The sequence below is a fragment of the Bartonella sp. HY761 genome, from assembly GCF_026743145.1.
In the GTDB taxonomy this organism is placed as follows: domain Bacteria; phylum Pseudomonadota; class Alphaproteobacteria; order Rhizobiales; family Rhizobiaceae; genus HY038.
In genome coordinates this window covers 1,960,103-2,017,773 of sequence record NZ_CP104887.1, presented here as the reverse complement: position 1 = coordinate 2,017,773, position 57,671 = coordinate 1,960,103, and the positions used below count along the sequence as shown (strand labels likewise).

48 protein-coding genes, 4 tRNA genes and 1 pseudogene (2 of these 53 running past the window's edge) are annotated in these 57,671 nt (G+C 40.9%); 26 read left to right on the top strand and 27 right to left on the bottom strand.

Annotated features, from left to right (window positions below; translation table 11 throughout):
• Nucleotides 1-2,162, top strand: the 3' portion of a protein-coding gene (locus N6A79_RS08750) for a DNA translocase FtsK (RefSeq protein ID WP_268545631.1). The gene continues 736 nt to the left of window position 1, outside the view; the window shows 2,162 of its 2,898 coding nt (coding positions 737-2,898); its start codon lies off the left edge, out of view; its stop codon occupies nucleotides 2,160-2,162.
• Nucleotides 2,163-2,233: 71 nt separating this feature from the next.
• On the opposite strand, the pseudogene uraH reads toward N6A79_RS08750, so the two are convergent.
• The 9 genes and pseudogenes from uraH to N6A79_RS08705 all read right to left on the bottom strand — a co-directional run bounded on the left by uraH (nucleotide 2,234) and on the right by N6A79_RS08705 (nucleotide 9,338).
• Nucleotides 2,234-2,560: pseudogene (gene uraH, locus N6A79_RS08745) on the bottom strand (hydroxyisourate hydrolase).
• A gap of 301 nt (nucleotides 2,561-2,861) precedes the next feature.
• Nucleotides 2,862-3,287, bottom strand: coding sequence for a hypothetical protein (locus N6A79_RS08740; RefSeq protein ID WP_268545630.1), 426 nt, complete (start codon nucleotides 3,285-3,287; stop codon nucleotides 2,862-2,864).
• 511 nt (nucleotides 3,288-3,798) lie between these two features.
• Nucleotides 3,799-4,041 (bottom strand): Imm74 family immunity protein, encoded by a 243-nt coding sequence (locus tag N6A79_RS08735; protein WP_268545629.1) that lies wholly within the window; start codon nucleotides 4,039-4,041, stop codon nucleotides 3,799-3,801.
• A gap of 742 nt (nucleotides 4,042-4,783) precedes the next feature.
• Nucleotides 4,784-6,460, bottom strand: a complete 1,677-nt coding sequence (locus tag N6A79_RS08730) for a hypothetical protein (RefSeq protein WP_262078218.1) — start codon at nucleotides 6,458-6,460, stop codon at nucleotides 4,784-4,786.
• Nucleotides 6,461-6,839: 379 nt separating this feature from the next.
• Nucleotides 6,840-7,439 (bottom strand): DUF4291 domain-containing protein, encoded by a 600-nt coding sequence (locus tag N6A79_RS08725; RefSeq protein ID WP_268545628.1) that lies wholly within the window; start codon nucleotides 7,437-7,439, stop codon nucleotides 6,840-6,842.
• A gap of 144 nt (nucleotides 7,440-7,583) precedes the next feature.
• Nucleotides 7,584-8,339 (bottom strand): competence/damage-inducible protein A, encoded by a 756-nt coding sequence (locus tag N6A79_RS08720; RefSeq protein WP_268545627.1) that lies wholly within the window; start codon nucleotides 8,337-8,339, stop codon nucleotides 7,584-7,586.
• 102 nt (nucleotides 8,340-8,441) lie between these two features.
• The gene (locus N6A79_RS08715) at nucleotides 8,442-8,867 is read right to left on the bottom strand and encodes a hypothetical protein (protein WP_262078215.1); all 426 of its coding nucleotides are present in this window, start codon (nucleotides 8,865-8,867) and stop codon (nucleotides 8,442-8,444) included.
• Nucleotides 8,868-9,146: 279 nt separating this feature from the next.
• Nucleotides 9,147-9,222: transfer RNA gene (locus N6A79_RS08710), tRNA-Val, on the bottom strand.
• 40 nt (nucleotides 9,223-9,262) lie between these two features.
• Nucleotides 9,263-9,338, bottom strand: a tRNA-Val gene (locus N6A79_RS08705).
• A gap of 224 nt (nucleotides 9,339-9,562) precedes the next feature.
• On the opposite strand from N6A79_RS08705, the gene N6A79_RS08700 reads away from it, so the two are divergent.
• The 18 genes from N6A79_RS08700 (at nucleotide 9,563) to N6A79_RS08615 (ending at nucleotide 26,900) form a co-directional block, all read left to right on the top strand.
• Nucleotides 9,563-9,639, top strand: a tRNA-Asp gene (locus tag N6A79_RS08700).
• Between the two features lie 483 nt (nucleotides 9,640-10,122).
• Nucleotides 10,123-10,199: transfer RNA gene (locus N6A79_RS08695), tRNA-Asp, on the top strand.
• 780 nt (nucleotides 10,200-10,979) lie between these two features.
• Nucleotides 10,980-11,345: an NADH-quinone oxidoreductase subunit A gene (locus N6A79_RS08690; protein WP_182417251.1), complete on the top strand. Its 366-nt coding sequence runs from the start codon at nucleotides 10,980-10,982 to the stop codon at nucleotides 11,343-11,345.
• The gene (locus N6A79_RS08685; RefSeq protein ID WP_182417250.1) at nucleotides 11,336-11,914 is read left to right on the top strand and encodes a NuoB/complex I 20 kDa subunit family protein; all 579 of its coding nucleotides are present in this window, start codon (nucleotides 11,336-11,338) and stop codon (nucleotides 11,912-11,914) included. Before N6A79_RS08690 ends, N6A79_RS08685 begins: the two co-directional genes overlap by 10 nt.
• Nucleotides 11,915-11,923: 9 nt before the next feature.
• Nucleotides 11,924-12,535 (top strand): NADH-quinone oxidoreductase subunit C, encoded by a 612-nt coding sequence (locus tag N6A79_RS08680; protein ID WP_268545626.1) that lies wholly within the window; start codon nucleotides 11,924-11,926, stop codon nucleotides 12,533-12,535.
• Nucleotides 12,532-12,978, top strand: coding sequence for a GFA family protein (locus N6A79_RS08675; RefSeq protein WP_268545625.1), 447 nt, complete (start codon nucleotides 12,532-12,534; stop codon nucleotides 12,976-12,978). The genes N6A79_RS08680 and N6A79_RS08675 overlap by 4 nt, the downstream gene beginning before the upstream one ends.
• A 2-nt stretch (nucleotides 12,979-12,980) precedes the next feature.
• Complete coding sequence (locus N6A79_RS08670; protein WP_182417247.1) at nucleotides 12,981-14,171, top strand: NADH-quinone oxidoreductase subunit D; 1,191 nt, start codon at nucleotides 12,981-12,983, stop codon at nucleotides 14,169-14,171.
• On the top strand, nucleotides 14,171-14,818 hold the full coding sequence (gene nuoE, locus N6A79_RS08665) for an NADH-quinone oxidoreductase subunit NuoE (protein ID WP_182417246.1): 648 nt from the start codon (nucleotides 14,171-14,173) through the stop codon (nucleotides 14,816-14,818). Before N6A79_RS08670 ends, nuoE begins: the two co-directional genes overlap by 1 nt.
• Nucleotides 14,819-14,882: 64 nt before the next feature.
• Complete coding sequence (gene nuoF / locus N6A79_RS08660; RefSeq protein ID WP_268545624.1) at nucleotides 14,883-16,190, top strand: NADH-quinone oxidoreductase subunit NuoF; 1,308 nt, start codon at nucleotides 14,883-14,885, stop codon at nucleotides 16,188-16,190.
• A gap of 54 nt (nucleotides 16,191-16,244) precedes the next feature.
• Entirely contained in the window at nucleotides 16,245-18,323 is a 2,079-nt protein-coding gene (gene nuoG, locus N6A79_RS08655; protein WP_268545623.1) for an NADH-quinone oxidoreductase subunit NuoG, read from the top strand.
• A gap of 27 nt (nucleotides 18,324-18,350) precedes the next feature.
• Nucleotides 18,351-19,388 (top strand): NADH-quinone oxidoreductase subunit NuoH, encoded by a 1,038-nt coding sequence (gene nuoH, locus N6A79_RS08650; protein WP_182417244.1) that lies wholly within the window; start codon nucleotides 18,351-18,353, stop codon nucleotides 19,386-19,388.
• Between the two features lie 12 nt (nucleotides 19,389-19,400).
• Nucleotides 19,401-19,892, top strand: coding sequence for an NADH-quinone oxidoreductase subunit NuoI (gene nuoI / locus N6A79_RS08645; RefSeq protein ID WP_182417243.1), 492 nt, complete (start codon nucleotides 19,401-19,403; stop codon nucleotides 19,890-19,892).
• Between the two features lie 201 nt (nucleotides 19,893-20,093).
• Nucleotides 20,094-20,708 carry an NADH-quinone oxidoreductase subunit J gene (locus tag N6A79_RS08640; RefSeq protein WP_182417242.1) on the top strand — a complete coding sequence of 205 codons (615 nt, stop codon included), beginning with the start codon at nucleotides 20,094-20,096 and terminating at the stop codon, nucleotides 20,706-20,708.
• Between the two features lie 13 nt (nucleotides 20,709-20,721).
• Complete coding sequence (nuoK, locus tag N6A79_RS08635) at nucleotides 20,722-21,030, top strand: NADH-quinone oxidoreductase subunit NuoK (RefSeq protein ID WP_182417241.1); 309 nt, start codon at nucleotides 20,722-20,724, stop codon at nucleotides 21,028-21,030.
• Nucleotides 21,031-21,036: 6 nt separating this feature from the next.
• On the top strand, nucleotides 21,037-23,019 hold the full coding sequence (nuoL, locus tag N6A79_RS08630) for an NADH-quinone oxidoreductase subunit L (protein ID WP_268545622.1): 1,983 nt from the start codon (nucleotides 21,037-21,039) through the stop codon (nucleotides 23,017-23,019).
• Nucleotides 23,019-24,554 carry an NADH-quinone oxidoreductase subunit M gene (locus N6A79_RS08625; RefSeq protein WP_268545621.1) on the top strand — a complete coding sequence of 512 codons (1,536 nt, stop codon included), beginning with the start codon at nucleotides 23,019-23,021 and terminating at the stop codon, nucleotides 24,552-24,554. Before nuoL ends, N6A79_RS08625 begins: the two co-directional genes overlap by 1 nt.
• Nucleotides 24,555-24,568: 14 nt before the next feature.
• Nucleotides 24,569-26,062, top strand: a complete 1,494-nt coding sequence (gene nuoN / locus N6A79_RS08620) for an NADH-quinone oxidoreductase subunit NuoN (protein WP_268545620.1) — start codon at nucleotides 24,569-24,571, stop codon at nucleotides 26,060-26,062.
• 34 nt (nucleotides 26,063-26,096) lie between these two features.
• Entirely contained in the window at nucleotides 26,097-26,900 is an 804-nt protein-coding gene (locus N6A79_RS08615) for a biotin--[acetyl-CoA-carboxylase] ligase (protein WP_268545619.1), read from the top strand.
• Between the two features lie 57 nt (nucleotides 26,901-26,957).
• Here the strand turns inward: N6A79_RS08615 and N6A79_RS08610 are convergent, their stop codons facing one another.
• The gene (locus N6A79_RS08610) at nucleotides 26,958-27,998 is read right to left on the bottom strand and encodes a GlxA family transcriptional regulator (RefSeq protein WP_268545618.1); all 1,041 of its coding nucleotides are present in this window, start codon (nucleotides 27,996-27,998) and stop codon (nucleotides 26,958-26,960) included.
• Nucleotides 27,999-29,572: 1,574 nt separating this feature from the next.
• Between N6A79_RS08610 and N6A79_RS08605 the strand changes: the two genes are divergently transcribed.
• The 3 genes from N6A79_RS08605 to N6A79_RS08595 all read left to right on the top strand — a co-directional run bounded on the left by N6A79_RS08605 (nucleotide 29,573) and on the right by N6A79_RS08595 (nucleotide 32,259).
• Nucleotides 29,573-29,833, top strand: coding sequence for a hypothetical protein (locus tag N6A79_RS08605; protein ID WP_268545617.1), 261 nt, complete (start codon nucleotides 29,573-29,575; stop codon nucleotides 29,831-29,833).
• 108 nt (nucleotides 29,834-29,941) lie between these two features.
• On the top strand, nucleotides 29,942-30,658 hold the full coding sequence (locus N6A79_RS08600; RefSeq protein ID WP_268545616.1) for a helix-turn-helix transcriptional regulator: 717 nt from the start codon (nucleotides 29,942-29,944) through the stop codon (nucleotides 30,656-30,658).
• A 326-nt stretch (nucleotides 30,659-30,984) separates the two neighbouring features.
• Nucleotides 30,985-32,259 carry an NAD(P)/FAD-dependent oxidoreductase gene (locus N6A79_RS08595; RefSeq protein WP_268545615.1) on the top strand — a complete coding sequence of 425 codons (1,275 nt, stop codon included), beginning with the start codon at nucleotides 30,985-30,987 and terminating at the stop codon, nucleotides 32,257-32,259.
• 62 nt (nucleotides 32,260-32,321) lie between these two features.
• On the opposite strand, the gene N6A79_RS08590 is transcribed toward N6A79_RS08595, so the two are convergent.
• The 12 genes from N6A79_RS08590 to kdsA form a co-directional block, all read right to left on the bottom strand.
• The gene (locus N6A79_RS08590; RefSeq protein WP_268545614.1) at nucleotides 32,322-32,585 is read right to left on the bottom strand and encodes a hypothetical protein; all 264 of its coding nucleotides are present in this window, start codon (nucleotides 32,583-32,585) and stop codon (nucleotides 32,322-32,324) included.
• Between the two features lie 101 nt (nucleotides 32,586-32,686).
• Entirely contained in the window at nucleotides 32,687-33,607 is a 921-nt protein-coding gene (locus N6A79_RS08585; protein WP_268545613.1) for a DMT family transporter, read from the bottom strand.
• A gap of 111 nt (nucleotides 33,608-33,718) precedes the next feature.
• Nucleotides 33,719-34,036: a hypothetical protein gene (locus tag N6A79_RS08580; protein ID WP_268545612.1), complete on the bottom strand. Its 318-nt coding sequence runs from the start codon at nucleotides 34,034-34,036 to the stop codon at nucleotides 33,719-33,721.
• Nucleotides 34,037-34,103: 67 nt separating this feature from the next.
• Nucleotides 34,104-36,215: a S9 family peptidase gene (locus tag N6A79_RS08575; protein WP_268545611.1), complete on the bottom strand. Its 2,112-nt coding sequence runs from the start codon at nucleotides 36,213-36,215 to the stop codon at nucleotides 34,104-34,106.
• 169 nt (nucleotides 36,216-36,384) lie between these two features.
• Nucleotides 36,385-38,190, bottom strand: a complete 1,806-nt coding sequence (gene recJ, locus N6A79_RS08570) for a single-stranded-DNA-specific exonuclease RecJ (protein WP_268545610.1) — start codon at nucleotides 38,188-38,190, stop codon at nucleotides 36,385-36,387.
• A 191-nt stretch (nucleotides 38,191-38,381) separates the two neighbouring features.
• Entirely contained in the window at nucleotides 38,382-39,224 is an 843-nt protein-coding gene (locus N6A79_RS08565; protein WP_326848732.1) for a metal ABC transporter permease, read from the bottom strand.
• Complete coding sequence (locus N6A79_RS08560; RefSeq protein WP_268545609.1) at nucleotides 39,211-40,074, bottom strand: metal ABC transporter permease; 864 nt, start codon at nucleotides 40,072-40,074, stop codon at nucleotides 39,211-39,213. Before N6A79_RS08560 ends, N6A79_RS08565 begins: the two co-directional genes overlap by 14 nt.
• Nucleotides 40,071-40,931 carry a manganese/iron ABC transporter ATP-binding protein gene (locus tag N6A79_RS08555; protein ID WP_182417225.1) on the bottom strand — a complete coding sequence of 287 codons (861 nt, stop codon included), beginning with the start codon at nucleotides 40,929-40,931 and terminating at the stop codon, nucleotides 40,071-40,073. Before N6A79_RS08555 ends, N6A79_RS08560 begins: the two co-directional genes overlap by 4 nt.
• Complete coding sequence (locus tag N6A79_RS08550) at nucleotides 40,928-41,845, bottom strand: metal ABC transporter substrate-binding protein (RefSeq protein WP_442784228.1); 918 nt, start codon at nucleotides 41,843-41,845, stop codon at nucleotides 40,928-40,930. Before N6A79_RS08550 ends, N6A79_RS08555 begins: the two co-directional genes overlap by 4 nt.
• A gap of 552 nt (nucleotides 41,846-42,397) precedes the next feature.
• Nucleotides 42,398-43,177 (bottom strand): tetratricopeptide repeat protein, encoded by a 780-nt coding sequence (locus N6A79_RS08545; protein WP_182419708.1) that lies wholly within the window; start codon nucleotides 43,175-43,177, stop codon nucleotides 42,398-42,400.
• A gap of 575 nt (nucleotides 43,178-43,752) precedes the next feature.
• The gene (gene eno / locus N6A79_RS08540; RefSeq protein WP_262078196.1) at nucleotides 43,753-45,027 is read right to left on the bottom strand and encodes a phosphopyruvate hydratase; all 1,275 of its coding nucleotides are present in this window, start codon (nucleotides 45,025-45,027) and stop codon (nucleotides 43,753-43,755) included.
• Nucleotides 45,028-45,110: 83 nt separating this feature from the next.
• The gene (gene kdsA / locus N6A79_RS08535; RefSeq protein ID WP_182417222.1) at nucleotides 45,111-45,953 is read right to left on the bottom strand and encodes a 3-deoxy-8-phosphooctulonate synthase; all 843 of its coding nucleotides are present in this window, start codon (nucleotides 45,951-45,953) and stop codon (nucleotides 45,111-45,113) included.
• 437 nt (nucleotides 45,954-46,390) lie between these two features.
• Between kdsA and N6A79_RS08530 the strand changes: the two genes are divergently transcribed.
• The gene (locus N6A79_RS08530; protein ID WP_268545608.1) at nucleotides 46,391-46,786 is read left to right on the top strand and encodes a hypothetical protein; all 396 of its coding nucleotides are present in this window, start codon (nucleotides 46,391-46,393) and stop codon (nucleotides 46,784-46,786) included.
• Between the two features lie 255 nt (nucleotides 46,787-47,041).
• Here N6A79_RS08530 and N6A79_RS08525 read toward each other — a convergent pair whose 3' ends face one another.
• From N6A79_RS08525 to N6A79_RS08515, 3 genes are all read right to left on the bottom strand, one after another.
• Nucleotides 47,042-48,670 carry a CTP synthase gene (locus N6A79_RS08525; RefSeq protein WP_262078194.1) on the bottom strand — a complete coding sequence of 543 codons (1,629 nt, stop codon included), beginning with the start codon at nucleotides 48,668-48,670 and terminating at the stop codon, nucleotides 47,042-47,044.
• A gap of 461 nt (nucleotides 48,671-49,131) precedes the next feature.
• Nucleotides 49,132-49,737, bottom strand: a complete 606-nt coding sequence (locus N6A79_RS08520; protein ID WP_182417220.1) for a L,D-transpeptidase — start codon at nucleotides 49,735-49,737, stop codon at nucleotides 49,132-49,134.
• 291 nt (nucleotides 49,738-50,028) lie between these two features.
• Nucleotides 50,029-50,601: a hypothetical protein gene (locus N6A79_RS08515; protein WP_268545607.1), complete on the bottom strand. Its 573-nt coding sequence runs from the start codon at nucleotides 50,599-50,601 to the stop codon at nucleotides 50,029-50,031.
• A 361-nt stretch (nucleotides 50,602-50,962) separates the two neighbouring features.
• Here N6A79_RS08515 and thrC point away from each other — a divergent pair, with 361 nt between their 5' ends.
• A complete protein-coding gene (thrC, locus tag N6A79_RS08510; protein ID WP_268545606.1) occupies nucleotides 50,963-52,360 on the top strand; it encodes a threonine synthase in 1,398 nt (465 codons plus the stop codon).
• Between the two features lie 667 nt (nucleotides 52,361-53,027).
• On the opposite strand, the gene N6A79_RS08505 is transcribed toward thrC, so the two are convergent.
• Entirely contained in the window at nucleotides 53,028-53,474 is a 447-nt protein-coding gene (locus N6A79_RS08505; RefSeq protein WP_268545605.1) for a MarR family winged helix-turn-helix transcriptional regulator, read from the bottom strand.
• A gap of 459 nt (nucleotides 53,475-53,933) precedes the next feature.
• The gene (locus N6A79_RS08500; RefSeq protein ID WP_268545604.1) at nucleotides 53,934-54,821 is read right to left on the bottom strand and encodes a hypothetical protein; all 888 of its coding nucleotides are present in this window, start codon (nucleotides 54,819-54,821) and stop codon (nucleotides 53,934-53,936) included.
• Nucleotides 54,822-55,362: 541 nt separating this feature from the next.
• On the opposite strand from N6A79_RS08500, the gene N6A79_RS15905 reads away from it, so the two are divergent.
• Complete coding sequence (locus N6A79_RS15905) at nucleotides 55,363-55,512, top strand: DDE-type integrase/transposase/recombinase (RefSeq protein ID WP_442784227.1); 150 nt, start codon at nucleotides 55,363-55,365, stop codon at nucleotides 55,510-55,512.
• A gap of 383 nt (nucleotides 55,513-55,895) precedes the next feature.
• Nucleotides 55,896-57,671, top strand: partial view of an autotransporter outer membrane beta-barrel domain-containing protein gene (locus tag N6A79_RS08495; RefSeq protein WP_268545603.1) — the start only. 1,914 nt of this gene lie beyond the right edge of the window; the window shows 1,776 of its 3,690 coding nt (coding positions 1-1,776); its start codon is at nucleotides 55,896-55,898; its stop codon lies off the right edge, out of view.

The following is a 57,671-nucleotide window of genomic DNA, read 5'->3' as shown; positions in this document are numbered from 1 at the left end:
AGCTTTTCCGTGTGCTTGAATGCAAGTTTTCAAAATCTGGCCGTATGGAAGCTGTTGAACAGGCTAAAGCAGCCGCAATTCATGTAGCAGACAATCAAGAAGCCGCAGTCGCAAATATTGAAGCTGAATCTCAAGTCGCAATTGCAGCAGATGAGTTTAACGAAGATGTTGTTGGTGACATAGATACTGAGACCGTAGCTGTTAATGAAGATACAGCCCTTATTGATGTGCCAGCATCTGAAATTTTAGAAGTTGCATCAACAGAAGATCAAGCTATTCAGTATTCTCATGCATTTGCTAGTGCCAATGATAATAATATGGATTTTGATGCAATGGATTGCATCGAAAAGGCTGAAAGCATTGAAAAACACGAAAAAGCAGCAGATCATATTGTTGCGGTTGAAAATCCCCTTTCTGACGCAGCCTTTGTTGAACAGACTTTAACCGCAGATGACGACATCATCGCCATCGAAGCGCAAAGCCATGAAGATATTGAAACTGCAACCAATATGGTTGAAGTTGAAACCATTGAAGATGATGTAAAGGCCGATGAGCCAGAGCACTTGCCAACTAAGAGCGTGGCGATTACACCGCGTCACGTTACCGACCTACAGTCGGGCTTGCGGATAACTAAGCAAGCAACCGGTCATGATTACACATTCCCATCCGTTGATTTGTTGCAGCCACCTGTTTACAAAGATGGTGCGGTAATCTCACAAGAAACTTTAGAGCGTAGCGCTGGACTTTTAGAAAGCGTTTTGGAAGATTTCGGCATCAAGGGTGAAATTATTCATGTCCGCCCAGGTCCTGTCGTTACACTTTATGAATTTGAGCCAGCTCCTGGTGTAAAATCCTCACGCGTTATTGGTCTTGCTGATGATATTGCCCGCTCAATGTCAGCTGTATCTGCTCGTGTTGCGGTTATACCTGGCCGCAACGTCATTGGTATTGAATTGCCAAATGCTGTACGCGAAACGGTTTTCTTACGAGAAATCGTGCAGTCAAAAGCCTTTGAAACATCAGAGTTTAAACTTGCTTTAGCTCTTGGTAAAAATATTGGTGGTGAACCGGTCATTGCAGAACTTGCAAAAATGCCGCATCTTTTGGTTGCAGGTACCACTGGTTCGGGTAAATCTGTTGCCATTAACACGATGATCCTATCGCTTTTATATCATCTTACTCCTGATCAATGCCGTTTGATTATGGTTGATCCTAAAATGCTTGAACTTTCCATTTATGATGGTATTCCGCATTTGCTTACCCCTGTTGTAACAGATCCTAAAAAGGCAGTGACCGCGCTTAAATGGGCCGTACGCGAAATGGAAGATCGTTATCGCAAGATGGCAAAATTAGGCGTTCGTAACATTGATGGTTTTAATGAACGTGTGACTGAAGCCCTTAAAAATGGTGAAACCATTATGTGCACAGTACAAGCAGGCTTTGATAAAGAAACTGGCGAGCTTCTCTACAATGAAGAAGCTATGGATCTTAATCCATTGCCTTACATCGTCATTATTGTTGACGAAATGGCTGACTTGATGATGGTTGCTGGCAAAGAAATTGAAGGAGCTATCCAACGTCTTGCCCAAATGGCACGCGCCGCTGGTATCCACTTGATTATGGCAACCCAGCGTCCGTCCGTTGACGTTATTACTGGTACAATCAAGGCCAACTTCCCAACCCGTATTTCGTTCCAAGTAACATCTAAAATCGATAGCCGCACTATTTTGGGCGAGCAAGGCGCAGAAACGCTTCTTGGCCAAGGAGATATGCTACATATGGCTGGCGGCGGCCGCATCGTGCGTGTTCATGGTGCATTTGTTTCAGATAGCGAAGTTGAACATATTGTTTCCCATCTTAAAACCCAAGGCACACCGGATTATCTTGCAACGGTTACCGACAGTGAAGAAGATGAGCCAGAAGATGATAGCGACAATATCGCAGAACTCGTTGCTAATGCCGGTGATGATGCTGAAGAGCTTTATGTGCAAGGTGTAAAAGTGGTTATGCGTGACAAAAAATGCTCCACCTCTTATATTCAACGTCGCCTTGGTATTGGCTATAATAAAGCCGCAAGCCTTGTTGAGCGTATGGAAAAAGAAGGTCTTGTTGGCGCGGCAAACCATGTTGGCAAGCGTGAAATTTTAATCAATAATCATTAAGATTAAAATGATTTTTAAATAAAAAAAAGGCGGGGTTCATACCCCGCCTTTTTTATTTTATATGAAAATAATCAATTACCTCGGTAGGTAGAACATCCAAAGGGACTTAGCAAAATTGGAATGTGAGGATGATCGACTTTTTCATCGAAGGTAAAGATAACTGGCACTTTTAGAAAAAATGCTTCTCGGTTGTTTTCTTTAAAGCATTTTTAAGTTTGAAATGTTACCCTGTAAATTCCAGAAAAAATTTCTTTTCTAGGAGGGTAAAGGGCTGTGATACGGCCATTCTTGTTGGCCGTTGGGCTATTTAAAAGCTGCCATTTATCACCATTTAACTTTTTAACGTTGACTTCAATGTTAGGCGAGGGCAGAGCGGCAGTTAAGTTTAAAACATGCACACTAAGTGGATTATCGGCAGCTAAAACCAAACCGGTTATAAACAGAAGAAAAGACCAATTATTGACGTTATTAATTTCATCATATGTCACCTAATCTTTGATTAATTAATTTTTTAAATAAATGTGCTCGCCATTAAGCATCATAACCTATTGATACAAAAATCTTGACCATCGTAAAAATTACTTGAGATGAAAAAACTGCTTCAACATGTTCCTATAAAGTTTCGCGATGAAAACTGCGCCTTATGCACATTCTCAATTATTCCATTTAAGTTTTTAATTATCATGTCATATGCAAAAATTATTCTGAAAATTCCAACGGTAAATCATAATAGAACCACCAACCTTCTGCAAAATAAAGTAAAAGTTTTTGTGTGTTGGGGCAAATAAGTATAGTCTTGTCTTTGAAAAAAGGAGTATTGAAATCTTTATGAAACTGACGAACAAAAAACTCGACTTCAAAAGATTGTATTTCAAATATAATATTATTATCAAGGGAATAATCCTCGGTGTATATAAATACGTTCCCAATTAAATATTTTTTAATATTTAATTTATCCAGTAATTCTATGTCGCTTTTAGAAGAATAATCGTCTATCCTACATATTTCATGGAATTTTTTAACTTGATCTAATTTTGAAAAAATACTTATGTCATAGCCAATATATTTTTTTAATATTTTATTAGCATCAGAAAAATTAAGGCAAATAAAGTCCACGTCATTCATTATAATCCACCCTATCATCAGCAATCAGAAGCTACGTTATATCCATTTCAATTTTCAATAAAATATTTATCGTGCATTTTTCGCCGCTTTTTCCGTTAAGAATTTCTATCTTGGGATGTAGTCCTTCATGATTAGTTAGATGCCGATTGAGACTAAATTTTTATCATGATTAAAAAAGCTAATAAAAATGTAATTTTTTTTCACATATCTAACCAGTTTGAAAAATGAGTATTTACTCCCTCATTTAATCGATAAATACTATTTCGTTCAACTTATTGGGATCTGCCCCTAGTAATCGATAATCATTTCAATCAGTTTCATATTGAAAATTAATATCTACAGCAATTAATTCACCGTTGTGTAGTGGTGGATATAAGGCTACGAATATCTTTGTTTATCTGCTTACTAGCTTTTAGCAATGCTCCGCATATGGGATATTGGGCTGCAAAGATAAGGAAAACATTTTACACCAAAGTGTGAATTTAAAAAATCTAAGGTAATATGAAAAGGTTTAATCAAAAACAACTTTTCCTCTTTTTTGTCTAAATTCATTTTTTATTTCATTTATAAGTTGTTCTTTTTCCTCTTCAGTAATTTCTATTTTATCAAAAGGCTCTTCCCAATTCTTTATGCTATTAACGTAAACTATAAATTCAAAATTTTCCGTTGGGGGAAAGCATAATTCGCCTTCAATATGAGCTATTTTATTTGCTAATTTCACCCTTAAAAAACCTCGTGATATTTGAATAATCATTAGTTTCTTCTTACAAAAATATTGTTTCTACATCCGTTTAAAGATCTATTGTAATGATTTTATTTACATTAGCTGTATCAATCAGATTGGACAACTCCATATTGGTTTAAATATTTAGTAGACAAATTAATTGAACAATAACAGCTCTTGCTAGTCCAGATAAATCTTCCATACTCGTCGTAAAAATGCAAACGGAGGCTTAATGACAAATAACAATTTTTGGTATGTTTAAACAAGATGGACAAGTTCATAACGAAATTGTGCCAATTGCTCGAAAGAACGTTTTAGGGCGTAATATGTGGTAAAGTAGATTTTGCCTTGATAATAAATTTAGATGGAGCGCGCCGACCTAATGCTTTGGTTGATTTTGTGGGTTGGCTAAAGTTTGGTTTAGAAAATTCAAAGCTGATCTTTTAAAAACGTACTATTTATACATCAAAAAATGGAAAATGAGTTTAAACATACGCTTTTGTGATTAGCAGAAACCGCGAAATAATAACTAGCATTAAACCTGCGTAGTTAGTCATATTCATTTTCAAGCGAATGTTAGAATAATCGGCAAAAAGTGTTTTTAAAAGCAATATCGCAATCTTCTACCTGTAATATTTTGTTGCAAATGATGGGTTAGTGTAAGCCATCAATTAAAACAATTACATTGTGTAACATTGAATATTTAAAAAAATAAAAAAGCGGAGTGATTTTGTATCACTCCGCTTTCCATGTAATTAAATTGACAGGCTAATTAATGAGGTTTGCCTGTTGATGTCACTCTAAAATCAAGCTTATCTAAAATTGCAGGTAGGTCCGCCTGCGAAATTAATAAATCAAGTAGGCTAAGCCCAGCCGGTGCTTTTGAAACGATATGGATATTAACGGTGCCAGGGTTGTCCACAAAGCTTCCTAAGGCCTCAGAAATTGCATTTGCATCCTTATGGTTTTTCAAAAGTGCTGGTGGGCTTTTAACTGCGATTTCACGTATGTCGGCACGCAGATTGGCTTCACTCACGCCGCCATATGGTGCACCAGATTTAATGATCCGTTCAAATGCACCATAATCGCTAAATGCAATATCTAAGCTTTGCAAGGTAATGCCTGAAGCCACCATAGTCATTTGAAGCAAATCACCCGAAAAAAATGCGGGGGCGACATTTTTAAATTTACCTGATATTTGGGCTTGTCCCATATCTTTGCCGGTAAAACTTAATTCGTTAATATTCAACGAATTGTCATCACGGTTCCAATTTAGGTTCATGACAAAGGAAAGATCCATCTGGGCATACCCCATATCTCTTAGTGTCTGGATTTCTTTACTTGGCAAGTCGGCTAAATCAAAAAGAACGTTGTCAGCCTTGATCAAAAGCGATTCTGGAATGACACTGTTCCAACTGCTTGGGGTTATTTCAAATGATCCAACGGACAATTTGCCACTTGCTGTATCAACGACAAGATTTTCTAACCTTCCATTTATTTTTGCTATATTTTGAAGCAATTGTACAAGTGTTTTGGTTGCAGTACTGCGCTCTTCTTTACTCGCATTGCTATTTTTTAAAACAGCCATTGCAGCTTTGGCTTGTCCAATAGGGTTTTGTCCCAAGTTGCGCAACGAAAAGCCTTCAGTTTTAAGTGCGCCTAAACTAGCATGAAACTCTTTGCCATCGCTTAATCCTGCATCTAACTTTACGTTCGAAAGATTTAGAGGGCCAAATAAATCCACTACGGATTGATTTTGTGAAAGAGTATTTTCTAAGAAACTGTAGGCTGAGGCAACATCAATATTTTTTGCACTAGCGGCACCGCTTTCTATGCGTAAGCCGGACAGTTCACCTTGTGTGAAGTTTGATGTGGTTTGCATTGAATCAAAACCGATAAAGGCGATTTTTCCCTTATCAAGATTATCAAGCTTAAAACCTTTTATAGTTGCTGTTTCCTGTGCACCATTTAAGTTAGAAACAAGATTAATATCACCTGCGCGTATAGAGGACAGGCCAATTTGCATCAACATTTGCAACTTTTTTGACTGAATTGTCACATCCTTGCCATTTTGTACAATGCCATCGACATGAAGCTGCGGAATTTGCAAGCTTACTCCACCATGCTCAACCTTTACATCATAAAGATCGGCAACGCCTTTAAAACTGCTAACAGGTGGACGGGCAGATATTTCCCGAACTGTAATAATTGTTCCATCAGAAAGGGGAATTCGTACTTTATAAAGATTAGCCTTGCCGGTTAATCCAATGCTCCAGCTTTCTAATTCAACGCCATATTTATTGATTTCTTTATTAACGAAATCATTAATCTGCGGTCTTGCAACAACAAAAGCAACCCCGCCAATAACAACCAAAACAATGATTATCCCAAACAGGTAGATGAAACTACGCAATATAAATCTTTTTAGCCAATTGCCAACAGATGCCATGTTGTTCTCTCATTTAGAAGTAATGGATATACGAAAATAATGGAGATGAGCCTCATACTCTAATCTCATTATTTTGATTTTTGCATTTCCATGTTAATATGGTTTTACTATGATAATAAATTGCTTTTAAAACAATTTTATACCTATTTTCAAGCTGCAACGGTTTTATAAACCAATATTAAGGCATTAATTACCTATATAATAAATTAACTTGGTCAAAAATAATGGTTTCATAATTCTGCGGCTTACCGTTAAATCTAATTAATTTGATAGATGGAGATAAGGGTGCGGGCTAATTTTTAGTTGCTCGACCTAAAAGACACCTTTCGCAGACAAAAATAGACGTTATTATTTTTCGTCTTAACAATCATATTTAAATTTAGTTATCCATACTAATTATTTTTTGAATTTTTTGTGGCAATGGATAAACAGCTTCTTGCGGTAATTGTTGCAATAGTTCATCTTCTATACCCGCATCGAGTAGCTTTTTCATTTGCTTTACTTGCGGCGTAATATCGCTAATGGCAACAATCCACTCGTTAACATATTTTTCAACCATTGCTCCAGATATGCCAATTTGCAGTGAGCGGTGGTCTTGCGGTTTGCTGTAAATATTGCGCTCAGGATCCCATTGAATGCGTATAGGGCTATTTTTTAACTGTTGATTCCACTCGTCATGGGATTGATGATGCTCAGCGTCAAAATGGCTAAGGCAGGAGTGGGAAAGCGCATATTCAAATCCCTCTCTGGTAATATCAATTGCTAAAACCCGTTGCTGCCCAACATCTTTTTGGCCCCAGCCACAGCGATACATCATCCACAAAAAGGATGGTTTAATCCATGTCATACGGTTAAGGCTAAAGGGGGGAGAGCTAAAAGTCCCTTTTTTGATTGCTGCATCAGCAATACCATTATTAAAAGCTTGATATACACGAATAGTGTCTTGGTTAAAAATTGCACGAATTTGTCGTTTGTTCATTATTTTTAAATTTTTCTAACTATTTTTATTATTGTTTAGTTTAGCAAGTTAGATTTTTTGCCCTAACTTGCTTTTAAATTCTATAGAACATCATAAATATCGCAATATATAAATGTAAAATCAGTATTTTAAAAAAAATATGTATTATTTTTCTAACTCTTTGATCATGCTTAATACTTCCGCACTTGCCTTATCTAATGCAGTTGCATCCTTACTTTTTATGACGAGTTCAACAGAAAACGGATTTTCTTTATTTTCTGAAAATTTTGGGTAAGAACCGATAATTGTTTGTGGGTTGGCTTTTTGTATTTCGCCTAGTTTTTGGCTGATGACACCTTCACCAAAGGGGCAGTTAATTGAAATGGATTGAAAAGGTGTACCTTTATCTAAACTTGGCAAAATTGCATTGAGCATCGCATCAAAAACATTGGGAACGCCGGCAAGTACAAAAACATTGCTAATTTTAAAGCCGGGTGCTGCTGACACCGAGTTTGCTATTAAGCTTGCTCCTTGCGGTGTTCTTGTCATCAAACGGCGGGCAGGGGTAAAAGGCACATCACGCTCTTTATAATAATCTCTAAGAATCAATTCGGCTTCGGGATTGAAAATACAAGGAAGATCAAAAGCCTTTGATATAGATTCTGCGGTAATATCGTCATGGGTTGGCCCTATGCCGCCACTGGTAAAGACATAATCATATTGGGTTCTAAGGGCATTAATGCCAGCAATAATTGCAGTGTCTTCGTCGCCGACAATACGTACTTCTTTTAATTCAATTCCGACTTGAGTTAAAGTTTCAGCAAGGAGCGCAATATTTTTGTCTTTTGTTCGGCCTGAAAGCAATTCATCGCCAATGGCAAGCATGGCAGCTGTATATGAATTAGTTGAGTTATTGTTCATGGTAATTTCCTATGCAGCTCAATAAAATTGATTCTGTTTGTTATTGCCATTTTGTCGTTACATGATGTGAGGGCAAACTGCCCCCAATAAGTCCCGTGATAATTAGCGGCGGTTTAATATTTCTTTGGTTGAATAGACATTTAAATGGCTTGGGCGGTCATTACCATTATAGAATCGAACTAACCAATGGGTTCTTGTTGCGCCACCAGCAGTTATTCCAGCATTCAATCCGTTGGGGGTAGATGCACCAGCGTCACCAAAGCCATTGGGATTGCGTCCATAATCTACGGTAAAGCGTGGCCTGCTTGATGATTCTGGACGTTTTGTCTCAAGGGTGAAATACTCAAAGCCTCGTCTTTGGGCAATTCCGGCAGCCCTTGTTAAAGTTTGCGGTTGAATTTCACCACCATCGTAAAAACGGCTTTCAAATTCTGCTGACGTATTATCAGGTGATAGTTGCGCTGGTAACGTGCTATTGCAGGCAGTTAAAACTATGAGCGCTGAAAAAAGAAAGCCAAGTTTTTTCACTGTAAATTCCTCATCTGTTTAAATATCCATCATATTCATTAAATTATGAAACTCTATTTAAAGAATCAAATAAGAAATTAAGTAGATAATAGTGTGTTTAAAGTTAGGCTTTAAGCAGGATATTACGCTTTTGCTTAAGTAACGAAAAAACTAGCTGCTGTAGATTTATTTTTAAACCTTATGGAAATTGACCATTATAACTAAACAAGCGGATATAAAGCCAAGTTATTGCAAAGCAGCTGGTAGTAAAATTACTCTAAGATTTCAAAGTGGAAATAATGGTGGGCGATGAGAGACTCGAACTCCCGACATCTTCGGTGTAAACGAAGCGCTCTACCAACTGAGCTAATCGCCCTTTATAACTTTCTATTTCTTACATTTATAATAAGAAATAATGGTGGGCGATGAGAGACTCGAACTCCCGACATCTTCGGTGTAAACGAAGCGCTCTACCAACTGAGCTAATCGCCCCCGTTAAGGGTAGGCACTCTCTAATTGATAGTTTTGCAAAGTGCAAGCAAAAAAAATGAAAAATTGCATTTTTTTGTAAATTTTAGAAAAAAATGAAGAAAAGTGAAATTTGTGTCGATTTTCTAAATTATGTGGTTGACGAATCCATTTTAACCTTTTAAACGGTGCCAACGCCAAACAAATAGCTGTTGTTTAAATAGTTTATTGGCTTGGTTGATAAGTGCGCGGGTGTAGCTCAGTTGGTTAGAGTGCCGGCCTGTCACGCCGGAGGTCGCGGGTTCGAGTCCCGTCACTCGCGCCACTTAACCTTTCAAAAATGTTTTTTTGATTAATTGGGTTTGGTGGCTTTACTGCACTGTTTAATCAATAGCTGATTGTTCTCTTTCCCTTTATGTCTAGTTTTACTATCTATTGGCTTAATTTGGCTGGTGTTTTTGCCTGCTTTTGCGCCCTGTTTGATAGGTTAATTCTTATTCATTTTATCTTTGTTGCTTTTTTTTGCTATCTTAGCAAGGTGCATTCCTGTCTACATTTAACGTTTTGCTGAAAGTCATTATTATTCAAAAAGGCTTTCTTAGTATTTTGTGCCTTGTGTTATGGGCTGAGGTAGTGGCCGTTTGGCTGACTGTGGCATTTAACAATAAAAAATGGATAAATTGAAATTATTTCAATTAAAGCGCTTGACTTCTTTGTTTGAACGTCTTAGACACCGCTCACGCCAGACGAAATGGTGATGAAAATTCGATAATAAGAAAGTTCAGTAACTAGCGGTTTCGTCAAATGCGCGGGTGTAGCTCAGTTGGTTAGAGTGCCGGCCTGTCACGCCGGAGGTCGCGGGTTCGAGTCCCGTCACTCGCGCCACTAAACTTTAAGTTTAGTGGCGCTATTAATTTTCCCTACATAAAATAATATGTTGTAATTCTGGTTCATACTAGCTTTGTTACTTTTTGCTTTAGTTGCAATATTAGCTCATTGCAGCTTTGCTCGTTCAGTTAATGTTTTGTAGTAATTTCTATTTAGCGCTTAATGCTATCGACTCATCTTGCTCTTGTAAAAGCGCTTAGATTTAACTCTGGTAATTCCACTTGTTCTATTTAATTTGTCATTACTCCATTGGGTGGTGATATTTGCAAGGGAACGCAAAATGATCAGCTACCTATGCTGTGACTATCATCTAAATTATAATAAATTAAGTTGAACTTGTGTTAGAATGATTCTATGGTTGCATCATGATTTTTGCTCAAATCTGCTAGTTTTGGCGAAAATATGGTGGCTTCTCAATAAAGTGAAGATTAGTGTCTTGTATCTTTAGTCTGAGAAACCATATTGAAAGATATTATAGCAAAAATACCGTAAATTCTATGGTGTTAGGGAAAAGTTGAGTTGTGAAGTAGGGTTTTTGGATAATTCTGTTTCATCTGTTAACAGTAAGCAAAATGTCGCATAAATTATCTTTTTTGTGATAAAACTATTGCTTGTTTGTGTACTCTGCGTTAACCCTTGCGACAAATTTCGCGCAGCATGCCCTTGAAGCTGTTTGGGCGAGGAAAATGTCTAAAGAGATTCTTTGGTGCACTGAGCTGTTTTCTTAAATGCAAAGTGTTTAATGGCGTTGCCTCGTTTGAAAAGGTGTTAAAGGATATGCCTGATATTCTGATGAATTACCTGCCTGTATTGATATTTATTATAGTATCATTGGTGATTGCAGGTGCTTTGTTGATTATGCCCTATATTGTGGCTTATCGTTCGCCCGATCCAGAAAAATTATCTGCTTATGAATGTGGCTTCAACTCGTTTGATGATGCGCGCATGAAATTTGATATTCGTTTTTATCTTGTTTCAATTCTATTCATTATTTTCGATCTTGAAGTAGCTTTTCTTTTCCCGTGGGCGGTTGCTTTCCGCGATATCGGGATGTTCGGGTTTTGGTCAATGATGCTGTTTTTAGGCGTTTTGACTGTAGGCTTTATCTATGAATGGAAGAAAGGGGCTCTGGAATGGAATTGACCGGAAATAAGACTTTGGTCGCGCCGCAGCCTAAAGGAATTATTGATCCTAATACTGGCAAGCTTATTGGTGCTGACGACAAGTTCTTCCAGGATATTAATGCCGAGCTTTCTGATAAGGGTTTCTTGGTTACATCTACAGATGCGCTCGTTACTTGGGCGCGTACTGGTTCATTGATGTGGATGACCTTTGGTCTTGCTTGCTGTGCAGTTGAGATGATGCATTGTTCAATGCCGCATTATGATAATGAGCGTTTTGGTTATGCTCCGCGCGCTTCTCCGCGCCAATCAGATGTTATGATGGTTGCTGGTACGCTTACCAATAAAATGGCTCCCGCATTGCGCAAAGTTTATGATCAGATGCCTGAGCCGCGTTATGTGATTTCAATGGGCTCATGTGCAAATGGTGGTGGCTACTACCATTATTCCTATTCGGTTGTGCGTGGTTGTGATCGTATTGTTCCTGTAGATATTTATGTTCCTGGTTGTCCTCCTACTGCTGAAGCGCTGCTTTATGGTGTGCTTTTATTGCAGAAGAAGATACGCCGTACCGGTTCGATCGAGCGCTAGGAGAGTATTATGGCTTCTGAAGCAATTGAAGATCTTAATAGCTATCTTGCTGAGCGTATAGGTTCTAAAATGTTGAGCCAAGAGATTGCTTATGGTGAGTTAAATCTTTTGGTTGATCCTGCCGAGCTGCTTGGTGTGTTGACATTCTTGCGTGACGATGTGCAGTGTCAATTCATCTGTATTATTGACGTTAGTGGTGTTGATTTCCCATCGCGTGAAAAGCGCTTTGATGTATCTTATCATCTTTTGTCACCACGTCAGAATCTGCGCATTCGCGTTAAGGTTCAGGTCAGTGAAGATGAAGATGTGCCATCAGCTTTCAGTGTCTATCCAGGTGCGGATTGGTATGAGCGTGAAGTTTACGATATGTATGGCGTTTTGTTTTCAGATCATCCAGATTTGCGTCGTATCTTGACCGATTATGGTTTTGAAGGGCACCCATTGCGTAAAGATTTTCCAACCACTGGTTTTGTGGAATGTCGCTATGATAATGAGGTAAAGCGGGTAGTTTATGAACCCGTTGTTCTTCGTCAAGAAATGCGCAGCTTTGACTTTTTGTCACCTTGGGAAGGTACAGATTATGTTCTGCCTGGTGATGAAAAAGCAGGAGAGCACAAATGAATCTAGGTCAGCCAGAAGAAAGCACTTTCATTCGCGAGGGTAAGTGTCTTTGTGGTGATGTGCATTTTAAGGCAAAGCTATCTGGTATGGATGTCGGCATATGCCATTGTCATATGTGCCAGAAAATGTCTGGTGGCGTTTTTATGTCCCTAGCGGTTGATCCAGCGATTGAAGTGCTGGGTAATGTTGAATTTTCAGTTTATCCATCGTCTTCTTGGGGCGAGCGGCTGTTTTGTTCATCATGTGGAAGTTCGCTTGGTTGGCGTATGCGTGATGGATCAATGGTTTATTTAAGTGCTGCTGCATTTGACGATCAAAGTGGTTTTGAATTGAAAAGTGAAATTTATTACGACGAAAAACCGCATTTTTATGAATTTGCAAATGAAACGCGTAAGATGACCGGTAAGGACATTGAGGCGCTCTTTTCAAACGGAGGGATTTGATCGTGGCTGAGGTCAATGTCCGTAATTTTAATATCAATTTTGGTCCGCAGCATCCAGCAGCGCACGGCGTGTTGCGCTTGGTATTGGAGCTTGATGGTGAAGTGGTAGAGCGGGTTGATCCGCACATTGGGCTTCTGCATCGCGGTACAGAAAAGTTGATGGAAACTAAGACCTATTTGCAAGCAGGTCCCTATCTTGATCGTTTGGACTATGTTGCGCCAATGAATCAAGAGCATGCCTATGTGCTCGCCATTGAAAAAATGCTTAAAGTCGAGGTGCCAAAGCGTGGCCAGCTCATCCGTGTGCTTTTTTCCGAAATTGGTCGTATTTTGAACCACCTTCTTAATGTTACCACGCAAGCCATGGACGTTGGTGCTTTAACGCCACCACTTTGGGGCTTTGTGCAGCGCGAAAAAATGATGGTATTTTATGAGCGCGCTTGTGGTGCTCGTCTTCACGCCAATTATTTCCGTCCAGGTGGTGTTCATCAAGATTTGCCAGAGCAATTGGTTGAAGATATTGGCGCATTTCTTGATCCGTTTCTTGAAGCGCTTGGTAATTTGGATGCGCTTATTACACCTAATCGTATTTTCAAACAACGTAACGTTGATATTGCAACGGTTTCGCTTGAAGATGCATGGGCTTACGGTTTTTCTGGTGTTATGGTGCGTGGCTCGGGCGCTGCTTGGGATTTGCGCAAAAGCCAGCCTTATGAGTGCTATGAAGAAATGGAATTTGATATTCCAGTCGGTAAAAATGGCGATTGTTATGATCGTTATCTTGTCCGCATGGAAGAAATGCGCCAATCAGTTCGTATTATTCGCCAATGTGTCGAGCGTTTGTTGAGTTCAGAAAAGACTGGCCCTGTTTCGAGTGTTGATCAAAAAATTACCCCGCCAAAACGCGGTGATATGAAGCGTTCAATGGAAGCGCTTATTCATCACTTCAAACTCTTTACTGAAGGTTTCCACGTTCCTGCGGGTGAAGTTTATGCAGCAGTGGAAGCGCCAAAAGGCGAATTTGGTGTCTATCTCGTCGCAGATGGTACCAATAAGCCATATCGTGTTAAATTACGTGCGCCAGGTTATGCACATTTACAAGCAATGGATTTCTTGTGTAAGGGTCACATGCTTGCAGACGTTGCTGCTATCCTTGGTTCCCTTGATATTGTTTTTGGAGAGGTTGATCGCTAATGTCTGTTCGCCGTCTCGCTGATGAATCTGTACAGCCCGATACATTTGCTTTTAATGCTGAAAATATGGCATGGGCTGAAAAAACTATTGCTAAATATCCTGAAGGTCGCCAGCAATCGGCGGTTATTCCTTTGCTGATGCGTGCGCAAGAGCAAGATGGTTGGGTCACACGCGCGTCAATTGAGTATATCGCTGATTTGCTCGGTATGGCTTATATTCGTGTTTTGGAAGTAGCAACATTTTATACTCAGTTCCAGTTAAAGCCAGTGGGTACAAAAGCCCATGTGCAAATATGTGGTACAACTCCTTGCATGCTTCGCGGTTCAGGTGAACTGATCAAACTTTGCAAGAATAAGATCAACGAACATGCATTTGAAACCAATGCAGACGGCACGCTTTCATGGGAAGAAGTCGAATGCTTAGGCGCTTGCGTTAATGCACCAATGGTGATGATTTTTAAAGATACCTATGAAGACCTAACACCAGAGCGTTTAGAAGAAATTATTGATGCTTTTGAGCGTGGTGAAGGTGCGTCAGTCCCTGTTGGGCCGCAAAATTCACGCAAGTCATCAGAACCAATCACAGGATTAACGTCATTGCTTGATGGTGATCAGGTAAAAGCTCAAGCTGTAAAGCCTAAAGAGTAGATATGTTAATGAGTGAGATTGCTTTAAAAGCCGATGGTTACGGACGGAAAGGAATAGGTGAGACATGCTAGCTGATAAGGATCGCATATTCACCAATATTTACGGATTAAAAGACACATCTCTTAAAGGTGCTATGTCTCGTGGCTGTTGGGACGGCACCAAAGGCATTATCGAAAAAGGCCGTGATTGGATCATCAATGAGATGAAAGCATCTGGTTTGCGTGGCCGTGGCGGTGCGGGTTTCCCGACTGGCATGAAATGGTCATTCATGCCAAAGGTCAGTGATGGTCGCCCTCATTATTTGGTTGTCAATGCCGATGAGTCCGAACCTGGTACGTGTAAAGATAGAGAGATCTTGCGTCACGATCCTCATACTTTGATTGAAGGCTGTGTTATAGCAACTTTTGCAATGGGCGCTCATATTGCTTTTATTTATGTACGCGGTGAATATATTCGCGAACGTGAAGCGCTGCAAGCAGCTATTGATGAATGCTATGATGCAGGACTTTTGGGTAAAAATCCAAAACATGGCCATCCTTGCGATATTATTGTGCATCATGGTGCCGGTGCTTATATTTGTGGTGAAGAAACTGCGCTGCTTGAAAGCTTGGAAGGCAAAAAAGGCCAGCCACGTTTGAAGCCGCCATTTCCAGCTAATATGGGTATTTATGGTTGCCCTACAACCGTTAATAATGTTGAATCCATTGCTGTTGCGCCAACGATTTTACGTCGCGGTGCAGAATGGTTTGCAGCTATTGGTCGTCCTAATAATGTGGGCACCAAATTATTCATGATTTCAGGTCATGTAAATACACCTTGCACCGTTGAAGAAGCTTTAGGCATTACTTTCCGTGAGCTTATTGAAAAACATGCCGGTGGTATCCGTGGTGGATGGGATAATTTCTTAGGCGTTATCCCAGGCGGTGCATCTTGTCCTGTCGTTCGCGGCGAAGACATGATCGATGTGATCATGGATTTTGACGGTTTAAGGGAAGTTAAGTCTTCTTTTGGTACTGGCGGCGCGATTGTTATGGATAAATCGACCGATATTATTAAAGCTATTTGGCGTATTGCAGCATTTTTTAAGCATGAAAGCTGTGGCCAATGTACACCATGCCGTGAAGGTACTGGTTGGATGATGCGTCTTTTGGGGCGCATGGTTGAAGGGCGCGCGCAAAAGCGCGAGATTGACCTTTTATTTGATGTGTCGAAGCAGGTTGAAGGGCATACGATTTGTGCGCTCGGCGATGCTGCTGCTTGGCCTATTCAGGGGCTTATTCGTAATTTCCGCCCTGAAATTGAAAAGCGGATTGATGAATATACCCATAATGCAGTGCAAAGCCGTAATATTGCGCTTGAAGCTGCTGAATAGGTTTTTTGGTTTAATTTCTAGGATAGGCGGCGAGGCCGCCGGTTTGGAAAAACGATGGCAAAGATCATAGTTGACGACAAGGAGATCGAGGTTCCCGATCACTATACGTTGCTACAAGCAGCGGAAGAGGCCGGAGCCGAGGTGCCCCGCTTTTGTTTTCACGAGCGTTTGTCTATCGCCGGCAATTGCCGCATGTGTTTGGTTGAAGTAAAAGGTGGGCCACCTAAGCCACAGGCTTCCTGTGCAATGGGCGTAAAGGACTTGCGCCCCGGTCCTAATGGTGAGCCACCGCAGATCTTTACAAAAACACCTATGGTAAAGCGCGCGCGTGAAAACGTCATGGAATTTCTTCTTATCAACCACCCGCTTGATTGCCCCATTTGCGATCAGGGCGGCGAATGTGATTTGCAAGATCAAGCAATGGCTTATGGTCGTGATTTCTCGCGTTATCAAGAAGATAAGCGTGCGGTAGAAGATAAATATATTGGGCCGTTAGTAAAGACAGTGATGACGCGTTGCATTCACTGCACACGTTGTGTGCGCTTTACCACCGAAGTTGCAGGTATTTCTGAGTTGGGGCTTATTGGTCGCGGCGAAGACGCTGAAATCACCACCTATCTTGAAAAGGCAATGACATCAGAGCTCCAGGGCAATGTTATCGATCTTTGTCCTGTTGGTGCTTTGACATCACGCCCATATGCTTTCAATGCACGCCCTTGGGAACTTAGCAAGACTGAAACTATTGACGTTATGGATGCGGTTGGTTCAGCTATCCGTGTTGACTCGCGTGGACGCGAAGTTATGCGTATTATGCCACGGGTTAATGAAGCGATTAATGAAGAATGGATTTCAGATAAGAGCCGCTTCATTTGGGATGGTTTAAAAACCCAGCGTCTTGATCGCCCTTATATTCGCAATAGCCAAGGTCGGTTAATGTCAGCAAGTTGGCAAGAAGCTTTTACGGCGATTAAAGTTGCGATTGATAAGGCAAATGCCACTAAAATTGGTGCTATTGCTGGTGATCTTGCAACAGTTGAAGAAATCTATTCGCTAAAATCATTGCTTAATGCGCTTGGCTCCACCCATTATGATTGCCGCCAAGATGGCGCAGCCCATGATCCAAAAGCGGGTCGCGCTAGCTATATTTTCAATACAACGATTGCCGGTATTGAGCAGTCCGATGCATTGATTATCATTGGTAGTAATCCACGTTTTGAAGCATCGGTTCTTAATGCCCGTATTCGTAAACGCCAAAGAAAGAGCGATTATCCAATTGCTGTGATTGGCGAGCGTGGTGAAATGCGCTATCCTTTCGAATATCTTGGGGCAGGGGAAGAAACACTCAGTCAACTTATTGATGGCAAGCTTTCATTCCTTGAAAAATTGAAAACTGCTCAAAAACCTATGATTATACTTGGTCAGGGTGCACTTAGCGGCGAGAATGGTGCTAATATTGCAAAGGCGGCTGCAAAGCTTGCTACAATTATTGGTGCGGTTAATGACGAGTGGAATGGCTTTAATGTCCTTCACACTGCAGCCTCACGCGTTGGCGGACTTGATCTTGGTTTTGTTGCCGAAGATAATGCAAGGGCAAAAGACGTAGTAAATGATAGCGAAGTATTATTCTTGCTTGGCGCTGATGAAATTGATTTGAATGCTAAAAAAGGCTTCACAATTTATATTGGTAGCCATGGCGATAATGGCGCACATAATGCAGATATTATTTTGCCCGGTGCAGCTTACACTGAAAAATCAGGTATTTTTGTAAATACTGAAGGCCGTGTACAGATGACCAATCGTGCAACTTTTGCTCCTGGTGAAGCAAAAGAAGATTGGGCAATTTTACGTGCATTGTCTGATGTTTTGGGTGTGCGTTTGCCTTATGACTCACTTGGCGCTTTAAGACGTAAGCTTTATAGTGAATATCCGCATTTTGCCGCCATTGATGATATTTTGGTGGGTGACGTTAAGGATATTACCACTTTGGCTAATGGCTTTAAAACCCTTGGTTCAGCAAAATTCGTTTTACCTATACAAGATTTCTATCTTACCAATCCGATCGCACGCTCATCTGCCATTATGGCTGAGTGTTCGGCGCTTGCAAGCGGTCGCATTCCGCAAGCAGCAGAATAATGGTTACAAGAGGAAGAGTGATATAAAATGTTAGATTTCTTCTTGATGCAGATATTGTTGCCAATCGGGCAGTCGCTATTATTTATTGTAGCGCTGTTGGTTATCATTGCATTCTTGCTTTTAGCAGATCGTAAGATTTGGGCAGCGGTTCAATTGCGTCGCGGTCCCAATGTTGTTGGTCCATTTGGTCTTTTCCAATCTTTTGCGGATTTGATTAAGTTTATTGTTAAAGAACCTGTCATTCCAGCCGGTGCAAATAAAGGTATTTTCCTTCTTGCTCCATTCATTTCGGCAGGCCTTGCCCTTTGTGGTTGGGCGGTTATTCCGGTTAATGAAGGGTGGGCAGTTGCTGATATTAATGTCGGCATGCTTTATGTATTCGCTATTTCTTCGTTAGAAGTTTATGGTGTTATTATGGGCGGCTGGGCATCAAACTCCAAATATCCATTTCTTGGTGCATTGCGCTCTGCCGCGCAAATGGTATCTTACGAAGTGTCCATTGGTTTTGTGATTGTGACTGTGCTACTTTGCGTAGGTTCGCTCGATCTTACTCAAATTGTGCTTGCACAAAAAGACGGTATCGGCACTATGGCTGGTTTGCCATTTGCATCATTCCTTGATTGGCATTGGTTAGGTCTTTTCCCAATGTTCGTTATTTTCTTTATTTCAGCACTTGCTGAAACAAATCGCCCACCTTTTGATTTGGTTGAAGCAGAATCTGAACTTGTGGCTGGGCACATGGTTGAATATTCTTCAGGCCCATATCTTCTTTATATGCTTGGTGAATATGTTGCGATTGTTTTGATGTGCGCCTTGACTACGATTTTATTCTTAGGTGGTTGGTTGCCGCCGCTTGATGTTTGGTGGCTCAATTGGATACCGGGTGTGTTCTGGTTCTTGTTCAAAGTTTGCGCTGTATTCTTTATGATTGCGATGGTTAAAGCTTTCGTTCCACGTTATCGCTATGATCAGCTCATGCGTCTTGGTTGGAAAGTCTTCTTGCCTATTTCACTTGCAATGGTCGTGCTTACGGCTGCATTCTTAAAAATTACTGGTCTGGCATAGGAGTTTAAGATAATGTCAAGTCTTTTCCAAGCTGCTAAATCTTTATTGCTACTTGAATTGGTAAGTGCCTTTTTTCTCGCCTGCAAGCAATTTGTAGCACCAAAGCCAACCATCAATTATCCTTATGAAAAAGGTCGTATTTCACCACGTTTTCGTGGTGAACATGCGCTGCGTCGTTATCCAAATGGTGAAGAACGCTGCATTGCTTGTAAATTATGTGAAGCTATTTGTCCTGCACAAGCTATTACCATTGAAGCTGGCCCACGCCGTAATGATGGTACAAGGCGTACAGTGCGTTACGATATTGACATGGTAAAGTGCATTTATTGTGGTTTTTGCCAAGAGGCATGCCCAGTTGAAGCGATTGTTGAGGGACCAAATTTTGAATTTGCGACCGAAACCCGCGAAGAGCTTTATTATGATAAGGAAAAGTTGCTCGCTAATGGCGATCGTTGGGAGCGCGAAATTGCCCGCAATATTGCGCTTGATGCACCGTATCGTTAATAATTTAGTATAACCTTAATATCGCATTGTAACTATTTGTTTTATATGTGGTTATAGGGTTTTATTTAAGGCTGTTTAGGCAGTTTTCGAGGGGCAAATATTTGACCCTCTTGTCATCGGAAGCTTTAATTTAGCTTCTTTCAGGCGAAGACGTGGCGCTTTCATTCCACGTCACTGCGTTGAATTATCTTGGGGAACCCCATGCTAACTGGTCCTGTGGTTGCGTTTTTTTATCTGTTCTCGTTCATTTTGATCGCAAGTGCCGTAATGGTGGTGGCGGCACGTAACCCCGTTCATTCGGTTCTTTTCCTCATTTTGGCTTTTTTCAATGCCGCAGCATTATTTTTGCTCACCGGCGCTGAATTTTTGGCCATGATCTTGCTTGTGGTTTATGTCGGTGCCGTTGCGGTATTGTTCTTATTTGTGGTCATGATGCTTGATGTGGACTTTGCCGAATTAAAGCGCGGTGCATTGCAATATGCACCAATTGGTGCGCTTGTCGGTCTTATTTTGCTTATTGAGCTTGTGGTTGTTTTTACTTCGAACTCGATCATTCCAGATGTTGCCATTGCTGCAAAAGCGGCAAGTGATGTTGCTAAAACCAATACACAAGCGCTTGGTGAAATACTTTATACTGATTATGTATTGTATTTCCAATTAGCCGGTTTGGTGCTTTTGGTTGCTATGATTGGGGCAATTGTATTGACATTGCGTCACCGCCCTAATGTTAAGCGCCAATCAATTGCTGCCCAAGTTGCACGTACACCTGAAACTGCCATTGAGATTAAAAAAGTCGAATCCAATAAAGGTATTTAACGGGAAGAAAAAAATGCATATAGAAATTGCTCACTATCTGACCGTTTCGGCGATCTTGTTCACGATTGGCGTTTTCGGTATTTTTCTAAATCGTAAGAATGTTATTATTATTTTAATGTCGGTAGAGCTTATTTTGCTCTCGGCTAATTTAAATTTCGTAGCATTCTCTGCTGTTTTAAATGATTTGGTAGGCCAAGTCTTTGCACTTTTCGTGCTAACAGTTGCTGCTGCAGAAACAGCAATTGGTCTTGCCATACTTGTTGTATTCTTCCGTAATCGCGGTTCTATCGCGGTGGAAGATGTCAATATGATGAAAGGTTGACGCATCATGTTATTTGACGCAATCGTCTTCCTTCCACTAATTGGTTTTCTCATTGCTGGTCTTTTTGGCAATAGCATCGGTGCGCGTGCAAGTGAATTGGTCACCTGTAGCTTAATGGTTGTTGTTGCCATATTGTCTTGGGTTGCATTTATTACAATTGCAATGAATGCAAATGGTGAAACCCAGCATGTGGAGGTGCTTAGCTGGATTTTATCAGGTAGATTGGACTTTGATTGGGCTTTTCGGGTTGATACTTTAACCGCAATTATGTTGGTTGTTGTTAATACCGTATCGGCGCTCGTGCATATCTATTCTATCGGTTACATGCACCATGATCCAAGCCGTCCACGCTTTTTTGCTTATCTTTCGCTGTTTACCTTTATGATGTTGATGTTGATCACGTCTGACAATCTCGTCCAAATGTTTTTTGGTTGGGAAGGCGTTGGTCTTGCTTCTTATTTGCTTATTGGCTTTTGGTATCAAAAACCTTCAGCCAGCAAAGCAGCCATGAAAGCTTTCGTGGTGAACCGCGTTGGTGATTTTGGCTTCCTACTTGGAATGTTTAGCATTTTTGTGATTTTCGGCGTTGTTGGGTTTGAAGATATTTTTGCCCGTGCGGGAAGTGGCGATTATGCTAACACTTTCACATTCTTAAGCTGGGAAGTTGACCGCACCAATGCGTTGACGATTACCTGCTTATTGTTATTCATTGGTGCAATGGGTAAATCAGCGCAGTTTTTGTTGCATACTTGGTTGCCAGACGCGATGGAAGGCCCAACTCCAGTATCTGCTCTTATCCATGCGGCTACCATGGTGACGGCTGGTGTGTTCATGGTTGCACGTATGTCGCCAATCTTTGAGCTTTCGCCTACAGCCTTGACAGTCATTACCTTTATTGGTGCGACAACTGCATTTTTTGCGGCAACTGTTGGCCTTGTGCAAAATGATATTAAGCGCGTTATTGCTTATTCAACCTGTTCGCAGCTTGGTTATATGTTTGTGGCTCTTGGTGTTGGCGCTTATGGCGCGGCAGTATTCCATTTGTTTACCCACGCTTTCTTCAAGGCATTATTGTTCCTTGGTGCAGGTTCAGTGATCCATGCTGTGTCTGATGAACAAGATATGCGTCATATGGGTGGCTTGCGTAAATATATTCCAACCACTTATTGGATGATGATTATCGGTACAATCGCTTTGACGGGCGTTGGTATTCCAGGAACCGTTATTGGTACTGCTGGTTTCTTCTCCAAGGATGCAATTATTGAATCGGCTTATGCTGCCCATAATGCTGCATCAGGCTATGGTTTCTGGCTGCTTGTCATTGCCGCCTTTATGACCAGTTTCTATTCATGGCGTTTGATTTTCCTTACCTTCCACGGCAAACCACGCGCAACGGCTGACGTTATGCATCATGTGCATGAATCAGGGCCTGTTATGTTAGCGCCATTGTTTGTTTTGGCAGTTGGCGCTTTGCTTGCGGGCTTTATCTTTATGCCTTATTTCTTCGGCGATCATTATGACGCTTTCTGGAAAGGTGCATTATTTACTTCCGAGCACAACCATGTGATGCATGATGCTCACGGCGTGCCAGTTTGGGTAAAATGGTCACCCTTTATTGTTATGGCTCTTGGTTTCGTTCTTGCTTTTTGGTTCTATATCATTTCGCCAGCCGTTCCAAAGGCACTTGCAACAGCAATGCCACGCCTTTACAAATTCCTGCTCAATAAATGGTATATTGATGAATTATATGACGCTATTTTTGTTCGTCCCACCTTTGCCATTGGCCGTTTCTTCTGGAAGGTCGTTGACGGAAAAATAATTGACGGACTAGGACCAAATGGTCTTGCCAGTCTTGTTCTTACTATTACCAATAAGGTCGCTGTACGCATGCAAACCGGCTATCTCTATCATTATGCATTTGCGATGCTTATCGGTGTTGCAGCCCTCATCACTTGGATGATGTTTGGAACATTTTGGAGTGTAAACTGATGAGTGAGCATTATTGGCCAATTCTTTCAACGGTTACATTCCTACCGTTACTCGGCGCATTGCTTATCCTCTTGATTAAAGAGGATGGCGAGGCTGCCAAGCGTAATATTCGTAATGTTACGCTATTAACCACTATTTTTGTATTTGTACTTTCGCTTGTCGTTTGGGCAGGTTTTGATCGCAGCAATGCTGGCTTCCAAATGGTTGAAAAACTTGTTTGGCTTACCAATTCTGAAGGTAAACCAGCAATTAGCTACCATATGGGTGTCGATGGTATCTCCATCTTATTTGTGGTGCTTACCGCATTTCTTATGCCATTTTGTATTCTTGCCAGTTGGGAAACAGTTCAAAAGCGCGTAAAGCAATATATGATTATGTTTCTTATTCTAGAAACAATGGTTATTGGTGTATTTTGTGCGCTTGATGGTGTGCTATTCTATATCTTCTTTGAAGGTAGCCTTATTCCAATGTTTATCATCATTGGCGTATGGGGTGGTCAGCGCCGTGTTTATGCAAGTATAAAATTTTTCCTTTATACCTTGCTTGGTTCGCTTCTCATGCTTGTTGCATTAATGGCAATGTATTGGAATGCTGGTACACTTGATATTGTTGAATTGTTAAACAATCACCATTTCCCTGCTTCCATGCAGACCTGGTTATGGCTTGCTTTCTTTGCGTCCTTCGCAGTTAAAATGCCAATGTGGCCCGTCCATACTTGGTTGCCAGATGCACACGTTGAAGCACCAACGGCAGGCTCGGTTATTCTTGCTGGTATTTTGTTGAAGCTTGGTGGCTATGGGTTCTTGCGTTTCTCGCTCCCTATGTTCCCTGTTGCATCAGAACATTTTGCAGATTTCGTCTTTGCTTTGTCCGTTATCGCAATTATTTACACCTCACTGGTTGCTCTTGTGCAAGAGGACATGAAAAAGCTTATTGCTTATTCGTCAATTGCCCATATGGGCTATGTGACAATGGGTATTTTCTCCGCCAATGCCCAAGGTGTTGAAGGTGCGATTTATCAAATGATTTCGCATGGTTTCGTATCAGGCGCACTCTTCCTTTGTGTGGGTGTTATCTATGATCGCCTTCATACTCGTGAGATTGCGGCATTTGGCGGCCTTGTCAATAATATGCCAAAATATGCAACGGTATTCTTGATCTTCACCATGGCCAATGTCGGCTTACCGGGCACCTCGGGCTTTATTGGTGAGTTCTTGACGCTGATTGGTCTTTTCCAAGTAAATACTTGGCTTGCAGTTTTTGCAACCTCTGGGGTTATTCTCTCAGCTGCTTATGCACTTTATCTTTACCGCCGTGTCATTTTTGGCCCGCTGGAGAAAGAAAGCTTGAAGGCTTTGCTAGATTTATCGCCACGGGAAAAATTCCTTCTCTACCCAATGGTTGTTTTGACTATTTTCTTCGGTGTTTATCCGATGGGTATCTTGAATGTTATTTCAGGTACCGTAAACAACCTTATTACCAATTATAATGATGCACTGCAGGCAATTGCTTCAAGTGCAACATTGATGCAATAGAAGAGGCAAATCTGATGCAGATTGATTTGATGGCTCAATTGCCGCTCATGCTTCCAGAGCTAGTGATCGCAGTGGGTGCTCTTGTGTTGCTTATGGTGGGCGTATATTCAAAACAGCAATCTTATACAATGATAACCACGCTTGCGGTTGTTGTTTTGGCTGCTGCTCTTGTATTATTAGTGGTGTTTCCGCCCTATGGTAACGTGTTTGGCGATGCCTTGATTATGGATAGCTATAGCCGTTACATGAAAGTTCTAACCGTGATTGGTGCGCTTGTCGCACTGGTCATGTCGGTTGGCTATGCCAAGAATTACGGTTTTGATAAGTTTGAATTTCCAATCATCGCCTTGCTTTCAACTGTTGGCATGATGCTCATGATTTCAGCCGGCAATATGCTATCACTTTATATGGGCTTGGAATTGCAATCCCTTGCCCTTTATGTGCTAGCTGCCTTTAACCGTGATAATGCTCGCTCATCTGAAGCTGGCCTTAAATATTTTGTTTTGGGTGCTTTGTCTTCAGGCATGTTGCTTTACGGTATTTCACTGGTTTATGGCTATACTGGCCATATTGGTTTCATGGAAATTGCCCAAAGCTTCACAGGTGGTCATCCGCCGCTTGGCCTTATCTTTGGTATGGTCTTTGTGCTTGCAGGTCTTGCATTCAAAATTTCTGCCGTTCCATTCCATATGTGGACGCCCGATGTTTATGAAGGTTCGCCAACACCCGTAACTGCCTTTTTTGCCGGTGCTCCAAAAGTTGCTGCTATTGCGCTTATCGGTCGTATTGTGGTTATGGGCTTTAGCCCAGATCATATTGGTGCACAATCAAGCATTATGCCTGCAGCGCAGCAAATTCTTGTGTTCATTGCGATTGCGTCGATGATCCTTGGTGCTTTTGCTGGTATTGGCCAAAAGAACATTAAGCGCCTAATGGCTTATTCATCTATTACCCATATGGGCTACGCGCTTGTTGGTCTTTCTGCTGCTGCTGGAGCAGGGTCTTTGGAAATTGCTACAGCTGGTGTACAAAGTATCATCATTTATATGACGATTTACCTTGTTACGACGCTTGGTGCATTCGCCTTTATTCTAGCTATGCGTAATCGCGATGGTAATGTTGAAGAAATCAGTGACCTTGCTGGCCTTGCTTGGAGCAATCCTTTTATGGCAGCAATCATGACCATGCACATGTTCTCACTTGCCAGCATTCCGCCTTTGGCTGGTTTTTTTGGTAAATGGTACACATTCTCAGCGGCCGTTGGTGCTGGCTTGGTGCCACTCGCCGTCATTGGTATGATGGCATCTGTGGTTGGTGCTTTTTACTACTTGCGCCTTATCAAAGTCATGTGGTTTGATGAATCCAAGGGCGGCTTCTTAGCTTTGCCAAGTGAATTGCGCATTGTGTTATTCTTGAGCGGTGTATTTGGATTGTTCTATGTGTTCTTTGCTGTATGGATTACACCATGGGCAGCAACAGCCGCACAATCTCTTTTCATGGCACAATAATTACGACGTAGACAATAATTAAGTAAAGTTTCAAATGGTTGTTCGCCTTTCTTCGCAAGCAAAAAAAGCTGGTTATCGGGTTGAGTTTTATGAACTTTTAGACTCAACCAATCAACTAGCCACTGAGTTTGCAAAGAACGGCGACCAAGGAAATTTATGGATAGTTGCAGATGAGCAGCTAGCAGGGCGTGGGCGGCGTGGTCGCCAATGGGTTAGTCCCAAAGGTAATTTTTTTGTTTCACTATTATTGGTGGATGATTTTGCGCCGCATAATGCCGCAACATTAGGTTTTGTAACCGGCGTCTCATTAATCGAAGCGTTAGAACAACACAAGCGCTCAATAGGCTTTGGCATTTCCAGTGAACCCGTCAAATTAAAGTGGCCCAATGACCTTTTGGTGGGCGATGCCAAATTATCTGGTATTTTATTGGAACTGGTGACTTTACCAAACCAAAATCACGCAATCATTATTGGTATTGGTGGCAATATTGTCAGCTCGCCCGATAATATGCCTTACCCTACTGCCGCCTTGCACAATATTGGCTATAATATTGATGCAGCACAATGGTTTGAAAGCCTATCGGATACATGGGCAACCAATTATAAATTATGGGATAAGGGAAAAAACCTTAGCGCAATTCGTGATAAATGGCTGCAACATGCCGCTAATCTAGGTGGGCGGGTTAATATCATGGTCAATGGTGAATTAATCACTGGCGTTTTTGAAACCATTGATGAAAATTGCCAATTGGTTATTTACCAAGATAATGGCGTGCGCAAAACAATATCTGCCGGTGAAGTGCATTTTACCAACCAAGTATTTTCCGCCAAACAATAATCAAAAAGTCAGTTAGTATCTTTAAAATCGAGTGTCTTTTTGCCAGATTTCCAAGGCTTAACTTATATCCTTGTTTTTAGCACGCAGGTCAAAGGGCTTTTTACCAAAACGGCGGCGAAACATGCGGCTTAAATGCGATGAATCGCAAAAGCCACATTGGATTGCAATTTCGGCAAGGGGCTTGTTGGTGGTTTCAATAAGTGTGCGGGCAAAATTAAGCCGCATATCAATAAATGCGGCTTGCGGTGAAGTAGCAAGGGCTTGCTGAAAATGGCGCTCTATTTGCCGTTTATTATGGCCAATTGTTTTGGCTATATCATCTATAGATAATGGACAATCAATATTTTGCTGCATCATATGCAATGATTTCGCAACGACAGGGTTATCGCTATGCCATTCTTGGGGGATAGTTGGCTGCGTTTTATCTGGGGGGAACGGTTCATTGGCCGCCAATGTATGCAAAGCCTTACGTGCTTCGCTTCGCCCGATATGTTTTGCTACAATGTAGGAAGCAAGTTGGCTGGTACCTGCCGCACTATCAGTGCTTAAGCGGTCTCGGTCAATGATGAAGCTTTTATCCATAACAGAGCGCAAACCACTATATTTTTCTAAAAAAGTTTGACCGCGCAATGGGCTAAGGCAAGTTTGATAACCTTCCATGAGACCCGCAGCATGGATGATAAGGCTGCCAGTACCGATACCACCAAGCGTAATTTTGCTTTGTGCTGTAAGATGGAGATAATCAATATAGCTACTATCAAGTTCGCTTAGGCTATCCGTGTAACGGCCTACCACAATTATATAATCAAAATTTTGTGGGGCAATGAGTGATTGGTTAGGTTGTACGCCAATACCACTACTTGAAAAAATTGGGTTCAGGGAATTGGATAAAACAGACCAATGACATGACGTTTGATTAATGCTTGCAACCTTATTATTGGCAAGGGTTAAAACATCAATAAAATTTGCAAATGCGCTCAAGGCAAAGTCGTTAGCAAGAATAAATCCAATTGAAAATCTTGGCTGCTTAAGGGATTTATTATTTGCAGCTTTGGGAGTTGCTGTTTGTTGATCGGCGATATGATTTTGCCTCTCCATGCACAATCTCTCCATAACTATCTCATTTGCGAGTTGGATAGATATATTCAATCGAATAATTCTAAATTGCAATAGTTTTATTTCTCGATAAGTACCGAAGCTATCCATACAAATTCAAGTAAGTCTGTGATTGTGGGATTTTTTGATTGAGATTGCGGTGATTTATCGCATGTGGATAGCTAGCCGCTATTTGTTTTTTTACAGAGTGATTGTCTTTTTATATTTTTTACTGATAACTATCGGGTATCAGCATATGTCTTTATTTAAGATTAACGCTCAAATGGGTGATGAGGTTGTCGCCTCTTTATAATCCTTTGCTAACTTTCGGCATATTCATCGGCGCAAAGGTCACCATGCAGCCTACGACAATTTGTTTGCGCAACTAGTTTGTTATATCATCCGTTACATTATAAAGTTTTCAGTTTCATCAATATTTTTTTGCTTAAATAAACGCCTATTTACCTGCTGGAGTTAAAGGCCAGCCCTTGAGCATGCTGTCGAATAAGCAATTTTGCTTGCAATTCCTCCTCAATATTGGCAATCGCAGTCTATATTGATGGCGAGGACACTTTAACGCGTTCAGGCGCAAGACTAATGTACCAGTTTCCGCATTAGATATAAAATATTCAACTTGTCTTAAAGTAATACGTATGATTGCGTTTCCAATAGAATTTAAATTGCGATATATTTAGAATTATTAATATAAAGAATTTAAATGACATAGTCATAATATTTAGAATTTTTATTCTATGTAGTCGATTAATAAATTGAAAAAAAATATAATAGGGTCTTGCCTAGTTAAATGATAATTATTCGTTATGAGGCTATGATAAGACGTGAAAAATAAGCATTCCATTCGTAGTAGAATTTTAAAACAGAAAATTCGTTATGTTGTTCGCTGTTTTGTGGTTGATTTAACTGGATTTCAAACCTCACGATTGACTGGGCTAAACCTTAATATCATTAACCACATTTATCAGGGGCTGCGCGAACCTATCTATCTATCTATCTATCTATCTATCTAGCTTGCGAAGCTTAAGCGTCCCGTGTTTGGTATTGTTGAAGTTGATGAAAGTTTAATCGGTCCTCGTCGTCTATTAGGCAAAGATGGGCGTGGCTCTTTTGGTAAAACAATAGTTTTTGTACATTTGAACGAGGGGGGTAAGCTTATACTGAAATTGTACCAAACTGCTTAAAAGCTACCTTACAGGGCTTTATGACGCAAGAAAAGTGGATATTGCCTCGATCATAAACTCTGATGGGTAGCGCGGATATAATGGTTTGGTTGATTTTGGTTAACGACATTTCCATGTTGACCATCTGCTAAGATGAATTTGCAAGGGGCGTGTTTATATCAAGGGTATTGAAGGCTTTTGGGGATTAGCAAAAGTAAGGCTCAGCAAATTCAAAAGCATTCCTGAAAAGACGTTCCATCTGCATCTTAAAGAATGAGAATGAATACTTAACAACCTATCTTATGAAAAAGCAAAAATCTTGCTACAATAGCTAAGGTTAAACCCGTTTAATTAGGCAAGACCTTTTATTTATTATTTTGTTGTGTAATGGTGGTGTATATGATGAAAAATATAAGTGTTTTATTAGTCTTTATTTTTATTTCTGCATGTTCAACTGTATCAGGAACTTATCGTATTGTTTCACATGATGCTAATGGTAAAGAGTTAGGACCAAAAATTAATTTAACAGATGCTACCAGCGATATGTTTGTAAAATATCGACGAATGCTTTGCAAGTTTAATCCAAAATCCGTTGTTACAATTAAAAATACCCAAACGGGTCAAGACATGGCTGGTTTAAGCCCTTATCAATGTCCATAATTGCTTTTGCTACATTCTAGTCTAAGTTGCTATAGAATTTCTGGATATTGGGTGATATGCTCCAATTTCATTTTTTAAACCGATTATTCATTTGCCATTTAGCTTTTTATGACCAAATCAGAACGCCTACTTGCTCTATTAGACCTGTTGCGTCGTTACCGTTATCCAGTAACGGGAGCTGTGCTTGCCAATGAATTAAAGGTAAGTTTACGGACGCTTTATCGCGATATTGCAAGTTTGCAAGCGCAAGGTGCAACAATTGAGGGCGAAGCAGGGCTTGGCTATGTTTTACGCCCTGGGTTTCATGTGCCGCCCTTAATGTTTAGTCATGACGAATTGGAAGCCTTGGTGCTTGGGTCGCGCTTGGTTGCAAGTTTGGGCGAGGGCGCATTGTTGCAAGATGCGCGCTCTGCCATGGCAAAAATTGCGGCTTGTTTGCCCAAAGCCTTAGCCGATTCAATGCAAGCTGTTGCACTACATGTTCCGCCCGATACGCGGTTTAACCAGCCTGAAACTATGGAAGTAGTCACATTATTGCGCAAAGTCATTCGCGATCATAAAAAGCTTGCGATTACCTATTGTGATGCCCATGGTAAATTTAGCAAACGGATTATTTGGGCTTTTGGATTAGCTTTTTTTGCAAAAAGCCGGATAATCTTGGCCCATTGCGAGGAACGCGATGATTTTAGGCATTTTAGAACCGATAGGATTTTAAGCTGTAATGCATTGCCACAAAACTATCCCCAAAGCCGCAGTAAATTATTGCGCGACTGGGCAGAAATGATGAAAGAAAGCTGTGAGGATTTCAAGCTGGAGCAGTTTTAATCAAAGGTGAATCATTTTTGGCTATAATTTAACCATGCGCTCAGTGCAGCATGCTTTTTTAATGTAATGGTCGTGCTATAGGGCAGGTTAAATAGATTTTATGCCTTATTCGATGATAAATTTTAGTGCGATTTATAGTGTTTCAAAACAACAACAGATTTTTATTGAAAACGATTTAGTTTTCAATATTATTTGATTGAAATCAAAATTTAATGATTTTTATTTTTTCATTGTCTGCTAATATACCCCGAATAAATTAAAGCTACATAGTAGCTTAAAGGCATTTATTTTTGCTATTTTGTAATTGCCTTTTTAAGGAGTAAGTAATGTCTGATCATCGTGTGGTTATTGTGGGTGGTGGTTTTGCGGGCCTTTCTGCAGCCAAAGCAATAAAATGCCCAAATACCGTGATTACCGTGATTGACCAACGTAACCACCATCTTTTTCAACCACTGCTTTATCAGGTAGCAACTACCATTCTTGCAACATCAGAAATTGCGTGGCCTATTCGTCATTTACTGCGCAAGCGTAAAGATATTACCACCTATCTTGGTAAGGTAACAGCAATTGATAAGGAAGCACGGCAAGTTAGTCTATCCGATGGTAAGCAATTACCCTATGACACGTTAATTTTAGCAACTGGCGCACGGCATGCCTATTTTGGTAAAGATGAGTGGGAAGATATTGCACCCGGTCTTAAAGATCTTGAAGACGCAACAACTATAAGACGACGCATGTTGGTGGCTTTTGAAAAAGCTGAAATGGAAAAAGATCCTAAACTGCGTGAAGCGCTGCTTACTTTTGTGATTATTGGCGGCGGTGCAACAGGTGTTGAGCTTGCCGGTATTATTGCTGAACTTGCCCATAAAACTTTGCCAAAAGAATTCCGCAATATTGATACAACCAAAGCAAAAGTTTTGCTTGTTGAAGCAGGGAGCCGTGTTTTACCAGTCTTTCCTGAAGAATTATCTGAATATGCCAAGAAAACCTTGGAAAAAATGGGCGTTGATGTGCGCACGGGCAAACCAGTAACTGAGTGTCATGAAGATGGTGTCGCCATTGGTGATGAAGCTATTCCTGCCCGTACAATTATTTGGGCGGCAGGGGTTAAAGCATCAGATGCTGCTGATTGGATTAATACGCAAAAAGATCGAGCTGGTCGCGCTTTTGTTAAGGATGATCTCTCGGTGGAGAACCATCCAGAAATTTTCATTATTGGTGATACGGCATCGGTAAAGCAAATAAATGGCAATCCAGTTCCCGGTATTGCACCTGCCGCCAAGCAACAGGGCGAATATGTTGCAAAGGTTATTAATCATCGCCGCAAAAATTTGACGCCGCCGCCCGCTTTTCATTATCGCCACCTTGGTAACCTTGCAACCATTGGCCGCAATTCTGCGGTGATTGATTTTGGTAAAATTCGGCTCACCGGTTTTCTTGCATGGTGGATTTGGGGTGTTGCCCATATTTATTTCTTGATTGGCGCGCAAAGTCGGTTAGCCGTTGCTTTAAATTGGTTGTGGCTTTCCATTTCAGGCCGCCGTTCCGCCCGTCTTATTACCCAACGTGAAACCCGCCGGACTGACGAGCAACAAATGTAGCATTTTGCCGCTTTAAAGGGTAATATATAGATGCAGCAATAATGTATTGTACTTTATCGCTGCTAATCTTTTTTATAATCAGCTATTAATTGCAAATAATAGCGGATTAATTTGTCGGTGTCATTGGCTTCAAATCGTATTTCAGGACCACGCCAATCGCAATAAGTGATTGTGCCGCCGCGATAGTTAAAATTAATACTATAGCTATCAAATTTATCTGGGTTATCTATCAAAAACAGCTTTTCAGCATTATTTTGTTGAATAATATTGCGTAGAGCTATTATTTTTTCTTTTGCCAATATCTTTTGAGAGTTTTCATCGCTCATGGCGGTTTATCCTTAACCGTTTATATTTAAAAATATGCTTTTAGTTTTTTAAAATATCGACTGTGAAACGATAGTCTTGCAATCTCATAATTATGAAAATATCAAGATGCGGTTTTTGTTTTTTTATTAAATAGGTTACTGGGTAAGGTTACAAACACCAATGATGAAAGAATTAGTAATACGCCAAGCCAACCGATAAGTGGTAAGCGCTCCCCAAGAATAAGCACTGCCAAAAATGCTGCAACGACTGGTTCCATGAGTGTAATGGTAATGGCAACGCTTGCTTTAATGCGAGCAAGCCCATAGCCAAAACACAAATATCCTAAAAACATTGGGATAAGAGCCATATAAAGCCCTACTGAAAAATTTTGCCATGATAGCAAGAAAGGTGCGCCAGTTGCCAAAAGTATTGGCATGAGCATAAGGCCACCTAGCCCAAACGTTGCGCCCATAGCTGCCGATGAGGCAATGCCTTTTTGCATAAGTTGACGGGATGTCCAAGAATATCCAGCATAGGTGAGCCCAGCAACGAGCCCCAAAAATATACCAAGCAATGGATTTTCATCGCCCTTTTGGGTAGATGCGCCATGGTGGGTCGCAAGGCAGAGTAAAATAATGCCAACAAGGCCAACGCTAATGCCAATGAGCCAGCGCATGGAAATTGGATGCTTTTCAAAAAAACGCTCGATAATAACCGAGCATAATGGGGCTGAACCAATGGAAATAACCGTACCAATGGTAACGCCGGCAAGCCGCATAGAAGCATAAAAAGCAAGCGGATAAACCAAAACTGAAATGCCCCCTGCCAATAATAAAACCCAATGCCTTTTGAGGGCCGATAGTTGCGCAGATATTTTTTTGCGTGCCATAAAAGCTTGGATTAATCCGCCAAGCCCCATGGCCGACGCGCCAATGGCAATAGGCCCAACTTGTGGTGCCATAGCCGCAGCCGTTCCTGTTGTTCCCCATAAAAGTGCCGCGAAGAAAACAGCACCAAGGCCATAATAATAGTCTTTAGACATGCTGCATCCCATGGATTAATTAAGAGGGTAGAAGCGACGACTTCTTTTGAAGCTTTATATTTGAGTGTCAACTTAACCCGAAACTTGCTTCATTTTTTGCGGAAAATGCGCTTAAAACTGCGTGCAGAGCGAGGCGTCTGGTGTTTTTTCATTATAATAATAATTCATGGTGAAAAGCCATGTTTTACACTCATTCATAGTTTGAAAACAGCGATAGCGTTCTACTGGCATATAGCCAGAGCCATAATATTGAAATGGTGTTTGTTCCCAACCACGGAAAAAACCGGCAATAATGCCGCTGCCTTTGGGCGGTGTATTGCAGCGCTTGCCTAAAAATTCATTTTGCCTATCCGGCGCTGCTGCAAAAGACGTTAGCGGAAGAAGTGCAATGAAGATACTTATAAAAATTACTTTTATTTTGTTTATCATTGCACTTTCTCCTTTAATTTATGAGCTAAAATATCTCAAAAAAATAGGTTTAGCTTAATTGTTATAATTAGATTTTTTCTGCCAAAATGTCATAATTGACAATTTTTAGCATGAAAGAATACATATAGGCCCATTCTTCAAGTCGTGAAAAGCGACCCGATGCTCCTGCATGTCCTGCATCCATATTAATGCGGAATAAAACAGGATTATAATCACTTTTGCGTTCACGCAAGCGAGCAACCCATTTTGCTGGCTCCCAATAGGTGACGCGTGGATCCGTTAGGCCAGCAAGTATCAACATTGGCGGATAGGCTTGTTGCTTAACATTGTCATAAGGCGAATAAGAGGCAATTAATTCATAATCATCTTTAGATTCGATTGGGTTGCCCCATTCCGACCATTCTGGCGGGGTGAGGGGCAGGCTTGCATCAAGCATTGTGTTTAAAACATCAACAAAAGGTACAGCGGCAACAATGGCAGCATAATCATTGGGTGCCATATTGGCAATTGCCCCCATCAGCATACCACCTGCAGAACCACCAAAAGCCATTAATTTTTCATGGGACGTAAAACCATTTTCAACTAGATAGCGGCCGGCAGTGATAAAATCATGGAATGTATTGGTTTTATGCTTTAATTTGCCATTCTCATACCAATGATAGCCTTTTTCTTTGCCACCACGAATATGCGCCACACAATAAATAAAACCACGATCAACCAGTGATAGAACCGTAGTGCTAAAACTTGCGGGCATGCTCATGCCATAGGCGCCATAGCCGTATAAAAGACATGGCGCCGTGCCATCAAGAGCAATATCTTTGCGGTAAAGCAAGGTTAAAGGTACCAATTCGCCATCATGCGCTTTAGCCATTAAGCGGCGGGCAACATAATCGCTGGCATTATGTCCCGATGGTACTTCTTGCTCTTTAAGCAAATTGCGCTCACGCGAGTTCAAATCATATTCAAAAAGCTGGCGCGGTGTGGTTGGTGATGAATAGGAAAAGCGGATAATATCGCTATCATATTCTACTGCGCCATGCAGCCCCAAGGAATAGGCTTCTTCATCAAAGGCAATAGAATGAATATCCTTGGTTTCACGGTTCCAAACTTTAATTGCAGGCAAGCAGTTTTGGGTTTCTAGCCATAAAAGATAATTTTCATAAGCATCAAAGCCAACAATCAAACGGCCTTCTTCATGGGGAATGAAGTCTTGCCAATTTTCTGGCTCTGGCTGCGCTGATGGCGTTACCATCACTTTAAAATCACGCGCTTTATCCATGTTGGTCAAGATATAGAATTGCTCGCCGGCAGGAATAATTTCATATTCAACACCGGTTTCGCGGGCCTTAATTAATTTTGGTTGTGCTGATGGATCATTGGCTGGCAAAAACCATATTTCAGATGTTTCATGGTCGTGCAGATTAATAAAAATATAATCTTCCAAGGCAGAGCCTGAAACTTGCACAAAAAACCGGGTATCTTCTTCCTTGAAAATAAGTCTATCTTCGCTTTGCTGTGTGCCAAGACGGTGATAGAAAATTTCGCTAGCGCGATGGTTTTCGTCTAATTTGCTATAGAAAAAACCTTGTGCATTGGCATCCCAAACCCCATCACCACTCGTATGCGACAAAACTTCATCATGGTCACTATCGTGCCCAAAATCACGAATTTTAATATCGTAAAATTCTGATCCCTTATCGTCATAGCTCCAAAGACATTTTTTATGGTCTGGCGCATAGCTAACGCCGCCAAGCTGGAAATAAGCTTTATCCTCACCTTCCTTATGGCCATCAAGATAAATAAATTGTTCGCCACCATCACGTTTAGTGCGGAAAAAATAAGGTTGCTCGCCGCCAATTGCAAAGGCTGAACCATAAGCAAATTCACCATCTTTTTCAGGAACGGATGAATCATCTTCCTTGATGCGGCCCTTCATTTCTGCAAAAAGCTTGGCTTGCAATTCTTCAGTGCCGGTCATCATTTCTGCCTGATAGGCATTTTCCTGCTGTAATTGTGCTAAAATAGCTGGGTCAAGCTTTGATGGATCTTGAAACACTTCTTGCCAATTATCTGCGCGTAGCCATGCATATTCATCAGTTTTTTCAATGCCATGATGAACAGATTTTTGTGCAATTTTTGCGGTTTCTGGAGCCGCAATAGCTGGAAATATTTTTGCCATGATAAACCTTATAGGGTGAACAGAAATTTATGTGATAAAATGCAATATGTATGAAACTTTAAGAATAATCGCTGCTCTTTGCAATGATTATTCCATTTATAGATGGGGATTAAGTACCGCTACCACAAGCACTTTATATGCAAAGCTAAAGTGTTTATCACTGACATTATCAGGCAGGGGCAGCATCAATAATGCGTATTTGCGGAGAATAGGAGCCATTCCAATAGTTAAGCGATAAATTGCCAACCATGTGAATGTAATTGCCGCGATTAGCCAATAAAAATGTGCCAAGATCAGAACTGGCGCTGCGAAATGCAATGCCTTTAAGCTTTCTTCCTTCAGCATTGGCAAGAGTTACCGCAACATGTCCCTTTCCCACTTCGCGTACATCAACAAGACAGTGTGATGGGATTGCAAAAATAGGCTGATCATTGCCAGCACCAAAAGGACCAGCTTTTTCTAGCAATTTGATAAAATCATTGGTTGCGCCGCTAGCAGAAATTGCACCATCAATGGCAAGAGTTGCTGATTGGCGTAAGGTTAAAACACGCTTATTGGCTTCTGCATTACACCAAATTCTAAAATCATTGATCTTGCTCGCATTAATGGTAAGACCCGCTGCCATAATATGACCGCCGCCTTTTTCAATCAAACCTTCTTCAACTGCGCGGCGTATAAGATCGCCAACATCAAAACCTGTGATAGAACGTGCAGAACCAGTTGCTGACCCATCTGGCTTAATAGCAAGGGCAATGGCTGGTCTTTGATAACGTTCTTTCAAACGCGATGCTAACAGCCCAACAATACCGGGGTGCCAATCGGGGCTTGCGACTACAATCACTGATGGCTCGGTGGTTTGTTGCGATAATTCAAATAAAACTTGCGCTTCTGCTTCTTCTAGCTGCACCGCTTCTAGTGCTTGTCTTTCGCTATTTAAGCCTTCAAGTTCAAGGGCAATTTTTGTTGCTTGATCGCCATTATCGGTACCTAGCAAAATACTACCAAGGGCAGAATTGCCAATGCGTCCGCCAGCATTGATGCGCGGACCAATTAAAAAGCCAAGATGAAACGTGTTTAATGGCTCACCAATACGCGCGGCTTTTGCAAGGGCTGCAAAACCAACATTATTCATGCTGCGGGCGACTTGTAAGCCTTTAACCACAAAAGCACGATTTACCCCGATCAGCGGCACAACGTCACAAATGGTGGCAAGGGCGACAAGGTCAAGCAATGCCAACAGGTCGGGCATTTGCCCTTTAAATTGGCGAGTGCGTAAATTACGGGAAATAGCTGCAAGAGTAATGAAAACCACCCCTGCGGCGCATAAAAAGCCATGGCCAGAAAAATCATCAGGGCGGTTGGGATTAACTACTGCTAATGCCTTGCTTGGCAAAACATCGCCCATTTGGTGGTGATCAAGTACCACCACATCAGCACCAAGATTGGCAGCCGCAGCGATAGGCCCTTCACTTAAAGAGCCGCAATCAACCGTGACAATGAGGCTTGCGCCATTATGGACAAGTTGTGCCATTGCATCATCATTGGGGCCATAGCCCTCGACAATACGGTCAGGAATATGAATTTCAACTAAAAGACCAAAGCTACGTAAAAAACGTGCCAATATGGTAGATGAACATGCGCCGTCAACATCATAATCACCAAGAATTGCAACTTTTTCACGCTTGATAATGGCATCGGCAATGCGTGTTGCGGCCTTATCCATATCAGTAAAACTTGATGGATCAGGCATAGAATCGCGCAAGGTCGGATCAAGAAATTGATTGACATCGCCTTCTTCAATACCGCGCCCTACCAAGACGCGTGCTAGCATGTCAGGAATGCCATATTTCTGCGTCATTGCTAAAACAGCGTTTAAATTAGCTCTGTCTAAACGATCTACCCAGCGGTAGCCAAGTACTGAGCGTTCAACACCTAAAAAGCAATTTTTCTTGTCAGCAATATCTATATTCTTCATAATTTATATGTAGTGTAAATTATTCCATCTGTGAAGTGGTTTAGAATATTTCGTAACTACAAATCAAATTGATGAGCGCTTAAATTATGTTTTTTGATTGAAAACAAAAGCAAGAGTGAAATCTTAGTTTTTTATAAATTCGAAAGGCATTTTATAAAACAACAAGTGTTTTTTCAAAAATGCCTTTAAAATTATTCCTCAATCAATGTATTGCGGCGATTTTTTAAACTTTGCCAAATAAACACAAGAATAAAAATAGCTGTTTCAAAAACCACTATTGTTGCGGCGGGGCTGCTGTCAAAAAAGAAGCTTGCATAAATGCCGCAAAAACTTACCAGAACCCCAAGACTTACGGCGATTAACACCATGTGTGATAATTTACGCGTTAATAAAAAGGCAATAGCACCTGGTGCAATAAGGAGTGAAATCGATAAAATAATGCCAACGCTTTTTAATGCTGCCACAATTGCAAGCGATATCATGATAAGCAAACCATAATGTAAAACCCATAAACTAAGACCAACCGCTTTCGCCTCAATCGGGTCAAAGATGAATAGTTGGAAATCTCGCCATTTGATGCTTAAAATAACAGTAATAAAGACGGAAATGCCAAGGGTTGATAAAACATCATTCCAGCTAACACCAAGTAAGCTGCCAAATAGGATATGGGTCAGATGAACATCACTTTCTATCGTCGTAACGAGAACTAGCCCAAGGGCAAACATGCCCGAAAAAACAATGCCAAGAATAGTATCTTGTTTAACGCGGCTATTGGCTTGTAAAAAACCGGTTACCATAGCGGTCAAAATACCGGCGCCAAACGCACCCACCGCAAAAGGTAAACCCACCATATAGGCAATGACAACTCCGGGGAATACCGCATGTGAAAGTGCGTCACCGAGCAATGCCCAACCTTTTAGCACTAAAAAGCATGATAAAAACGCCATTGGAATGGAAACAATAACCGTAATCAATAGGCCTTTGACCATAAAGTCGAATTGAAATGGCTCTAATAGGATATCAAGCATGATCATCCTCCAATGCCTGTTTGGCTTTTAGTCGTGCAGCAATATAGCCGTGCTTGGGCGCAAAGAAAAAGGCAATGATAAATAAAGCCGTTTGCAAAAGAACGATAAATCCTCCGGGCTGTACGTTTACAAAATAGCTTATATACGAGCCGAAAAAACTGGTGAAAATACCGATGGCAATGGCAATAAGCAAAAGCCGTGAAAAACGGTCTGACAATAAATAAGCGGTCGCACCGGGGGTAACCACTAAAGCAATAACTAGAAATGCGCCAACGGTTTGCATCGCAGCAACGGTTGATGCTGCAAGAAGCGTAAAGAAAATAATTTTCAACAATTTTGTGTTAATACCAATAGAGCGGGCATGATTTTCATCAAAAAATGTGACTAATAAATCTTTCCAAATGACCAGCATAATGGCAATGGAAACAACGCCGATAATGACCAATTGAATAATATCTTCTATGGCAATACTACCAAGGTTGCCAAGGATGACTGCATCAAGTTTAATGGGAATGGATGCTTTTGATTGCATGAAGAGCCCAATCCCAAAAAACGAGGTAAAGATAAGGCCAATAATTGCATCTTCTTTTAGCTTTGTTCGCTCATTAAGAAACAAAATAGCACCGGCCGCGAGACCACCAGAAAAAAATGCACCAAGCGAAAAGGGTAGACCAAGCATATAGGCGCCAACGACACCTGGAATAATGGAGTGGGATAGCGCATCTCCCATTAAAGACCAGCCTTTAAGCATCAAAAATGCCGATAAAAACGCGCATAATGCGCCTATTAGGCAGGTAACGTAAACGGTGGTAAACATAAAATCATAAGTGAAAGGTTCAAGCAAAAGATCAATCATCTTGCTGTTTCCTTATCACTCTCATCGCTGTCTTTATTAGCGTGTACCTTATTGGATGCAAATATTAGCGGCTTTTCATCATCGCTTAAAATATGGATATTATGCTCGCCCATGCTACCGAGCCCACGGGCGCGTAGCGCGCCGCCAAAGGCTTTTTCTAAATTTTGCGGGGTGAAAACTTTTTCTGTTGGTCCAAAATCAAGAATGGTTTTCTTAACCAATACTGTACGGTCGCAAAATTCTGGGACACTGCCAAGATCATGGGTTGAAACCAACATAACTGCGCCTTCATCGCGCATTTGCCGCAATAGGGTGATAATTTGATCTTCGGTTTTAACATCAACACCAGTAAAAGGCTCATCAAGTAAAATTACTTTTGCTTCTTGGGCTATGGCGCGTGCCAAAAATACACGTTTTTTTTGTCCGCCTGACAATTCGCCAATTTGCCTTTTGCGATATTCCAGCATGTTAACACGCTTTAACGCATCATCAACTGCCTTGCGGTCAATTGCGCGGGGAATGCGCAGAAAATTCATATGGCCATAACGCCCCATCATAACGACATCTTCGACAAGAACAGGAAAACTCCAGTCAACTTCTTCGCTTTGCGGAACATAAGCAATGATGTTTTGTTTAAGGGCTGTTTTAACAGGAAGGCCGAGGACCGATATGGTCCCACGGCTCACTTGTACAAATCCCATAATCGCTTTAAACAATGTTGATTTACCGGCACCATTGACCCCGACAAGAGCAGTAATACTTTTTTCTGGGCTATCAAAACTTGCGTTTTTAAGAGCGGTAAAACCATTGCGATAAGTGACGGTGACATCACTCATAACGATTCCGGTATTATTCATTTCTTTGTTTCGCCTTCCTTAGAAGATTTTTCACTAAGAGCATTGGCAACGGTTGCGCTGGTTACTTTCAAAAGATCAATATAGGTTGGCACAGGACCATCAGCTTCACTCAAGGAGTCAACATATAATACGCCACCATAAAGCGCACCTGTTTCTTTAGCAATTTGTTTGGCTGGCTTGTCTGAAATAGTGCTTTCTGAAAATACGGCTGGAATTTTATTGGTGCGAACTTCATCAATAACCTTGCGGATTTGCTGAGGCGTACCTTGTTGATCGGCATTAATTGGCCAAATGTAAAATTCTTTCAAACCAAAATCACGGGCAAGATAGCTAAATGCGCCTTCACTGGTGACAAGAAAGCGGCGGCTTTCTGGCAATGCATCAAATTCAGCGCGGATAGGATCAATTGCAGCGCGAATTTCTTGCTTATATTTTTCGGCATTGGCCTTATAGATTTCAGCATTATCAGGATCGTATTTTACAAAAGCATCACGAATATTATCAACATAGATAAGCGCATTGGTGGGCGACATCCAAGCATGAGGATTTGGCTTGCCATCATAAGGGCCTTCGCTAATGCTCATTGGTACAACACCATTAGTTACCACAACGCTTGGCTTATCCTTGACATTTTCAAAGAATTTTTCAAACCATAGTTCAAGGTTAAGGCCATTCCATAAAACAAGATCCGCACCTTGGGCGCGGCGCAAATCTCCAGGGGTTGGTTCATATTCATGAATTTCAACACCGGGTCTTGTAATAGATTCAACATCTGCAGCATCGCCGGCAACATTGCGTGCCATATCGGCAATAACTGTAAAGGTGGTTACGGCTTTAAATTTTTCAGCAAAAGCTGCGCTATTAATAAGCACAAGGCCTGAGGCAGCCGCCAACATAAGAAGTAGTTTTTTCATCAAATGAGTCCTTATTGCTAATGATTTGCATTTACAATATGTAGAAAATTTTCAACATTTATGCAAGCGCCAACTTTAAGGCGCATATTGATGCAGTTTGAAATGGCTAGTAAGCCGCATCACAGTTTGAATATGAGTTTGTAAAATAGTTATAAATCAACCAGTTAACGCAGTCTATAAAAGATTGCTTAGCGAAAAACTATTCGCAATATAGCTCTTGTAGAGCAGGGCGCTTATTTGTAGATGATGCTTCATAAGCGTGGCTCAATAAAATGTGAACTGGCTTTAAAGGCGTTGATGAGTCGGTTTAATTGCAATTTATAGCAAGAAGCTTTTGTAAATTGCTAATCCAATTGTTTTTTAAAAATGAGACTAAATTGAACAACGCACCGCAATTGCGTATCGATAACACAGGTGGGAACCGTTGTTGCAAGCAACAATTTTCATCAATATTGATGTATTTTGAAAATCCAATAAAAGAAGAAGCCGTCGTAAGTATTCGAAATGCCAGAAAAATGGTTCGGGCGATGTTGTTCAGCGCTTATATAAAACCTATTGGCCTTTTTTAATTAAGTCATTAGCAAGAGTAATCGCGGTACGGCGGTCTGACTCACCTGCAATAGCAAAAGCGCTTTCCTGCATTTTTTGGATCCACTCACGATCCTCAGGTAATGCACGGTCATAAGCGGCAGTCATCATCGCTAAACCACGTACCGTTTTACCAGCCTGAAATAACATATTGCCAAGCATAGCTTGCGCTGCAGGATTACCTTTACGAGCAGAAAGCTGGAACCAGCGCGCTGCTTGCATCGGATTTTTGTCTCCGCCTTCACCATCAATCAGCATACGCCCAAGCTTATACTGTGCTTCAGGGTTACCATAATTGGAGGCTGCCTGCACATAAAGGCTACGCGCCTTTGCCTTATCAGCTCGCAATTTCCCGGGAATACCTTTGCGATTATAATCAGCAAGGGCAACAAGAGCATCAGAAACATAAGTTTCGTTTTGCGAGCCAGGATCAATAGAGTCATTTACAATTTTTGTAAATAAATCATAAGCCTCAGTATCGTTTTCATGAATGCCATCACCATCTGCATACATGCGGGCAAGCTTCCACTTAGCACCTGTATGGCCCATATCGGCGGCATAACGCAGGGACTTTATCGCCTCATCCTTATGGCCACTTTTATAGGCGGTAACGCCAGTTTTAAAAAATTCAAAAGGATTTTCGTTAGATGTGTCAATTGATGGGTCAAGCGCAAAAGCAGACGACATCCCTAATGCAAGGATGACACCGATAACCGGTAATGTCTGTTTTTTGAAATAAACCATCATATACTGCTTTCCAACATCTCTAATAGTTTTATGCTTCTTTTGAACTATTATAATTTAGGTTTGTGTTTTATCTATGAGTAAAATTAGACTATTTTTTAAAACACAAACTTCATTGCTACCTAAGATATATATTTTTGTTTGTTTTTTTCACAAGATTACAATCTTATATCTTGCGATATATTCATCTTGCTTGGTTTTTGTGGCGGGAACTAGGCAAAATTGTGCGTTGCGCTATCTGCTATGTTGCTTAAAATGACTCTGTTGCACAAACAACACAAAATTATAGCTATTCAGCCATAAAATCCTATGGGTTTATAGTTAGTTTACGCTCTTTGGTGCTTAAAACCATAGGTTGCTTTAATAATTAGGTAATCCTTTCATTAGCGATTCGTAATGTAATTGAAAGCGAATCAATAGGGCATTGATGGATTAAGGCAACTTATTGTTATTTAATGGGTTTATGATTAATATGTAAGCAAGTTAGTCGAAAATGCAGTTTATAATGCATTAAGGTATTATTACAAAAAAGCGGGGTTTCCCCCGCTTTTAAACTTTAATGGTGTAATATTTGATTAGAAGCGAAATGCGCTTTTACCAGCATAACGAGCTTGGCTGCCAAGTTCTTCTTCAATGCGGATAAGCTGGTTATATTTAGCGAGCCGGTCTGAACGCGCAAGCGAGCCAGTTTTAATTTGACCGCAATTGGTTGCAACAGCAAGATCAGCAATTGTTGCATCTTCAGTTTCACCAGAACGATGCGACATAACCGCAGTATAACCGGCCTTATGGGCTGTTTCAACGGCATCGAGGGTTTCGCTCAATGTGCCAATCTGGTTAACTTTAACAAGAATTGAATTGGCGACACCCATTTTAATGCCATCGCGCAAGCGAGCTGAATTGGTAACAAAAAGATCGTCCCCAACCAACTGGCATTTTTTACCAATAAGGTCAGTAAGATATTTCCAGCCGTCCCAATCATCTTCGGCCATGCCATCTTCAATTGAAATAATTGGGAAAGCATTGCAAAGGCTTTGCAAATATTCAGCTTGCTCTTGTGCATTGCGGCTTTTACCTTCGCCGCTATAAACATATTGACCGTCTTTATAAAATTCGGTTGATGCACAATCAAGACCAAGGGCAACATCAGTGCCTGGTTTAAAGCCAGCTTGCTCGATTGATTCCACAATAAACTCAAGAGCAGCTTCTGCACTCATAATATTGGGTGCAAAGCCACCTTCATCACCAACATTGGTATTATGGCCAGCATCTTTCAAACGCTTTTTCAAAGTATGGAAGATTTCAGCGCCATAACGCACAGCTTCACTCAAGCTTGGTGCGCCAACTGGAATAATCATGAATTCTTGGAAATCAATTGGATTATCAGCATGCATACCACCATTGATAATATTCATCATTGGGGTTGGCAAAATATGGGCTTGAGTACCACCAACATAGCGATAAAGTGGCAAGTTGCACGCCATTGACGCAGCTTTTGCAGTTGCAAGCGAAACGCCAAGAATGGAATTTGCGCCAAGGCGTGCTTTGTTTGGTGTGCCATCCAAGGCGATCATGGTTTCATCAATAGAAATTTGATCTTCAGCGTCCATACCGCCCAAAGCTTCAAGCAATTCACCATTAACTGCGGCAACGGCTTTCAATACGCCTTTACCTTGATAACGGCTGCCGCCATCACGCAATTCCACCGCTTCGTGAGCGCCAGTTGATGCGCCAGATGGAACCGCTGCGCGGCCAAAAGAGCCATCTTCCAAGTAAACATCAACTTCAACTGTTGGGTTGCCACGGCTATCTAAAATTTCACGCCCGACAATATCAATAATAGCAGTCATTAGGAAAATCCTTTTTAATTGATTGGCTCTTTTAAGTTAAAATGACGGTTATGGTCATAATAATGGGTTATTATGGTTGCCCCTTATTGGTTTTGAAACTTTTTAGCTAAAGCATCAAATGCCATTAAACGCTCTAACAAGGCTTCAAGATTAGATAATTTAATCATATTAGGCCCATCAGATGGCGCATTATCTGGGTCTTGGTGCGTTTCAATGAATACACCGGCAACACCAATGGAAATTGCTGCACGTGCCAAAGTCTCAACAAATTCGCGCTGCCCACCAGATGAGCCACCAAGGCCGCCAGGTTGCTGCACCGAATGGGTGGCATCAAAAATCACTGGTGCGCCAAAACTTGCCATAATCGGCAAGGAGCGCATATCGGAAACGAGCGTGTTATAACCAAAGGAAACACCGCGCTCACAAGCCATAACATTAGGGTTGCCGCTTTCAGTTACCTTGGCAAGAACGTTTTTCATGTCCCAAGGAGCTAAAAATTGCCCCTTTTTAATATTGATAACCCGACCAGTTTTAGCCGCTGCAATCAATAAATCGGTTTGGCGACATAAAAATGCGGGAATTTGCAACACGTCAATAACAGGGGCAACTGCCGCGCATTGTTCTTCAGTGTGAATATCGGTTAAAACAGGGAAGCCAAATTCTTTTTTTAGGTCAGCAAATATTTCAAGTGCCTGTTCAAGACCCAAGCCGCGCTGGGCTTTAAGCGAGGTGCGGTTGGCTTTATCAAAGCTTGATTTATAAACAAGCCCCATTCCCAAACGATCGGTGATTTCCTTTAACGCGCCAGCCATGTCAAAAGCGTGATCTCGGCTTTCCATTTGGCAAGGACCAGCAATAAGGCTTAAAGGTGCGTGATTATCAAATGTTACATTTCCAACTTGAATAGTGGAATTAGGGTTTTGCATACCTGCTCCATAAATCTTTTCGATTTTTCAAGCCTAACATAATACGTTCCCATGACATTTAAAAGGCTATATTGATTTTAATGAAAGGTTTTCCCACACTTGCTTTAATGGCGGGCATCATCGAGATTATAATTTTTAGTCGCGATTATCTGGTAAGATATCCAAGCTTTAAACATATTAGAAAATTTGTATTGCCTATATTATCAAGGCGAGGATACCACAAATCTTAGAGAATTATTGCTTGACGCTTGGCTATCTACCAGAGTACGTATTTTTATTGTTGAAACAGTTATGAACTCTAAATTTTGTATATTATGGCATTATGCGGACGCAAAAATTGACCTAACTTTTGCAGGAAGTACTTTGGCTTCGAAGTTCATAGACAATAAAGATTAAATCCGTTGGAAATTGCATTATTTAAGTAAATGTAGGATATTATGATTTTTTATTGCGAAAAGCACAAAACAACTACAACAAGATGCGCAAGCAATAGTGTTGTTGATGATATAAAATCCAAAAATGTTATTAAAAAAAATATATTTTGTATTGAAATATTTAACTTTGAACTTGGTGAGGAAAGAAGAAGGCAAGTTTGCTATGTGAATGAAAGTGATTTTAATTTATATCACACATATGCAAAGACTGCGCCTCATAAAGCTGCATTGCAATTCTTAAATGGACAAAATTTGGATAAATCGGATCATGTTTTAGTTGGTAAATCCCGTGCTTTAAAGCAATTAAATGATGGTATATTTATTCAAAAATCTAAGAATAGTGGTCGTTTTTCAAGTTTTTGTAAGGACTGCTTAAATGAATATATCGTAAAATTATGATTTAATATTTGATTGTTATATATTTATAAAAATAAGAATAGATATCCTAAAATTTGCAATCAAGTATTTAAAAACATTTCTAGATTCAGTTTTAAAACACAATTGCTATCAATATATATTGGATACAGAACGAAGCGATAGGTTTTACTAAGATTTAAAAATATTTGCATGAAATAAAAAAAAGAGCGGTAATTTCTACCACTCTTTTTAGTTTATTAGCTGTTTCAAAGCCTAAAATATTCAGCTTTTATTAAATTAAACCAAACGACTTTGCTCAATCGCTGCGGCGATGAAAGACGCAAAAAGCGGATGCGGTTCAAATGGTCGCGACTTTAGCTCTGGGTGATATTGCACACCAATGAACCAAGGATGATCAGCATATTCCACCGTTTCAGGCAAGAGACCATCAGGTGACATGCCAGAAAATACCAAGCCATGTTGTTCAAGCTGTTCTTTATAATCAGCATTGACTTCATAGCGGTGACGATGACGCTCGGAAATAAGCGGCTTGCCATAAATGCTGGCAATATGTGTGCCTTCTTTTAAACGTGCTTCATAAGCACCAAGGCGCATTGTGCCACCAAGATCACCCGCCGCAGATCGTTTTTCTAAAGCTTCGCCCTTTGCCCATTCGGTCATAAGGCCAACAATAGGGTGGGCCGTTGTACCAAATTCGGTTGATGATGCATCAGCAATGCCAGCAAGATTACGAGCAGCTTCCACACATGCCATTTGCATGCCAAAGCATATGCCAAAAAACGGCACCTTACGCTCACGCGCAAAACGGGTTGCAGCAATTTTGCCTTCAGCGCCGCGCAAACCAAATGCGCCTGGAACCAAAATACCATGCACTTTTTCAAGATAGGGGCTTGGATCTTCTTTTTCGAATACTTCTGATTCGATCCATTCCAAGTTTACACGCACACGGTTAGCCATACCGCCATGGGATAATGCTTCAATCAACGACTTATAGGCATCTTTAAGGCCAGTATATTTACCAACAATGGCAATGGTTACTTCACCTTCAGGATTATGGGTACGAGCCATAATTTCCTGCCAACGCTCAAGCCGAGGCTTAGGTGCTGGATCAATGCCAAATGCTGCTAGAACTTCATTGTCAAGGCCTTCTTTATGATAGGCAATAGGCACATCATAAATAGACGTAACATCAAGAGCTTGAATAACTGCAGTTGGACGAACATTGCAAAAGAGTGAAAGCTTGCGCCGTTCAGCTTCTGGAATAGGACGATCTGCCCGCACCAAAAGAATATCTGGAGCAATACCAAGTGCCTGCAACTCTTTAACCGAGTGCTGGGTTGGTTTGGTTTTAAGTTCGCCAGCTGCTGGAATATAGGGCATTAACGTCAAATGCACGAAAACGGCACTTTGACGTGGTAATTCATTATGCAATTGCCGGATAGCCTCAAGGAAAGGCATTGCCTCAATATCACCAACGGTACCACCAATTTCGCATAATACGAAATCATAGTCATCATTACCCGATGTGACGAAATTCTTAATCTCGTCAGTAACATGTGGGATGACCTGAACTGTGCCACCAAGATAATCACCGCGCCGTTCCCGCTCAATAATATTGCGGTAAATACGACCAGTGGTAATATTGTCATGTTTGTTGGCGGAGCGTCCCGTGAAACGCTCATAGTGACCAAGGTCTAGATCGGTCTCTGCACCATCATCCGTCACAAAGACCTCACCATGTTGGTAAGGCGACATCGTGCCTGGATCTACGTTAAGATAAGGGTCAAGCTTACGGATCCGTACACGGTATCCGCGTGCTTGTAAGAGTGCAGCCAATGCTGCTGCGGCTATGCCTTTTCCAAGGGAAGAAACCACGCCGCCAGTAATGAAAACATATCGCGCCATGGGATTATTTTGATAATGATTTTTTTATGATTCTGCTAGGAAAAAATAGACAATTTAGCATTTATAAACTGCGTTTTTTTTAATGGTCTAAAATGCGAGTTATCGGGCTGGCTTTTTGTGGCATATATAAGGGGTGCAATGAGCACAGAAGTCTCGTATTTAAAACTCGTTTAGTTAATCATATTGCTAATGTCAGCTGGCTTAGCTGTCCACATGAGGTGAACTTAAAAACAAAAAAGCGGGGAGGCCCCGCTTTAAAAAATCGTCAACAAAAACTATTTCAATTCATTCTTATTTATAACAAACAAAACTTGGCAATTTGCAAAGCTAACATTGAACAAAAAACGCAATCAGCAAAAATCCACAATGCCTCGAAATGGAAAACTTAGAGCATGTTATCGTTTTAACAATAAATAGATATGCTCTAAGCAAAATGCTTGCAATATTGGGTTGGTATGAATTTAGAGAACGATAACTTCGCTACCAAGTTCCACGCGGTCATAAAGATCAAGCACATCTTCATTGACCATGCGGAAGCAACCATTTGATGCAGATGAACCAATTGTCCAAGGCTGCACCGTACCATGAATGCGGATATATGTATCTTTATTACCTTGCCATAAATAAAGAGCGCGCGCACCAAGTGGATTGCCAGGGCCGCCATCCATACCATTAGCAAATTTGCCATAATGCGTTGGATTGCGCTTTACCATATCCTTGGTTGGGATCCAACGTGGCCATTCGCGCTTGAATTTGATCTTGGCAGAGCCTTGGAATTCAAGGCCTTGCTTACCAACTGCGATACCATAGCGGCGTGCTTTGGTTGATGATTCAACATAATAAAGAAAATAATTTTTAGGATCAATAACAATAGTGCCTGGTTTGTAGCCTGAAAAATCAACGGTTTGAGCGCGATATTTTTCATTGACATTATAGCTATTAACTGCAGGAATCTTAACCTGTGATACTGCAGCATCACCAGTTGATGCTGATGTTGCAGGCGCTGCAAAAGCAGTTGATGAAAGGATAATACTGGCAAGGCCAGTTAAAAAAAGATGCTTAATCATGACGCATATAGTCCAGTGGTGTGGGCAATGATTGGAGATTGCCCAACCATAATTCGCACACTATAAATATGCAATCATCATATTGGTATAAAAAGATAATTTCATTATCTATGGTATTGTTGCAACAGTAAAGCTACTGTGTTTCGCTCACTGTAAGAATGGAATAAATCCTATTAACCACGATAATATTGAAAAATTGCGTTTTTAGTCTGATTTACTTCCGTTTAGACAACAAAAGCAGCCAAATGAAACGCATTTGACTGCTTTGTCACTTATTGGGTTTGGATTGGCTTATTCAGTCACAACCGAACCAAAAGTATCAACTACAGCGCGTGCAGGCGCTTTAACGTCAAAGCTAACAAATATCTTAACATTTTTGCCTTGTGGTGTTGGGAACGAGACTTGATCGTCTTTGAAGATAAATTGCGTTGCTTCGGTACGGCTCGTAATTGGAACAGAATAGCTATGTTTTTTTGAATAGATAACGCGGTTGCCTTCGACTGCTTTTACCAAAATTGGCATAGTTACAGTACCGCCTGCAAATTTGGGACCTGGTACAATGCGTCCTGCTGCAGCAACAGTCATAGAAATTTGTCCTGCTGGATATTGGCAAGTACGAGTAACATTAGCAAAATTTGCTTGATAAATTACTTGGTCAGGTTTGCCATCGCCACCGCGTGTATAGGTATTATAAAAAGCAGTGTCGGTATCCATAGTGACAGCTGGGCACCAAGCACGTAATTCTTCTGCAGTGATGGTTGGTTCACTTGCAACCTTATTAGAGGTGCAGCCACCTATAAAAGTGCAAGCGGCTAAAATAACAGCGCTGCTCGAAACAAAACGTGACAATCCTGCTTTTATCATAAAATTATCTTTCCAAAAAACTATTATTTGGTGGCTTTTATAGCACTGCCAAAACGCCGCTATGAACTTTTTATGCAATTTATGGCATTTTTCAAGGTTTTTATCGATTCTTCGGCAAAAATAACAGCAAATAATCATACATTTGTAAAACTAAGCTCTTTTTTTGTCTAATGGTTGCAATTTGATCGCTTGTTGCGCTTGATATTTATGAAAAATTATTTTCAATAGTGTTTTTTTATAATTGGGTGTGGAAGCACAAGGTAAATTTGTGCTAAACCGAGTTTTAGTTGACGGGGCTTGGCTTTAGAACCAAGCCAATTGATATCTTTGATGAAAATTATATCAGGAGCTTTTAAATAATATGAAATATATAAGCACACGGGGAGAGGCTCCCAATCTTGGGTTTAAAGATGCGGTTATGGCAGGGCTTGCTTATGATGGCGGCCTTTATGTGCCAGAGACTTATCCGCAATTTTCACCAGGTGCCATTCGTGCTTTACGCGGAAAATCTTACTCAGCAATAGCCAAAGCAGTTTTGTGGCCTTTTGTTGAAGGCGAGATCGAGCGCAGTGTTTTTGATATGATGGTTGATGAAGCTTATGCAACATTCCATCACCCAGCAACTTGCCCTTTAGTGCAAACTTCAAGCAATGAATTCATCTTAGAATTATTTCACGGTCCAACATTGGCATTTAAAGATGTTGCAATGCAATTACTTGCGCGGTTGATGGATCACATATTGGGCGAAAATGGCAAGCGTGCCACAATTATTGGCGCGACTTCAGGCGATACTGGCGGCGCGGCAATTGAAGCTTTTGCCAATCGTGAAAGTACTGATATTTTTATTCTTTTCCCCAAAGGGCGTGTATCTCCTGTACAACAACGCCAGATGACTTCCAGTAAAGCCGCAAATGTTCATGCTCTTGCGATTGAAGGCAATTTTGATGATTGTCAGGCTTTGGTAAAAGCTTTATTTAACGACCATAAATTCCGCGATGAATTAGCCATTTCTGGTGTTAATTCCATTAATTGGGCGCGCATTATGGCGCAGGTTGTTTATTATTTCTCAGCGGCTGTTTCCCTTGGTGCGCCAGATCGTGCTGTATCCTTTGCAGTGCCCACAGGTAATTTTGGCGATATTTTCGCAGGCTTTGTTGCTTCTCGCATGGGCTTGCCAATTGCTAAACTGGTCATTGCTACCAATGATAATGACATTTTAGCGCGCACATTAAAAACGGGCGTCTATGAGACAAAAGGCATTATCCATACCACATCGCCATCTATGGATATTCAGGTATCGTCAAATTTTGAGCGCCTATTGTTTGAAAGCAATGGCCGTGATGCACCTGCTATTAAACGGCAAATGGATTCGCTAAAGCAATCAGGTGCTTTTACCTTGGAAGAAAAGCAAATGCAGGCAATATCCGCGCTTTTTGCCGCTGGTAGCAGCACTATGCCGGAAACAGCAACCCTTATTCATGATATTTACCAAAGCAATAATTATGTTGCGGATCCTCATACGGCAACTGCGGTTAAAGTATCGCGCCAGTTTGCCGATGCCAATGTTCCAATGGTGATTTTGTCAACGGCGCATCCGGCTAAATTCCCTGAAGCAGTGGAAGCCGCGGCATCAGTCACACCACAATTACCTATTTGGCTTGATGATTTGATGGAGCGCGAAGAGCATTTTGAAATGCTTCCAAATGATGAAAGCACTTTGAAGGCTTATATTAAAAAGACATCACGTGTTTTAGCGTAAATTACAAAAGCCCGGTAAAAAGCCGGGCTTTTTATTTAGCTGCGTTGTTTCTTTAACTTTATGCCAAAGCTGATATTTTGGAATACTAAAATAATATTGATTGCGCCGAAGATAAGCTCAATGCTTTGTACAAACCAAAAAACTGTATTGAATTGTTGATGTAAGGCCGCATTTTTTAGGAAAAATGCAGATGGTATTAAAATAAATAACCCATTTAGTGCTATAAATGGCATGCGTATTTTCTTCTTTTTTATGATTGGATTATTTGATTTTTGTGAAAGTTTCATACCGGTTATAGCTGTCATCATAAAGCATATAATAAGCAGAAAAATAGCATAGCTGATTAAGTATTTTACGGCAATAATGCAGGCTGGGCTGCCAAAAATTTCTGATAATATGGTGGAAAGCCAAAAGGCTAGCAATAAGGCGCAACTCATCATTGCCGCCAATCTATGGCAGAGGGCAATTTTCTTCATTTTTTAATATCCTATATTGAGGGCAAGCTTAACAAGCAGCAATGCGATATTATTCGCACGCTTATAAAGCGACTGTCATTTTTAACTCAGCGGAATTTTAACATTATACTTATCGCGTTGGCTAAGTTGTTAATTCATGCCAACATCAGACTTTTATTAATAGTGATTGCGATTAGCCCTAATCGATTATTTCATTTTGCTAAATCCTCAAACGCCTTGCAAAACTTATCCAAATTATTAATGCTTTGGCTCACTTCTTGTGGGCTGAATTTTGCTTGTAATTGCTCTGCGATCTTTAACCAATCATCATTGATGCGGTTATATAATTCTTCACCAAGTCTGGTTAGGCTATAAAGTTTTGACCGTTTATGAATTGGGTTTATATGAACTTCTACATATAAAAGCTCATTCATCTCATCGGCCAAGCGTTGCACTGCTTGTCTGGTAAGTCCCATATCTTGTGCAATTTGCGGAACGGTTAATGGTGCTTGTGCTAATGCTAGCGCGCCAAGAAATTTCCATCTTGCCGCACTCATATCATGCTTGTTTGCAATTGCCTCGCCACAATCCATCAAGGCTTGGTGGGCGCGAAAAAGGCTTATCGCAAAACTACTCATTGGATTTATATTTTTATTCATGGTAATATGTTGTCATAATGACAATATATTGTCAATAAAAATTGGCTAATTAATTTTTTTTAAAATTTAATATTAGTGAAAAAATTGAGAATAAAACTCAAGAAGGATCTATAAGAAACTTTATAACTGCAGTTTACTGTCGATATATCCATTAAAATCAGGTGCTTAAAACTTTAGTTAATGTCATTTGCCTTGCTAGCAAAAAGAAAAAGACATTCTTAACTGCTGATGCTGTAAAAGTGATATACGCGCGATCATAGTAGCTTGCAAAAATGGACAATGTCCTATCCCAAATTGGGAAGCTACAATGAGCTGCTTTAATATCATGTTTGAACAATATATGATTGACTATATTTAAATAAAGTTTATGCAAATTAGTTTGCAGGCTTGAAAAAAACATCCTTTTAATAAAAGACAAAGCTATTCTAAATCTTGATAATAATTTATAAACTATAATATTTATTTTTCTGTATAACACAATTGCAGTTTACCCATATCACCACCTCTTTGTTGATTGACCCTTGGCCCATCCATTCGAAAGTTAATTGCATAATCTTCAAGATTTGGAAAATGTTCTTTTAAATTTTCTAATGGACAATAATTCGCATAAAGACGCTTTAAAGTGGAACTATAAAAATTTTTCCAACCAAAAAGCTTCTTACCACCTTCAATATTGAGTGCTTCCAGTGAATTCATATCAGAAAGTGCTGAAATATTCGCTTCACCTCTTGGAAAGGTAAATCCAATAGCTTTTAGATTAGGAAATAATGAAAATTTTTCAAAATCTTCTTGAGTAGATTCTTGTAAGTTAATACGTCTTAAATCGCGGCCTGCAAAAATTTCAAGATCATCACTAAAACCTGTAAGCGCTAAATACCGAAGATTAGGCCATGCATCACCAAGTGTTTTAAACTTACTAAACCGCCAACCCATTATACATAACGCTTCAAGTGAAGGAAAAAGTGATGTAATATTTTTTCCAAACTTAAATCCTGCTAAAAAACTTTTTACATTTGGAAATTGGTTAAACTCTGTAATCATATTGAAATCGGGGGCAAAACTCCCTTCACCAGCAATAGTGAAACATTCAATTTTTTCTTTATTTTTTATATGGCTGAAATTCGGGTTAAATTTAAACTTATTTTTTAAAATATTTTCAGTATAAATTTGTATAGAATTACATTCATACTCGTCTATTTTATCTGAATAATCTTCAAATCCTCGAAGATTGAAACGCGCTGATATTTTTTTGTAAATATCTCGATTGGAACTATTCGTAATTTCAACCATTGGGCCAGAGAAATTTTCTTCCGTCCTTTCATCATGAACTTCAAATAAATTTGCCATTTTCTACCTCTCGTTACAATTACCAAATTTCGCCTTTATTGCTGTAACAATAAGGCTTTGTCGCAAATATTATTCGTAATTCTCAGTTAACGTAAAAAATATGAAAACTTGAGACTATGCTTTCCTGTTTTAGGGAGCCATTGATGCTAGAAAGATTAAAGAACAAATTATTTCATCGTGCAAGGAATGATTTTAAAGGCAATTTTAATAGTTCGGCACTTTGACGCAATGATCATTATTCAGGCTAAAAACAAGTATCTGCGTTATTGTTTAAGCTATAGGGATATTAAAATATGCGCCAAACAAGAAAAACGTTTGCGGAATTTTAGAAAAGCTCATTGCGGTTCGGTTCGTATTGATGAGACCACTATCAAGGTTAAAGGCCAAGGGTTAGATTTGCGGAAATATCTCTATCTTAGCTCATGATAAACACGGCGTCTCCATTGATTTTTTGACAAAAGCATCGAGGGATAAAGGTGCGGCCATGCGCTTTTTTAGCAAGGCTTTCAAAGATGATCGGCTCTTTGCAGTTTAATCCCCCTTGGCAAAAATTGAAACAGATAAAGCAAAAGTTTTTCCTAGTGCCTTGCAGTCATTGACTGGAGATATTGTGTTTTCTAAAAAGCACATTCATTATGCGACCAAGATATTACAACAAGGCATTGAAAGCGATCATTCTCGGCTTAAATGACCAATTTCACAAAGTGGTAAAATTTAACCATTCAAGACGGCCAAGCGAACTATAATTTGCGACAAGGTCCTAAATTTTAATAAAGCTAATTTTAGCGTAGAATTAATTTGGATGGGGTTCAAATATTTCAAGTAGGCAGAATATTATATGCCCGTTTCAATGATAAATTAGAATGATCTAATTAGTTTATATCTTCTATATTTGGTATATAAGCATGTAAAAAGCATATATTATAAGGACTTCACTGAAAATTGTAACCTTTGTTATTTACTTTTAATAAAATTACCGTTTTAAGTTATCTCAATATTTAGGTTCAGCAATTATAAGGCTTATAACCAGTAATATCGGGTATTATTATTTTTTAAAGAGAGAAAAATTCCATTATGGCTCGTTTAGATAAATGCTTTAATTTAAAATGCTCGGCATCGCGCTTTGCCTTAACTATAGCAGTTAGTACAGCTGTAATCGCAACCGTAGGTTTATCAGGAGCCGTTGCAGAGAATAATATTGTTTATACTGGTAGTCCAGATGATGCTTCATCTAAACTCCATCAAGACCCAACGGGTAATAGCAGTTCCTATAAAAGCCTTTCTGGCCAAAATATTTATACAGGCAATATAATAACAATTAAGCCAGCTGATGGTGCAGATTTAACAGCCACTGGTGGCCGTCAGGTGTGGAGCACGCAAGCAAATCTTTCTGATCCAGTGGCTCCTTACGTTATCTATGGTGGGGTCAGTGTTGGTACAGCTGGAAATCAACAAAACACAAACGGGAGCGACGGTAAAGATATTATTAATAATACAATCATCATGCAAAACATCGAGTATGATTGGGGGGGAATTGATGGCGCCGACAACAAAGCGCCAGATGGCACGCCTCTCACTGACTATGGTATTGGCGGCGGCAATGTAGGTGGTATGGGTGGTGGTTCGGTTTATGGTGGTTTGAGCATTGGCGGCGCTGGCGGCTATCGCAATGGCGATGGCATTGGCGATGGCACTGTCGGCGATGGCGGCTCTGGCGGCAATGTTAGCGGCAATACAGTTACATTAACGGATGTGCATTTGATTGGATCGCAGGGCGGCGCTGGCACTGGCTATGGCTATGGCTATGGCGGCGGCGGTGTAGGTGGTATGGGTGGTGGTTCGGTTTATGGTGGTTTGAGCATTGGCGGCGCTGGCGGCTATGGCTATGACTCTGGCGGCAATGGCACTGGCGGCAATGGCGGCAATGGCGGCAATGTTAGCGGCAATACAGTTACATTAACCGATGTGCTTTTGACTGGATCGCAGGGCGGCTCTGGCTCTGGCAATGGCACTGGCTATGGCGGCGGCAGTGTAGGTGGTATGGGTGGTGGTTCGGTTTATGGTGGTTTAAGCATTGGCGGCACTGGCGGCGCTGGCTTTGGCGATGGCACTGTCGGCGTTGGTGGCTCTGGTGGTGTTGTTAGCGGCAATACAATTACATTAACGGGTGTGCATTTGACTGGATCGCAGGGCGGCTCTGGTTCTAACACTGGCAATGGCGGCGGCGATGTAGGTGGTATGGGTGGTGGTTCGGTTTATGGTGGTTTGAGCATTGGCGGCGCTGGCGGCTATAGCATCACTGGCGGCACTGGCGGCAATGGCAGCACTGGCGGCTATGGCGGCACTGGCGGTGCTGTTAGCGGCAATACAGTTACATTAACGGATGTGCATTTGACTGGATCGCAGGGCGGTGCTGGCGGCAATGGCACTGGCGGCGGTGTAGGTGGTATGGGTGGTGGTTCGGTTTATGGTGGTTTGAGCATTGGCGGCACTGGCGGCGTTGGCGTTGGCAATGGCACTGGCACTGGCGGCAATGGCGGCACTGGCGGTGCTGTTAGCGGCAATTCAGTTACATTAACCGATGTGCATTTGACTGGATCGCAGGGCGGCACTGGCGGCTCTGGCACTGGCAGCTATAGCAGCACTGGCGGCGGCGGTGTAGGTGGTATGGGTGGTGGTTCGGTTTATGGTGGTTTGAGCATTGGTGGCACTGGCGGTTATAGCAATAGCAATGACAATGGCGGCAATGGCGGCAATGGCGGCAATGTTAGCGGCAATACAGTTACATTAACGGATGTACATTTGACTGGATCGCAGGGCGGCGCTGGCGGCTCTGGCGGCTCTGGCCCT

What these genes read in the sequence shown, in the direction of transcription:
- N6A79_RS08740 (WP_268545630.1), bottom strand. Translation starts at nt 3,287, where the DNA reads ATGAATGACGTGGACTTTATTTGCCTTAATTTTTCTGATGCTAATAAA.
- N6A79_RS08735 (WP_268545629.1), bottom strand. Translation starts at nt 4,041, where the DNA reads ATGATTATTCAAATATCACGAGGTTTTTTAAGGGTGAAATTAGCAAAT.
- N6A79_RS08730 (WP_262078218.1), bottom strand. Translation starts at nt 6,460, where the DNA reads ATGGCATCTGTTGGCAATTGGCTAAAAAGATTTATATTGCGTAGTTTC.
- N6A79_RS08725 (WP_268545628.1), bottom strand. Translation starts at nt 7,439, where the DNA reads ATGAACAAACGACAAATTCGTGCAATTTTTAACCAAGACACTATTCGT.
- N6A79_RS08720 (WP_268545627.1), bottom strand. Translation starts at nt 8,339, where the DNA reads ATGAACAATAACTCAACTAATTCATATACAGCTGCCATGCTTGCCATT.
- N6A79_RS08690 (WP_182417251.1), top strand. Translation starts at nt 10,980, where the DNA reads ATGCCTGATATTCTGATGAATTACCTGCCTGTATTGATATTTATTATA.
- N6A79_RS08685 (WP_182417250.1), top strand. Translation starts at nt 11,336, where the DNA reads ATGGAATTGACCGGAAATAAGACTTTGGTCGCGCCGCAGCCTAAAGGA.
- N6A79_RS08680 (WP_268545626.1), top strand. Translation starts at nt 11,924, where the DNA reads ATGGCTTCTGAAGCAATTGAAGATCTTAATAGCTATCTTGCTGAGCGT.
- N6A79_RS08675 (WP_268545625.1), top strand. Translation starts at nt 12,532, where the DNA reads ATGAATCTAGGTCAGCCAGAAGAAAGCACTTTCATTCGCGAGGGTAAG.
- nuoE (WP_182417246.1), top strand. Translation starts at nt 14,171, where the DNA reads ATGTCTGTTCGCCGTCTCGCTGATGAATCTGTACAGCCCGATACATTT.
- nuoF (WP_268545624.1), top strand. Translation starts at nt 14,883, where the DNA reads ATGCTAGCTGATAAGGATCGCATATTCACCAATATTTACGGATTAAAA.
- nuoG (WP_268545623.1), top strand. Translation starts at nt 16,245, where the DNA reads ATGGCAAAGATCATAGTTGACGACAAGGAGATCGAGGTTCCCGATCAC.
- nuoH (WP_182417244.1), top strand. Translation starts at nt 18,351, where the DNA reads ATGTTAGATTTCTTCTTGATGCAGATATTGTTGCCAATCGGGCAGTCG.
- nuoI (WP_182417243.1), top strand. Translation starts at nt 19,401, where the DNA reads ATGTCAAGTCTTTTCCAAGCTGCTAAATCTTTATTGCTACTTGAATTG.
- N6A79_RS08640 (WP_182417242.1), top strand. Translation starts at nt 20,094, where the DNA reads ATGCTAACTGGTCCTGTGGTTGCGTTTTTTTATCTGTTCTCGTTCATT.
- nuoK (WP_182417241.1), top strand. Translation starts at nt 20,722, where the DNA reads ATGCATATAGAAATTGCTCACTATCTGACCGTTTCGGCGATCTTGTTC.
- nuoL (WP_268545622.1), top strand. Translation starts at nt 21,037, where the DNA reads ATGTTATTTGACGCAATCGTCTTCCTTCCACTAATTGGTTTTCTCATT.
- N6A79_RS08625 (WP_268545621.1), top strand. Translation starts at nt 23,019, where the DNA reads ATGAGTGAGCATTATTGGCCAATTCTTTCAACGGTTACATTCCTACCG.
- nuoN (WP_268545620.1), top strand. Translation starts at nt 24,569, where the DNA reads ATGCAGATTGATTTGATGGCTCAATTGCCGCTCATGCTTCCAGAGCTA.
- N6A79_RS08615 (WP_268545619.1), top strand. Translation starts at nt 26,097, where the DNA reads ATGGTTGTTCGCCTTTCTTCGCAAGCAAAAAAAGCTGGTTATCGGGTT.
- N6A79_RS08610 (WP_268545618.1), bottom strand. Translation starts at nt 27,998, where the DNA reads ATGGAGAGGCAAAATCATATCGCCGATCAACAAACAGCAACTCCCAAA.
- N6A79_RS08605 (WP_268545617.1), top strand. Translation starts at nt 29,573, where the DNA reads ATGATGAAAAATATAAGTGTTTTATTAGTCTTTATTTTTATTTCTGCA.
- N6A79_RS08600 (WP_268545616.1), top strand. Translation starts at nt 29,942, where the DNA reads ATGACCAAATCAGAACGCCTACTTGCTCTATTAGACCTGTTGCGTCGT.
- N6A79_RS08595 (WP_268545615.1), top strand. Translation starts at nt 30,985, where the DNA reads ATGTCTGATCATCGTGTGGTTATTGTGGGTGGTGGTTTTGCGGGCCTT.
- N6A79_RS08590 (WP_268545614.1), bottom strand. Translation starts at nt 32,585, where the DNA reads ATGAGCGATGAAAACTCTCAAAAGATATTGGCAAAAGAAAAAATAATA.
- N6A79_RS08585 (WP_268545613.1), bottom strand. Translation starts at nt 33,607, where the DNA reads ATGTCTAAAGACTATTATTATGGCCTTGGTGCTGTTTTCTTCGCGGCA.
- N6A79_RS08580 (WP_268545612.1), bottom strand. Translation starts at nt 34,036, where the DNA reads ATGATAAACAAAATAAAAGTAATTTTTATAAGTATCTTCATTGCACTT.
- N6A79_RS08575 (WP_268545611.1), bottom strand. Translation starts at nt 36,215, where the DNA reads ATGGCAAAAATATTTCCAGCTATTGCGGCTCCAGAAACCGCAAAAATT.
- recJ (WP_268545610.1), bottom strand. Translation starts at nt 38,190, where the DNA reads ATGAAGAATATAGATATTGCTGACAAGAAAAATTGCTTTTTAGGTGTT.
- N6A79_RS08565 (WP_326848732.1), bottom strand. Translation starts at nt 39,224, where the DNA reads ATGATCATGCTTGATATCCTATTAGAGCCATTTCAATTCGACTTTATG.
- N6A79_RS08560 (WP_268545609.1), bottom strand. Translation starts at nt 40,074, where the DNA reads ATGATTGATCTTTTGCTTGAACCTTTCACTTATGATTTTATGTTTACC.
- N6A79_RS08555 (WP_182417225.1), bottom strand. Translation starts at nt 40,931, where the DNA reads ATGAATAATACCGGAATCGTTATGAGTGATGTCACCGTCACTTATCGC.
- N6A79_RS08550 (WP_442784228.1), bottom strand. Translation starts at nt 41,845, where the DNA reads ATGAAAAAACTACTTCTTATGTTGGCGGCTGCCTCAGGCCTTGTGCTT.
- N6A79_RS08545 (WP_182419708.1), bottom strand. Translation starts at nt 43,177, where the DNA reads ATGGTTTATTTCAAAAAACAGACATTACCGGTTATCGGTGTCATCCTT.
- eno (WP_262078196.1), bottom strand. Translation starts at nt 45,027, where the DNA reads ATGACTGCTATTATTGATATTGTCGGGCGTGAAATTTTAGATAGCCGT.
- kdsA (WP_182417222.1), bottom strand. Translation starts at nt 45,953, where the DNA reads ATGCAAAACCCTAATTCCACTATTCAAGTTGGAAATGTAACATTTGAT.
- N6A79_RS08530 (WP_268545608.1), top strand. Translation starts at nt 46,391, where the DNA reads ATGATTTTTTATTGCGAAAAGCACAAAACAACTACAACAAGATGCGCA.
- N6A79_RS08525 (WP_262078194.1), bottom strand. Translation starts at nt 48,670, where the DNA reads ATGGCGCGATATGTTTTCATTACTGGCGGCGTGGTTTCTTCCCTTGGA.
- N6A79_RS08520 (WP_182417220.1), bottom strand. Translation starts at nt 49,737, where the DNA reads ATGATTAAGCATCTTTTTTTAACTGGCCTTGCCAGTATTATCCTTTCA.
- N6A79_RS08515 (WP_268545607.1), bottom strand. Translation starts at nt 50,601, where the DNA reads ATGATAAAAGCAGGATTGTCACGTTTTGTTTCGAGCAGCGCTGTTATT.
- thrC (WP_268545606.1), top strand. Translation starts at nt 50,963, where the DNA reads ATGAAATATATAAGCACACGGGGAGAGGCTCCCAATCTTGGGTTTAAA.
- N6A79_RS08505 (WP_268545605.1), bottom strand. Translation starts at nt 53,474, where the DNA reads ATGAATAAAAATATAAATCCAATGAGTAGTTTTGCGATAAGCCTTTTT.
- N6A79_RS08500 (WP_268545604.1), bottom strand. Translation starts at nt 54,821, where the DNA reads ATGGCAAATTTATTTGAAGTTCATGATGAAAGGACGGAAGAAAATTTC.